The sequence below is a fragment of the Thiothrix unzii genome (assembly GCF_017901175.1).
GTDB classification, from domain to species: Bacteria; Pseudomonadota; Gammaproteobacteria; order Thiotrichales; family Thiotrichaceae; genus Thiothrix; species Thiothrix unzii.
Genome location: NZ_CP072793.1, coordinates 2,806,151 through 2,863,415, shown reverse-complemented (window position 1 = coordinate 2,863,415; position 57,265 = coordinate 2,806,151). Strand labels below are relative to the sequence as shown.

Annotated in this window: 55 protein-coding genes and 2 CRISPR repeat arrays (2 of these 57 cut by a window edge); of the genes, 27 read left to right on the top strand and 28 right to left on the bottom strand. The window is 50.5% G+C overall.

The genetic code is table 11. The features are described 5' to 3' along the window. The 6 genes from trmB to J9260_RS14295 all read right to left on the bottom strand — a co-directional run. On the bottom strand, positions 1-471 hold the 5' portion of the coding sequence (gene trmB / locus J9260_RS14320) for a tRNA (guanosine(46)-N7)-methyltransferase TrmB (protein WP_210218397.1). Its footprint begins 231 nt before the window's first position; 471 of the gene's 702 nt are visible here — the first part of the coding sequence; the start codon lies at positions 469-471; the stop codon falls past the left edge of the window. 3 nt (positions 472-474) lie between these two features. Continuing rightward, positions 475-1,257 carry a thiazole synthase gene (locus J9260_RS14315; RefSeq protein WP_210218396.1) on the bottom strand — a complete coding sequence of 261 codons (783 nt, stop codon included), beginning with the start codon at positions 1,255-1,257 and terminating at the stop codon, positions 475-477. Positions 1,258-1,274: 17 nt separating this feature from the next. Continuing rightward, complete coding sequence (gene thiS / locus J9260_RS14310; protein WP_210218395.1) at positions 1,275-1,475, bottom strand: sulfur carrier protein ThiS; 201 nt, start codon at positions 1,473-1,475, stop codon at positions 1,275-1,277. Positions 1,476-1,680: 205 nt separating this feature from the next. Continuing rightward, on the bottom strand, positions 1,681-1,968 hold the full coding sequence (locus J9260_RS14305; RefSeq protein ID WP_210218394.1) for a hypothetical protein: 288 nt from the start codon (positions 1,966-1,968) through the stop codon (positions 1,681-1,683). Positions 1,969-2,139: 171 nt separating this feature from the next. Continuing rightward, the gene (locus tag J9260_RS14300; protein ID WP_210218393.1) at positions 2,140-2,448 is read right to left on the bottom strand and encodes an Ntn hydrolase family protein; all 309 of its coding nucleotides are present in this window, start codon (positions 2,446-2,448) and stop codon (positions 2,140-2,142) included. A 9-nt stretch (positions 2,449-2,457) separates the two neighbouring features. Beyond that, positions 2,458-3,120 (bottom strand): response regulator transcription factor, encoded by a 663-nt coding sequence (locus J9260_RS14295; protein WP_210218392.1) that lies wholly within the window; start codon positions 3,118-3,120, stop codon positions 2,458-2,460. Positions 3,121-3,399: 279 nt separating this feature from the next. Here J9260_RS14295 and J9260_RS14290 point away from each other — a divergent pair, with 279 nt between their 5' ends. Beyond that, on the top strand, positions 3,400-5,307 hold the full coding sequence (locus J9260_RS14290; RefSeq protein ID WP_210218391.1) for an ATP-binding cassette domain-containing protein: 1,908 nt from the start codon (positions 3,400-3,402) through the stop codon (positions 5,305-5,307). 3 nt (positions 5,308-5,310) lie between these two features. Here J9260_RS14290 and J9260_RS14285 read toward each other — a convergent pair whose 3' ends face one another. The 3 genes from J9260_RS14285 to J9260_RS14275 are packed head-to-tail and all read right to left on the bottom strand — an operon-like array spanning position 5,311 to position 8,567. Next, positions 5,311-6,726, bottom strand: coding sequence for a sigma-54-dependent transcriptional regulator (locus J9260_RS14285; protein ID WP_210218390.1), 1,416 nt, complete (start codon positions 6,724-6,726; stop codon positions 5,311-5,313). Between the two features lie 12 nt (positions 6,727-6,738). Then, a complete protein-coding gene (locus tag J9260_RS14280; protein ID WP_210218389.1) occupies positions 6,739-8,367 on the bottom strand; it encodes a two-component system sensor histidine kinase NtrB in 1,629 nt (542 codons plus the stop codon). Then, the gene (locus tag J9260_RS14275; RefSeq protein WP_210218388.1) at positions 8,325-8,567 is read right to left on the bottom strand and encodes a PP0621 family protein; all 243 of its coding nucleotides are present in this window, start codon (positions 8,565-8,567) and stop codon (positions 8,325-8,327) included. Before J9260_RS14275 ends, J9260_RS14280 begins: the two co-directional genes overlap by 43 nt. A 61-nt stretch (positions 8,568-8,628) precedes the next feature. On the opposite strand from J9260_RS14275, the gene J9260_RS14270 reads away from it, so the two are divergent. Genes J9260_RS14270 through J9260_RS14255 form a run of 4 tightly spaced genes read left to right on the top strand, consistent with a single transcriptional unit; the run spans position 8,629 to position 13,280 of the window. Further along, positions 8,629-10,269 (top strand): NAD+ synthase, encoded by a 1,641-nt coding sequence (locus J9260_RS14270; protein WP_343231184.1) that lies wholly within the window; start codon positions 8,629-8,631, stop codon positions 10,267-10,269. A 13-nt stretch (positions 10,270-10,282) separates the two neighbouring features. Next, positions 10,283-10,621 (top strand): P-II family nitrogen regulator, encoded by a 339-nt coding sequence (locus J9260_RS14265; protein WP_210218387.1) that lies wholly within the window; start codon positions 10,283-10,285, stop codon positions 10,619-10,621. Then, positions 10,618-12,225 carry a tRNA(Met) cytidine acetyltransferase TmcA gene (locus J9260_RS14260; protein WP_210220803.1) on the top strand — a complete coding sequence of 536 codons (1,608 nt, stop codon included), beginning with the start codon at positions 10,618-10,620 and terminating at the stop codon, positions 12,223-12,225. Before J9260_RS14265 ends, J9260_RS14260 begins: the two co-directional genes overlap by 4 nt. 2 nt (positions 12,226-12,227) lie before the next feature. After that, positions 12,228-13,280, top strand: a complete 1,053-nt coding sequence (locus tag J9260_RS14255) for an acyltransferase family protein (protein ID WP_210218386.1) — start codon at positions 12,228-12,230, stop codon at positions 13,278-13,280. Here J9260_RS14255 and J9260_RS14250 read toward each other — a convergent pair. Together J9260_RS14250 and J9260_RS14245 are read right to left on the bottom strand one after the other, a co-directional pair. Beyond that, positions 13,277-14,104, bottom strand: a complete 828-nt coding sequence (locus J9260_RS14250) for an undecaprenyl-diphosphate phosphatase (protein ID WP_210218385.1) — start codon at positions 14,102-14,104, stop codon at positions 13,277-13,279. The two genes, J9260_RS14255 and J9260_RS14250, sit on opposite strands and share 4 nt — an antisense overlap. A 31-nt stretch (positions 14,105-14,135) precedes the next feature. Further along, entirely contained in the window at positions 14,136-15,254 is a 1,119-nt protein-coding gene (locus J9260_RS14245) for a class I SAM-dependent methyltransferase (protein WP_210218384.1), read from the bottom strand. Between the two features lie 51 nt (positions 15,255-15,305). Here J9260_RS14245 and J9260_RS14240 point away from each other — a divergent pair, with 51 nt between their 5' ends. Then, a complete protein-coding gene (locus tag J9260_RS14240; RefSeq protein ID WP_210218383.1) occupies positions 15,306-16,049 on the top strand; it encodes a pteridine reductase in 744 nt (247 codons plus the stop codon). Here the strand turns inward: J9260_RS14240 and J9260_RS14235 are convergent. Further along, on the bottom strand, positions 16,046-16,570 hold the full coding sequence (locus J9260_RS14235) for a transcription termination/antitermination NusG family protein (protein ID WP_210218382.1): 525 nt from the start codon (positions 16,568-16,570) through the stop codon (positions 16,046-16,048). The two genes, J9260_RS14240 and J9260_RS14235, sit on opposite strands and share 4 nt — an antisense overlap. A 208-nt stretch (positions 16,571-16,778) precedes the next feature. Here J9260_RS14235 and J9260_RS14230 point away from each other — a divergent pair, with 208 nt between their 5' ends. From J9260_RS14230 to J9260_RS14185, 10 genes are all read left to right on the top strand, one after another. Next, positions 16,779-17,525 carry an ABC transporter ATP-binding protein gene (locus J9260_RS14230; protein ID WP_210218381.1) on the top strand — a complete coding sequence of 249 codons (747 nt, stop codon included), beginning with the start codon at positions 16,779-16,781 and terminating at the stop codon, positions 17,523-17,525. Continuing rightward, positions 17,522-18,280 (top strand): ABC transporter permease subunit, encoded by a 759-nt coding sequence (locus J9260_RS14225; protein WP_210218380.1) that lies wholly within the window; start codon positions 17,522-17,524, stop codon positions 18,278-18,280. The genes J9260_RS14230 and J9260_RS14225 overlap by 4 nt, the downstream gene beginning before the upstream one ends. Positions 18,281-18,286: 6 nt before the next feature. Beyond that, a complete protein-coding gene (locus tag J9260_RS14220) occupies positions 18,287-19,726 on the top strand; it encodes a GldG family protein (protein ID WP_210218379.1) in 1,440 nt (479 codons plus the stop codon). Then, positions 19,726-20,523, top strand: a complete 798-nt coding sequence (locus J9260_RS14215; RefSeq protein WP_210218378.1) for a DUF4340 domain-containing protein — start codon at positions 19,726-19,728, stop codon at positions 20,521-20,523. The genes J9260_RS14220 and J9260_RS14215 overlap by 1 nt, the downstream gene beginning before the upstream one ends. Before the next feature lie 134 nt (positions 20,524-20,657). Next, positions 20,658-21,314: a DUF4166 domain-containing protein gene (locus J9260_RS14210; protein ID WP_210218377.1), complete on the top strand. Its 657-nt coding sequence runs from the start codon at positions 20,658-20,660 to the stop codon at positions 21,312-21,314. An 11-nt stretch (positions 21,315-21,325) separates the two neighbouring features. After that, positions 21,326-22,816 (top strand): TIGR01777 family oxidoreductase, encoded by a 1,491-nt coding sequence (locus tag J9260_RS14205; RefSeq protein ID WP_210218376.1) that lies wholly within the window; start codon positions 21,326-21,328, stop codon positions 22,814-22,816. Between the two features lie 215 nt (positions 22,817-23,031). Continuing rightward, positions 23,032-24,762, top strand: a complete 1,731-nt coding sequence (locus J9260_RS14200; protein WP_210218375.1) for a hypothetical protein — start codon at positions 23,032-23,034, stop codon at positions 24,760-24,762. A gap of 49 nt (positions 24,763-24,811) precedes the next feature. Continuing rightward, complete coding sequence (locus J9260_RS14195; RefSeq protein WP_210218374.1) at positions 24,812-26,176, top strand: hypothetical protein; 1,365 nt, start codon at positions 24,812-24,814, stop codon at positions 26,174-26,176. Between the two features lie 47 nt (positions 26,177-26,223). Beyond that, positions 26,224-26,508 carry a type II toxin-antitoxin system TacA family antitoxin gene (locus J9260_RS14190; RefSeq protein WP_210218373.1) on the top strand — a complete coding sequence of 95 codons (285 nt, stop codon included), beginning with the start codon at positions 26,224-26,226 and terminating at the stop codon, positions 26,506-26,508. Further along, positions 26,508-27,032 carry a GNAT family N-acetyltransferase gene (locus J9260_RS14185; protein WP_210218372.1) on the top strand — a complete coding sequence of 175 codons (525 nt, stop codon included), beginning with the start codon at positions 26,508-26,510 and terminating at the stop codon, positions 27,030-27,032. Before J9260_RS14190 ends, J9260_RS14185 begins: the two co-directional genes overlap by 1 nt. 5 nt (positions 27,033-27,037) lie before the next feature. On the opposite strand, the gene J9260_RS14180 is transcribed toward J9260_RS14185, so the two are convergent. Together J9260_RS14180 and J9260_RS14175 are read right to left on the bottom strand one after the other, a co-directional pair. Further along, positions 27,038-29,191: a nitric oxide reductase activation protein NorD gene (locus tag J9260_RS14180; protein WP_210218371.1), complete on the bottom strand. Its 2,154-nt coding sequence runs from the start codon at positions 29,189-29,191 to the stop codon at positions 27,038-27,040. Then, entirely contained in the window at positions 29,191-30,009 is an 819-nt protein-coding gene (locus J9260_RS14175) for a CbbQ/NirQ/NorQ/GpvN family protein (protein WP_246499459.1), read from the bottom strand. The genes J9260_RS14180 and J9260_RS14175 overlap by 1 nt, the downstream gene beginning before the upstream one ends. A 158-nt stretch (positions 30,010-30,167) precedes the next feature. Here J9260_RS14175 and J9260_RS14170 point away from each other — a divergent pair, with 158 nt between their 5' ends. Genes J9260_RS14170 through J9260_RS14155 form a run of 4 tightly spaced genes read left to right on the top strand, consistent with a single transcriptional unit; the run spans position 30,168 to position 33,717 of the window. After that, positions 30,168-30,653, top strand: coding sequence for a hypothetical protein (locus J9260_RS14170; RefSeq protein ID WP_210218370.1), 486 nt, complete (start codon positions 30,168-30,170; stop codon positions 30,651-30,653). Between the two features lie 3 nt (positions 30,654-30,656). Continuing rightward, positions 30,657-32,153, top strand: a complete 1,497-nt coding sequence (locus J9260_RS14165) for an OmpA family protein (RefSeq protein ID WP_210218369.1) — start codon at positions 30,657-30,659, stop codon at positions 32,151-32,153. Positions 32,154-32,162: 9 nt separating this feature from the next. Next, complete coding sequence (locus tag J9260_RS14160) at positions 32,163-32,666, top strand: Rab family GTPase (protein WP_210218368.1); 504 nt, start codon at positions 32,163-32,165, stop codon at positions 32,664-32,666. Beyond that, a complete protein-coding gene (locus tag J9260_RS14155) occupies positions 32,659-33,717 on the top strand; it encodes an HD-GYP domain-containing protein (RefSeq protein ID WP_210218367.1) in 1,059 nt (352 codons plus the stop codon). Before J9260_RS14160 ends, J9260_RS14155 begins: the two co-directional genes overlap by 8 nt. A gap of 18 nt (positions 33,718-33,735) precedes the next feature. On the opposite strand, the gene J9260_RS14150 is transcribed toward J9260_RS14155, so the two are convergent. Together J9260_RS14150 and J9260_RS14145 are read right to left on the bottom strand one after the other, a co-directional pair. Further along, entirely contained in the window at positions 33,736-35,325 is a 1,590-nt protein-coding gene (locus J9260_RS14150; protein WP_210218366.1) for a hypothetical protein, read from the bottom strand. Positions 35,326-35,741: 416 nt separating this feature from the next. Next, positions 35,742-37,439, bottom strand: coding sequence for an AAA family ATPase (locus tag J9260_RS14145; RefSeq protein WP_210218365.1), 1,698 nt, complete (start codon positions 37,437-37,439; stop codon positions 35,742-35,744). 437 nt (positions 37,440-37,876) lie between these two features. Here J9260_RS14145 and J9260_RS14140 point away from each other — a divergent pair, with 437 nt between their 5' ends. Continuing rightward, a complete protein-coding gene (locus J9260_RS14140; RefSeq protein WP_210218364.1) occupies positions 37,877-39,115 on the top strand; it encodes a tyrosine-type recombinase/integrase in 1,239 nt (412 codons plus the stop codon). 172 nt (positions 39,116-39,287) lie between these two features. Here the strand turns inward: J9260_RS14140 and J9260_RS14135 are convergent, their stop codons facing one another. The 7 genes from J9260_RS14135 to J9260_RS14105 form a co-directional block, all read right to left on the bottom strand. Beyond that, entirely contained in the window at positions 39,288-40,745 is a 1,458-nt protein-coding gene (locus tag J9260_RS14135) for a DUF3987 domain-containing protein (RefSeq protein ID WP_210218363.1), read from the bottom strand. Positions 40,746-40,796: 51 nt separating this feature from the next. Continuing rightward, the gene (locus tag J9260_RS14130; RefSeq protein ID WP_210218362.1) at positions 40,797-41,765 is read right to left on the bottom strand and encodes a toprim domain-containing protein; all 969 of its coding nucleotides are present in this window, start codon (positions 41,763-41,765) and stop codon (positions 40,797-40,799) included. Then, entirely contained in the window at positions 41,762-41,986 is a 225-nt protein-coding gene (locus J9260_RS14125; protein ID WP_210218361.1) for a helix-turn-helix transcriptional regulator, read from the bottom strand. Before J9260_RS14125 ends, J9260_RS14130 begins: the two co-directional genes overlap by 4 nt. After that, positions 41,983-42,222 carry a hypothetical protein gene (locus tag J9260_RS14120; protein ID WP_210218360.1) on the bottom strand — a complete coding sequence of 80 codons (240 nt, stop codon included), beginning with the start codon at positions 42,220-42,222 and terminating at the stop codon, positions 41,983-41,985. Before J9260_RS14120 ends, J9260_RS14125 begins: the two co-directional genes overlap by 4 nt. Positions 42,223-42,235: 13 nt before the next feature. Next, complete coding sequence (locus J9260_RS14115; RefSeq protein ID WP_210218359.1) at positions 42,236-43,813, bottom strand: hypothetical protein; 1,578 nt, start codon at positions 43,811-43,813, stop codon at positions 42,236-42,238. Positions 43,814-43,823: 10 nt separating this feature from the next. Continuing rightward, entirely contained in the window at positions 43,824-44,081 is a 258-nt protein-coding gene (locus J9260_RS14110; RefSeq protein ID WP_210218358.1) for a hypothetical protein, read from the bottom strand. A gap of 212 nt (positions 44,082-44,293) precedes the next feature. Further along, positions 44,294-44,449 (bottom strand): hypothetical protein, encoded by a 156-nt coding sequence (locus J9260_RS14105; protein ID WP_210218357.1) that lies wholly within the window; start codon positions 44,447-44,449, stop codon positions 44,294-44,296. 113 nt (positions 44,450-44,562) lie between these two features. Between J9260_RS14105 and J9260_RS14100 the strand changes: the two genes are divergently transcribed. The 3 genes from J9260_RS14100 (at position 44,563) to J9260_RS14090 (ending at position 45,931) form a co-directional block, all read left to right on the top strand. Beyond that, a complete protein-coding gene (locus J9260_RS14100) occupies positions 44,563-45,210 on the top strand; it encodes an Arc family DNA-binding protein (protein ID WP_210218356.1) in 648 nt (215 codons plus the stop codon). Between the two features lie 87 nt (positions 45,211-45,297). Further along, entirely contained in the window at positions 45,298-45,501 is a 204-nt protein-coding gene (locus J9260_RS14095; RefSeq protein WP_210218355.1) for a hypothetical protein, read from the top strand. Further along, positions 45,494-45,931 (top strand): putative toxin-antitoxin system toxin component, PIN family, encoded by a 438-nt coding sequence (locus tag J9260_RS14090; RefSeq protein WP_210218354.1) that lies wholly within the window; start codon positions 45,494-45,496, stop codon positions 45,929-45,931. Before J9260_RS14095 ends, J9260_RS14090 begins: the two co-directional genes overlap by 8 nt. Before the next feature lie 121 nt (positions 45,932-46,052). Here J9260_RS14090 and J9260_RS14085 read toward each other — a convergent pair whose 3' ends face one another. From J9260_RS14085 to J9260_RS14070, 4 genes are all read right to left on the bottom strand, one after another. Further along, a complete protein-coding gene (locus tag J9260_RS14085; protein ID WP_210218353.1) occupies positions 46,053-46,373 on the bottom strand; it encodes an element excision factor XisI family protein in 321 nt (106 codons plus the stop codon). Beyond that, on the bottom strand, positions 46,330-46,569 hold the full coding sequence (locus tag J9260_RS14080; RefSeq protein ID WP_210218352.1) for a hypothetical protein: 240 nt from the start codon (positions 46,567-46,569) through the stop codon (positions 46,330-46,332). The genes J9260_RS14085 and J9260_RS14080 overlap by 44 nt, the downstream gene beginning before the upstream one ends. 63 nt (positions 46,570-46,632) lie before the next feature. Next, the gene (locus J9260_RS14075) at positions 46,633-46,788 is read right to left on the bottom strand and encodes a hypothetical protein (RefSeq protein WP_210218351.1); all 156 of its coding nucleotides are present in this window, start codon (positions 46,786-46,788) and stop codon (positions 46,633-46,635) included. A gap of 90 nt (positions 46,789-46,878) precedes the next feature. Continuing rightward, a complete protein-coding gene (locus tag J9260_RS14070; RefSeq protein ID WP_210218350.1) occupies positions 46,879-47,370 on the bottom strand; it encodes a hypothetical protein in 492 nt (163 codons plus the stop codon). Between the two features lie 98 nt (positions 47,371-47,468). Here J9260_RS14070 and J9260_RS14065 point away from each other — a divergent pair, with 98 nt between their 5' ends. Beyond that, positions 47,469-47,993 (top strand): anthrone oxygenase family protein, encoded by a 525-nt coding sequence (locus J9260_RS14065; protein ID WP_210218349.1) that lies wholly within the window; start codon positions 47,469-47,471, stop codon positions 47,991-47,993. On the opposite strand, the gene J9260_RS14060 is transcribed toward J9260_RS14065, so the two are convergent. Next, positions 47,990-48,133, bottom strand: a complete 144-nt coding sequence (locus J9260_RS14060) for a hypothetical protein (protein ID WP_210218348.1) — start codon at positions 48,131-48,133, stop codon at positions 47,990-47,992. The genes J9260_RS14065 and J9260_RS14060 overlap by 4 nt on opposite strands. Positions 48,134-48,172: 39 nt before the next feature. Then, a CRISPR array of direct repeats spans positions 48,173-51,211; the repeat unit is 28 nt; unit sequence CTCATAACCCCGCATGGGGATTCGTAAC. 110 nt (positions 51,212-51,321) lie between these two features. Between J9260_RS14060 and istA the strand changes: the two genes are divergently transcribed. Both istA and istB read left to right on the top strand, forming a co-directional pair. After that, positions 51,322-52,839 (top strand): IS21 family transposase, encoded by a 1,518-nt coding sequence (gene istA, locus J9260_RS14055; protein WP_210218028.1) that lies wholly within the window; start codon positions 51,322-51,324, stop codon positions 52,837-52,839. Next, complete coding sequence (istB, locus tag J9260_RS14050) at positions 52,832-53,584, top strand: IS21-like element helper ATPase IstB (protein ID WP_210218027.1); 753 nt, start codon at positions 52,832-52,834, stop codon at positions 53,582-53,584. The genes istA and istB overlap by 8 nt, the downstream gene beginning before the upstream one ends. Positions 53,585-53,678: 94 nt before the next feature. After that, positions 53,679-57,265: direct repeats of the CRISPR family, unit length 28 nt; unit sequence CTCATAACCCCGCATGGGGATTCGTAAC (it continues 2,269 nt past the right edge of the window).

Sequence of the window (57,265 nt, the reverse complement as noted above, 5' to 3'; positions counted from 1 at the left end):
TGAGGCGATCAAGGCTACGAAATCGGGTTGCACAATACGCCGTTTGTGATGGCGGGTTTTATGCCAAGGGTCAGGGAAAAACAGTTGCACCCGATCCAGCGATGCGGGCGCAATCCGTTGTTGCAGAATTTCCACTGCATCGGTATTCATCACCCGCAGATTTTGCAAGCCTTGCTCACCCACCAGTTTGAGCAAATGCCCGACACCGGGGGTGTGCACTTCAATGCCCAGAAAGTCACGTTCGGGGGCGGCTTGCGCCATTTGTGCGAGGGAATCGCCATTACCGAAGCCGATTTCCAGCGTTACCGGCGCGTCACGCCCAAACACCGTGGGGAAATCCAGCGGTGTCGCGGCTTTTTCAAGACCAAACACCGGCCACAGTGCGGACAGTGCTTCGCCTTGACCTTTGGTAACGCGGCTTTGGCGCAACACAAAGCTCTTAATCGTGCGCGGATGTTCTATATTTTGCATAGACTAAAAAAACATTCCATCTAACGGTGAAGAAGCTGAAGCGTAACGTTTGCGCGGCATCCGTCCTGCTAAAAAGGCTTCGCGCCCCGCTTCAATGGCTTTTTTCATCGCCGAAGCCATTAATACCGGATTTTTCGCGCCCGCAATCGCGGTATTCATTAACACCCCGTCGCAGCCCATTTCCATCGCAATTGCTGCGTCAGAAGCCGTACCCACGCCTGCATCCACGATAATCGGTACGTTAGCATTTTCAATAATTTCGAGAATATTGTAAGGGTTACGAATCCCCAAACCGGAACCAATCGGGGCAGCCAGTGGCATCACCGCAACGCAGCCGATTTGTTCCAATTGCCGCGCAATCAGTGGGTCATCGCTGGTGTAAACCATGACATCAAAGCCGTCTTTCACCAGAATTTCGGCAGCTTTCAGGGTTTGAATGGTGTCGGGGTAAAGCGTTTTGGCATCACCCAGCACCTCCAGTTTGACTAGGTTGTGACCATCTAACAATTCGCGTGCCAAGCGGCAAGTGCGCACCGCCTCTTCAACGTTATAGCACCCGGCGGTATTGGGCAGCAGGGTGTATTGGTCGAGTGGAATTACATCCAGTAAGTTCGGTTCGTCTTTGTTTTGCCCAATATTGGTACGGCGAATCGCGACGGTAATAATTTGCGCACCGCTGGCTTGGGTTGCCGCTTGGGTTTCTGCTAAGTCGCGGTATTTACCCGTGCCGACCAGCAAACGCGAGGCATAAGTTTTGCCTGCAATGGTGAGGGTGTCTTGTTGCATACTGTGATTTCCTTGTTTTAGCCGCCGCCGATGGCGTGGACGATTTCAACCGCATCATGGGGTTGGAGAACAAACGTTTCAAACTGGCTACGCGGCACGAGTTCCTGATTGATTTCGAGGGCTAAACGCTTGCCTTGCAATTCAAGAATCGCGAGTAAATCAGCAGCAGTCGAACCGTCGGGAACGATGTGGGGCGTGCCATTGACAAGTATTTCCATCGTGGTGTTCGCTAGGTTGGTGTTTGTGAAGGCGGTATTACACCACAAGCGGGCGGGGCTGTCAGGTATGAGGAAAGAGAAAAAGAGCCAACCTTACCCGTGTTGAGGGAGTGAGTAGGTAAGGTCAGCTACAGAGGAACTGTAAAAAACAGCTCGGTTGTTTATTTAGTTGTGGCGCAACTAACCGAGCCGAAGTAGTGTGTTGTTAGCGTTTTGCCTCTTGGCGTTTAAGCCATAGTGTTTTAATGAGGCTTTCTAATTTAATGTAACGTTCGTATTGTAATAAATAGTTTCTTAAATAAGTGCTAACTTGTGCCGTTGCTTCGATATAAGGAAAGACAGGATTTTGTGTGTATGTGCCTGTGCTTTCTGTACTGGTGTCCCCGAAATTGTTACCTTGGTTAGCGAGTTTGGAAGCCGCTACGCCGTGTGACGTGGTGACTAATAAAATACCCGCTAAACCGTATGCAGCCCATTGTGTCCTTCGCATCATGTTATTTCTCCACTCTTTTTAAGTCGTGCGATCCTGCACTGTTTTATAATTTCTGAACAGAAGGTTAATGGTTTTTTGAGCAAATGTAACGCGCGAAACTGTCACAATTTGTAACAGTTTGTCTTGAGGTATCAAATCCCACTAGAGCGGTAGGGTATTTCTTCAGTAACTTTATGATAAATTGATATTTATTCTTGATTCTGTGGTATTTATAGCCATTTGGAGTGTTTCAAGGAATTGAGTTGTTTTTATTGTTTCATCGTCTTTTTTAATGATTTTTTCGAGCAAACTAATAAACTCTTGCGTGGCGTATAATGCAGCCGTTCCCTTCAGCAAGTGAGCACAGGATGCGGCCGCCGCCCAGTCTTGTGCGGACATCGCAGCCAATAAATTAGCGTGGTATTGTTGGATATGCGGAAGCGAAGCGCGTAAAAATTGTTTCGCACCTGCTGCGCCAAGAGATTCGAGCAATATGTCCATATATAATCACTAACTAGTAAAACGGTAGCCCTGTCGCCATACCGTGCGCAGATGTCTCGCATGTTCTGCTTTGGTATTTGGTTCTAATTTCTTACGTAGACGGTTGATACGCATATCAATACGTCGATCCAGCGGGTTATCTTCAATGCCGTGTAAATGCACCGAGATAGCGTCCCGTGACAAGATTCTACCGGCATTTCGATGAAAAAAAAGTAACAATTGCGCTTCAGTCGTAGTGAGTTTGGTTTCATGCCCTTGCGCATCACGCAGCAAGGCTTCCTCAGGAAAAAATTGCCATGGCCCAATGCTGATGTACGGGGTGTTAACGCTGTGATGGCGCAAGACATTATGGATACGAATTAATAATTCTTTGGGATGGAACGGTTTGGCAATGTAGTCGTCTGCACCCAATTCCAGACTTTGAATCCGGTCTTCGTAACTGCTTTGCGATGATACAATAATGACAGGCAAAGTTGGGTGTTGTTGGCGAAGTTGTTGTATCCATTCCAAGCCATTCATTCCGGGCATTAAAATATCGAGAATCACTAGCGTAGGGCAGGTTTCCGCTATTAATAAGCTGGCTTGCTCTGTATTGAGCGCACGTCGTACCACAAACCCGTGCATGGGTAAAAAATGTGCCAACAATGCCTGTAGCACGTTGTCATCGTCCACAACCAAGATACTTGGAGTTGTTGTAATTCTAAGCAGCGTCATGGTGTTTGCACAATTATCAGAAGTTCCAAGCGTTCAGATTAAATTAAGTGAGAATTATAGTCTAGTGTACGCACCTTGTGTATGTGAAATTAAATTGCAGTAAATAAGAGAAATTTGATCTTTGTCTATTTTATTGAGGTGAGTGGGTATTTCGACAAGGTGATATTCGATTAGGTGTCATTGGGTGCTTCGTTGTAACATCCCGCGCTTCAGGTCAAAAATAGATTCATTGATCCCATGTTAGTTTTTTCTAATCTCGGTTTGCGGCGCGGTAGCAAGGAATTGCTGGGTGCGGCGACATTAAATATCCATCCGGGGCAACGGGTCGGTTTAACGGGCGCGAATGGTACAGGTAAATCCAGCCTGTTCTCGCTGATTCGCGGTGAGTTATCGCCGGATGTGGGTAATTTCAGCATTCCTGCCAGTTGGGTCATCGCGCATGTGAAGCAGGAAACCCCGGCTACCGACACCAGTGCGCTGGATTACGCGCTCGAAGGCGATGCCGAATACGTCAGCCTGAAAGCGCAACTGGAACACGCTGACGGGATGCACCTCGGCGAGCTGTACACCAAGCTCGAAGCGATTGACGGTTACACCACTGAAAGCCGCGCTGCTACGTTGTTACACGGTTTAGGTTTCAAACCCGAAGAAATCCGTAATCCGGTTTCCAGCTTTTCTGGCGGTTGGCGGATGCGCTTGAATCTAGTGCAAGCCCTGATGTGCCGTTCCGACCTGTTGTTGCTGGACGAACCGACCAACCACCTTGACCTTGATGCCGTCATTTGGCTGCAAGACTGGTTGAAAAGCTATCGCGGCACGCTGCTGCTGATTTCGCATGACCGCGAGTTTCTGGATGCGATTTGCACCCAGATTGCGCACATTGAACAAGGCCGGATCACGCTTTACACCGGCAACTATTCCACCTTTGAAGTCACGCGCACCGAACGCCTTGCACAACAGCAGTCCGCTTTCCAGAAACAACAGCGTGAGCGGGCGCACATCCAAAGTTACGTCGACCGTTTCCGCGCCCAAGCCACCAAAGCACGCCAAGCCCAAAGCCGTTTGAAAGCCTTGGAACGCATGGAAACCATTGGCCCAGCGCACGTTGATTCACCGTTCACGTTTAGTTTCAAAGCCCCAACGAAACTGCCCGACCGTTTGCTGCACGTTGATAAAGTCAGTATCGGTTATGGCGACAAAACCATCGTGGCAGGGATTGAATTGCAAATCATGCCCGGTGAACGCATCGGTTTAATCGGCCCTAACGGTGCGGGGAAATCCACCCTGATCAAGTTTATGGCTGGCCTGATGCCTGCGCAACGTGGTGAAAGCTGGCAGGCTGCGGACATCAAAATCGGCTATTTTGCCCAGCATCAACTGGAACAGCTCAAAGCCGAACAGTCACCACTGCAACATTTACGCGAACTTGATAAGCAAGCGCGTGAACAGGATTTGCGCAATTACCTCGGCGGATTTGCGTTTCAGGGTGTGCGCGTAGACGAGGCGATTGAACCATTTTCTGGGGGTGAAAAAGCCCGTCTTGCGCTGGCCTTGCTAATTTATCAACGCCCTAATTTGCTGCTGCTGGATGAGCCTACCAACCACTTGGATTTGGATATGCGCCTTGCCTTGAGCATGGCATTGCAAGATTACGTGGGTGCAATGGTGATCGTATCGCACGACCGCCATATGCTGAAAATGGTGACAGATAAGTTGCTGCTGGTGGAAGGTGGTAAAGCCCAAGAGTTTGACGGCGATTTGGACGATTACGCGGTGTGGCTGCAAAATCGTTTCCGTGCCGAAGAAAATGCGGCTGGGTTGGGCGATGTGGCGGCTGCACCGGCGGCTTCGCACAGTGCCGCAGGGCGCAAAGATCAACGCCGCGAAGCTGCCGAAAAGCGCAAACGTTTCCAGCCGCTTAAACAAAAAGCCGATAAGCTCGAAAAAGAGATTGAACGCCTCAATCAGCAAAAAGCCGCGCTCGAAGCACAGTTAGCCGACCCGGAGATGCACAGCGATGCCAATAAACCTAAGCTGAAAAAGCTGTTGGCAGACCAGCTTGCGCTGGATGCCAAGCTGGGTGAAGCGGAAGTGCAGTGGATGGAGGCGAGTGAGGCGTATGACGCTGCAATGGCTGGCGATTAAGCTTTAACCTTCATCCAACCCGTATTTCTGGATGCGGTAACGCAACTGACGGAAGCTCATGCCGAGCAATTCGGCGGCTTTGGTGCGATTCCAGCGGGTTTGATCCAGAGCGCGAACAATCAGGTTGCGCTCTTCTTCCTCATTAATCGGGTTCCAAGCTGGCAATTTGTCACTTACCGTGGGGCTTTTGTCGGTTTCCGGGGAATCACGCACCCATTGCGGCGTACTCAATGCCGGAGCTTGAGTTTGTGCGGTAGTGGAAAGCTGTAAATCGTCCGGTTGAATGGTGTTGTTGTCACACAAGGTACTGGCGCGTTCTAGTACGTTTTCGAGTTCACGCACATTTCCGGGAAAGGGGTACGTCTGTAATTCCGTGCGTGCCGCCGCCGATAACCGAATTGGTGGCATTTGCCAGCGTTTGGCGATTTTATCGAGGAAAAAGTCCGCAAGTAAGGAAATGTCGTCGGTACGCTCCCGCAACGGCGGCACTTTCAACTTAATCACGTTGAGGCGGTAATACAAATCTTGGCGGAAATGCCCCGCCGCGACTTCGTGCTCAAGGCTTTTGTGGGTGGCACTTAAAATGCGCACATCGACGGGGATTTCTTCCAAACCACCGACGGGCTTGACCGCACCTTCTTGAATCGCCCGCAATAACTTGACCTGCATGGTCAGTGGTAAATCGGCGACTTCATCCAGAAATAACGTGCCTCGGTGAGCGGCTTGAAACAGCCCTTGTTTGTCGCTGACCGCGCCGGTAAAGCTGCCCTTTTTATGCCCAAAGAATTCGCTTTCCATCAGGTTTTCAGGAATCGCCCCGCAGTTCACCGGAATGAATGGCGCGGTGGCGCGTGAACCTTGTAGGTGAATTTGTTGCGCCACCAATTCTTTACCGCTGCCGGATTCGCCATGAATGTACACTGGGGCTTGGCTGCGAGCCAGTTTGCTGATGGTGGCTTTGAGCTGCTGCATCGCGGCGGAATTGCCCAAAATGCTGCTGCTGTGTGCGTCATCTTTATCAGGTTTGGCGGTGTGTTTGGCGTGTTTGCTGCCGGAAAGTTTGAGCGCGGTCTGGATGAGTTCGCGCAATTTGGGCAAATCTACCGGTTTGGATACGAAGTCGTAAGCCCCGGCTTTGAGGGCTTCCACTGCCGTATCCATGCTGCCAAATGCGGTAATGACCGCAATCGGGATGTGCGGGTAATTTTTCTGAATGTAACGCACAATGTCGATGCCGTTACCATCGGGTAATTTCATGTCAGTGAGGCACAAATTCGGCTGGTATTGTTCGATTTTTTCGAGTGCGCCTTCCACATTGCCCGCCGTTACCGTGTCCAGCCCCATGCGTAATAGGGTGATTTCCAGCAGTTCGCGGATGTCCGGTTCGTCGTCGATAATGAGTACGGTTTGTTCGGTCATGGGAAAGCTGCCTTAGCGGTTACGCGAAAACACGAGACGGAAACAGCTTCCGCCCGTGGGTAAAGCGAGGTATTCGAGACTCGCGCCATTGGTTAACGCCAGTTCCCGCGACATGAATAAGCCTAAGCCCGTGCCTTGGGTGCTGGTGGTGAAAAACGGTTCAAATAAGCGTTGCCGTTGTTCACCCGTCATGCCGCGCCCGTTGTCGATAATATTGAGCATAATGTCGCGGGTATGGGTGGGGTTGCCACCTTGTATATCCAGTTGCAGGCGGCGCGGGTCTTCGTGGGCGTATTTGAGGGCATTGCGGCATAAATTCCAGACGATTTGATGTAAATGCGCCGGGTCAAATTCAACCACCGTATCCGCCGGATCAATGAACAGCGTTACCTGTTCCTCACGTAATTTATTTTGTAATACAAAGTCTTTGCGGAATTCGTGTAACCACAGTTTGAGCGCGAGGCGTTCGCGGTTCGGGGTTTTCTTGCGTGATAAGTTCAGCACGCTTTCAATGGTTAAATTCATCCGGCGGGCATTCGATTGAATAATCTGTAACAAGCGGGTATCAGCTTTATCGAGATTTTGCGATTCACCGAGTAATTGCGCGGCGTGGCTGATTGCACCCAAGGGATTGCGGATTTCGTGGGCAATGCTGGCAGTTAATTGCCCCAATGAAGCAAGTTTAACGCTTTGCAATTTTTCACGTTGTTCGGTGGTGTCTTCCAGATTAATCAAGGTGGCTTTACGCGCTTGTGTACCGAGTTGCGAAAAGCGGGCGCGGACTTCGGTGGTGTTTTGGTGACGCACATCGAAACTGGCAATACGTGGGCTGACTTGGTGCAACCAGTGTTGCAGGTGCTGATCCAGTTCGGGGGCGAATTGCTGTAACGGTTTGCTGCGCCAGTTACCGGGCTGACCGAGCATATCCCACGCGCCTTGGTTCATGTGACGAATGACCCCGGATTCTTCCACCACCAAAATACCGGATTCTAACCGATCCAGAATCGACTGATTGAGTTGCGATAAATTGGCAAGATCCACCCCGCGTCGTTGTGCAAGGGAAGCCATCGCGCTGGCTTTCCGAATCCAGCGATTACTTGCCCAGCTCACCAGCAATATAAACAGGGCGATTAGCCCACCGTGCATAATGCCGCTGTTTTCGATTACACCTTGGGATTGCAAATAGATTTGGATGCTGATTAAGGCCAGCCCAGTCAGTGAGGCAAACGACAACGATACATGACCGGGATTACCCAGATAGGGAATCAGTACCGGAATCAGCAGTAAGATACCAAAGCCACCCTCCAAGCCGCCGCTTGCCCAGATTAGCCCCAGTAAAATCACAATATCCAGCACCACAAACAGCGAGGTTTGCACCGGTAAATCCGGCCATTGGAAATACGAGCTGAGGTTGGTGATGACCGCAATTAACAGGTATGTGCCAGTTAACCAGCGGAACAGTTCCGGCTGGTATTCGCCCAGATGCACATGCCCGTATTCCAGCACCAACGCCACTAGCAACGCGCCCGCGAGTGTCAGGCGGTAGACGTGGTAAAGGCGTAACAGATTCCACGGGTCTTCGTGCAAAAATACCGGAACTAATTTTTGGTTAAATGTCGTTGCGCGTGATCCAGACTGCAAAAGTGTTTCCCCCCTTGGGAAATCGCTTCACCTTCCGGGACATGCAGGCCGCATTCTAAGCAGCGCACCATGCGGGTATTATTTTGAATTTCCCCGGAGGATTGTTTGTGTTGTTGTTTGAGACTTTGCTTACGTTGCCAAGATTTTAACAGAAGAAACCCGACTACCAGCAAAACAATGATAAAAATAATACGGGACATGATGTGTTATCGCCTTTTCAGGTATAGTCTTCGGCTTGTTACCATACAACGTTATGACACCGTGCAAAAGAAAAATCAGACATTACGCATCGCACTAGCGCAACTCAATGTGTGTGTGGGGGATGTGCAAGCCAACCTTCAGCAAGTACAAGCGGCGATTCAACACGCCCAAGCACAGCACGCCGACTTGATTGTGTTTCCAGAGCTGGTGCTGGCGGGCTATCCGCCGGAAGATTTGCTGTTTCGCCCCGATTTCCTCGCGCAAATGCAAACCACCGTTATCAGCCTTGCGCAACAAGTGCAGGGGATTACTGCGATTGTGGGTGTGCCTTTATTACGCGATGGGGTATTGCGCAATATGGCGTGCGTGTTGCGTGACGGCGCAGTGATTGCGGAATACGCCAAGCAGTGTTTGCCCAATTACCGAGTATTCGATGAAAAACGCTATTTCACGCCGGGAACGCAGTCGTTGGTGATTGAAGTGGCGGGTGTTAACGTTGGGCTGCTGATTTGCGAAGACATTTGGGAAGACGCACCGGCACAAGCAGCGGTTGCCGCAGGCGCACAAGTGTTGTGTGTGTTAAATGCTTCCCCGTTTAGCGATGATAAACAAGCACAACGCACCGCTTTGCTGCAACGCCAAGCGATTTCTAACCAGTGCGCTATCGCCTACGTTAATTTGGTGGGTGGGCAGGATGAATTGGTGTTCGATGGCGATTCCATGTTGGTGGATGCGGCGGGGAATATTGGGTTTCGGGCGGAAGCGTTTGTGGATGGGGTGTTTGTTGAGGAGTGGGGAGTGGATGCGGGGAAGGCAACATTTATTGAGCCATCGCTTGCTACGATCCCGCTTATTTACAAAGCCCTAACCACCGGCATTCGCGATTATGTGCGTAAAAACGGTTTTTCGCGGGTGTTGCTGGGATTGTCGGGTGGTATCGACTCGGCATTGGTGCTGGCATTAGCGGTAGATGCGCTGGGTGCAGAGAATGTGGAAGCGGTGATGATGCCGTTTCATTATACCTCCGGGATGAGTTTGGAGGATGCGCAACAGCAAGCGGCATGGTTAGGGGTGCGTTACCGGAATTTGCCGATTGCGTCCGTTTACGACGAGTTTATGCAGGTGTTGACCCCGGAATTTGCCGGAAAGCCCGTGGATGTGACTGAGCAGAATTTGCAGGCGCGGATTCGCGGGGTGTTGCTGATGTCGCTTTCCAATAAACTGGGTGGTTTGTTGTTATCTACCAGCAATAAAAGCGAAAGTGCGGTGGGTTACGCGACGCTGTACGGCGATATGGCGGGGGCGTTTTCGCCGCTGAAAGATGTTTATAAAATGCAGGTGTATGCACTGGCGCAATACCGCAATACTCTCGGCATGGCGATTCCGTTGCGGGTTATTGAGCGGCCTCCTTCGGCAGAATTGGCACCTGGGCAGGTTGATCAGGATTCGTTGCCGCCGTATGAGGTGTTGGATGCCATTTTGCAGCGATTTATTGAAGGTGATGAGGCATTAGACGCTATCATTGCCGCTGGATTCGATGCCGTAACGGTTCGCCGGGTGGTGAATCTGGTATTATTGAGCGAGTATAAGCGCAGACAAGCAGCACCCGGCGTGCGTATCAGCGGGCGTGGTTTTGGGAAGGACTGGCGTTACCCGATTACCTCTGCTTGGCGTAAAAATTTACCTTTTAAAATCCCTTAAAGGAGGAGTGAGCATGAAACTGATTCAAGCCATCATTAAACCGTTTAAATTGGACGATGTGCGCGAGGCTTTGACCGAAATTGGTGTAACGGGCATGACGGCTACTGAGGTCAAAGGGTTTGGGCGGCAGAAAGGTCATACCGAATTGTACCGTGGCGCGGAATACGTGGTGGATTTCTTGCCAAAAGTTAAGCTGGAAATCGTGGTGAAAGAAGAAGATTTGGATTCCGCTATCGAAGCCATTCAAAAAGCCGCGCACACCGGCAAAATCGGTGACGGTAAAATTTTCGTGATTCCGGTTGAGCAATCTATCCGTATTCGTACCGGTGAAAGCGGACGGGACGCGGTATAAATAACCTTCCGCGCCAACTGGAAGTCATTTCCGGGGCGCAGGGTGAGTGCCTGCAACGGGTACTTGCGCTGTTGCCTGAAGCGTTGCTTGAAACGCGGCGCGTGTTTTGGATTACCACAGCCCCCGGTATTGCCGGGGCGTTGCCTGCCAAAAAAGCCCACACTTTGCTGGGGCAAGATACCGACATTATCATGTTTGATGCACACAGCGGCTTTGACGTGAATGCGTTTGCGGCGGTGAGCGGCACATTGCGCGGTGGTGGCACGTTGTATTTGCTGACTCCGCCGTTGGATGAATGGGCAGATTTTCCTGACCCGGATTACCGGCGGTTTATCCCTTATCCTTATCAGCCGCATGAGGTGTGGGGGCGGTTTTTGGGGCGATTTGTGGGGATGTTACAGACCCTCACCCCCCAGCCCCCTCTCCCAGAGGTAGAGGGGGAGCAAGGTGTTGGGGGGAGGGTACAACAAGATGCAGTTGTAACCATTCTTGAAGCCAATGCGCCGGTGGTGCTGACGGCCGATCGCGGGCGCGGTAAATCGGCGGCGTTGGGGATGGCAGCCAGTCAGTTGCAGGTTGCTGGCAAGCGGGTGCTATTGACCGCGCCGTCGCGTGCTACGGTGGAGAGTGTCTTTAAGCACGCGGAATTGCCACCGTCGTTTTTTGCCCCTGATGATTTGCTGCAAACTTTACCGGAAGGTGATGTATTGCTGGTGGATGAGGCTGCGGCGATTCCTGTGCCGTTGTTATTGAAAATGCTGGAACACTATCCGCGCTGTGTTTTTTCCACGACGCTACACGGCTACGAGGGTAGTGGGCGAGGATTTGCGCTGCGTTTCCAAAAAGCACTGGAAACGCTGGCTCCTGGTTGGCAGGCGGTGCGCTTGCAACAGCCAATGCGCTGGGCGGAAAACGATCCGCTGGAATGTTTCATCAATCAGGCATTATTGTTGGATGCAGATCTTGCTCCCTTCACCCCTTGCGGGGGAAGGGTTGGGGATGGGGGGGCAGAGTATCGTCAACTAAACCGCGATGAACTCGCACAAAACGAACCCTTGCTACGCCAACTCTTCGGCTTACTCATTACCGCCCACTACCAAACCCGCCCGTCGGATTTACGTCAATTGCTGGACGCGCCGGATATTTCCATTCACGTATTGGAACAGCAAGGCACGCTGGTGGCAGTGGCGTTGTTATCGCGTGAAGGTGGTTTGGATGCGCAACTCACGGCGGCGATTCATGCCGGAACGCGCCGCCCACACGGTCATCCTGTGCCGCAAACCTTGACGTTTCATGCGCAACTGGCGGGTGCGGCAGAGCTGGTTTGTGAGAGGGTGATGCGCATTGCGGTGCATCCTTTGTTGCAAAATCAAGGATTAGGTGCGCATTTATTGGAACATCTGCTAGGATTCGCTGCCCAACAGGGGGCGGATTATCTGGGGGTGAGTTATGCCATGACCCCGGAATTGCTGCGTTTTTGGGAACGTGCGGGCTTTGTGGTGGCGCGTATCGGGTTTCGTCAAGATGCCGCGAGCGGTAGTCGTTCGGTGGTGCAAGTGAAAGCGTTGAGTGTTCGCGCAGTGGGCTTGTTTAAAGGGTTGTAGTGGTGGAAAAGGTTTCAACAGGCGGGCAGCGTTTCCTCGCTTTGGATGCATTGCGCGGAATAGCGGCGTTGTGGGTGGTGTATTTCCACATTTACGGCGGTTTGGGTTATTTGGCGGTGGATTTCTTTTTGGTGTTGAGCGGGTTTATTCTCGCACATCGCTATTTGTACGGGGCTAAATCCAGCACACCGCTGGAGTTTATTAATCACCGGATTGCGCGGCTTTACCCGTTACATTTATACACCTTGCTGATGTTTGTGGCGGTGCATTGGTGGCTTTATGCGGTGATGCCGGATTTCCCTGATGGTGCATTGTTTACGTTTGTGCAAAACCTGACGATGACACATAGCATTGGTTTGAATCCGCAGGGCTTGACGTGGAATTACCCCAGTTGGTCGATTTCGGTGGAGTTTTGGGTCAATGTGCTGTTTATCTTCGTGATTACCCGCAATACCCGCAGCGGCGTGTTATTTTTGGCAGGAACCTTGGGTGTGGTCGTGCTTTTTATGCAGCATGGGCATTTGAATACCCACGTTGAAAACTATTTCGGTTTCCTCAATTCTGGCTTATTGCGCGGGATGTCGTCGTTTGTACTGGGCATTTTAGCTTACCGCGTGTATTTGTTTTACCGTGATGATCCGCGCGTTGGGCAATGTGCCGCGTGGTTAGAGTTAACGTGTTTGGCACTGGTGTTAGGGATTATCTGGAGCCGTACTGGGCGATCAATGGGCATGGATGTGTTCGTGCCGTATTTGGCGTTACTGATGGTGGCTATTTTCGCGTTTGAGCAAGGTTGGTTGTCGCGTGGTTTGCGTAAACTGGCGTATTTGGGCGAAATTTCTTACTCGGTATACCTCAACCATTTGGTGGTGTTGATGCTGGTGCGGCATTTTGCCAAGCAAAACGCTTGGGATAAACCCGTGGTGTTGGGTTTAACGTTGCTGATTGTGGTGATTTATTCGCATTTTACCCACCGTTATCTGGAAATTCCGCTGGGTAAACAAGCGCGGCGCGGCTTGGAGTGGTTAACCACCAAGCCGCAGCGTGAGGTTTAGTGAACAGTCCACTCCACCAAACCTGTGTAGGCGGTGATTAACACGATTACCCCAAAGGCAATGCGATACCACGCGAACACGGTAAAATCGTGGTGGCTGACGTAGCGGATCAGTGCGCGTACCGCAATCATCGCGCTGATGAAAGAGAACACGAAACCGACAATCCACGCGCCAATATCGTCAAAACTCAGTAAATCGCGAGCCTTGTACATCGAGTAAATCGACGCAATGCCCAACGTCGGCACGGCAAGGAAAAACGAAAATTCCGCCGCTGCCTGCCGCGATAAACCAAAAAATAAACCACCGATAATGGTTGCACCCGAACGTGACGTACCCGGAATCAATGCCACGGCTTGCGCCAACCCTAATTTCAGCGCGTCCAGTGGTTTAATATCATCCACCGTCGGAATGGTTATGGTGTGTTGGCGTTTTTCCGCCCATAGAATGACGAACGCACCCAAAATGAACGCAATCGCTACCGGCACGGGTTTAAACAGGTTTTCTTTAATTACATCGCCAAACAACAAGCCTAAAATTGCCAGTGGTAAAAAGGCAATCGCCAGATTAATGATCAAACGATTGGCAATCGGATCACGCCCTAAGCCCGCGAAAGTGCTGACGAAACGGGTACGGTATTCCCACACCACCGCCAGAATCGCGCCTAACTGAATCGCCACTTCAAACACGCCGCGTTTATCGTGATCCATGAAGTTCATTAAATCGCCAGCCAGAATCAAGTGTCCGGTGCTGGAGACGGGTAAAAACTCGGTCGCGCCTTCCACGAGACCCATGACAGCCGCTTTGATAAGCAAAAGAAAATCCATGACGATCCTTTAAAATGATTTTGTGAGAGTATTATAGGCGATGTCGCTGGTCGGCAAGTCTAAAGCCCGCTAATGCTGGCGTAAACCCTTTCGTAAAAGCCATGACTTTAAAGCGTTCCCCCATTTCCGAGGGTAAACTTAAGGTGCGTACTTGCTGCGCGAGGTGATACTGACTGGCGGGATTGGCTTCCAACGCTTGTATAAATAATGTCTCCAACCCACTGTTGGCAAGAAAAGCCGCTTGCGTGGTGTATCCGCCAAGGTTTAACCCCGCATCCAGCCCTGCATTAGCCGCTGCGGTAAAATCCACGCTCGCGGTAATGTCCTGCAAACCCGGATAAATCAGCGGATTATCATGTACTCGATGCTGGTAATGGCAAATCAGCGTGCCCGTGTTACGTTCAGGACGGTAGTAATCCGCCGCCTCGTAACCGTAATCAATCAGCACTAATGCGCCAGCTTCCAGCGTATCCGCCATGCTTTGCATCCAAGCAGGGAGGGCAGGGTTGAATTCGGAGGTGTAGGCATCAGTAGTATTCCCCCAGTGAAATTCGTCACCTTGCACTATCACTGTTTGAATGACCCGCTCCCCTTCAGCCATCTGAAACACTTCCACCGGCATCGCATCCAGCACCTCATTGCCGACAATGACCCCACGGATGGGTTGCGCAGGTAAGCTATCCAGCCATTCCACCCGTTCCAGCAAATGCGGCACGTATTGGTTCAAGGTCTGGTGTTGGCGTTGGCGCAATTCGGGGCTGAGATCCAAAATTCGGTAACGGGTGGGTAAGCAACCGATGCTTTCCAAATGTTTAAGCATATCCGCTGCCATTTTACCGCTGCCCGCACCCAGTTCGAGAATTTCGTCGCCACCGAGTTCATTGAGGATTTGCGCACATTGATTGGCGAGGCATTGCGAAAACAGCGGGGAAACTTCCGGCGCGGTAACGAAATCACCGTCTGCACCGATTTTACGCAAGCCTGCCACGTAATAGCCCAAGCCCGGTTCGTATAACGCCATTTGCATAAAATCGTGGAAACGGATACTGCCACCGTTGCCGGTAATGGCAGCACGAATCCGGGCGGCAAGTTCGGCACTGTGCGCCAATGCCTCGGCTGGGGGTGTGGGTAATGTGTCAGTGAAGCGCATGTCGGGTTATGATTGCCAGCAAATCCACAGCTTATAACGGAAAGGTAGGGTATGGCGACATTAGAAGGCAAAGTAGTGCTGTTAACAGGTGCGGCACGACGTATCGGCGCGGTTATCGCCCGCACCTTGCACGCGGCAGGCGCGACCGTAGTAATTCATTACCGCCACTCCGCCGCTGATGCGCAACAATTACAAACGGCGTTAAATACACAGCGCGCGGCTTCGTGTTTTCTGGTGCAGGGTGATTTATTAGCGGTTGCACAATTACCGTCGTTGATTGCTGAAACGCTGGCACTGACCGGGCGTTTGGATGTGCTGGTAAACAATGCATCGTCATTTTACCCCACACCGATTGGTACGCTTACCGAAACCCAGTTTGACGATTTAATCGGCACGAATCTCAAAGCACCGTTGTTTCTAGCGCAAGCTGCTGCGTCACAATTGCGGGCTAATCACGGTTGTATTATCAATATCGTCGATATTCACGGATTTCGTCCGCTGAAAGGTTATCCGGCGTATTGTGCGGCGAAAGCGGGTTTGCTGATGCTGACGCAATCACTGGCGCGTGAACTGGGGCCGGAAGTGCGGGTAAATGGCGTTGCACCCGGTGCGATTTTATGGCCAGAAATGGCTGAAAATCACGCGATGCACCAAGATTTACTCGCCAAAACCGCGCTGAAACGCGAAGGTAGCCCGGAAGACATTGCCCGTACCGTATTGTTTTTGGTGCGTGATGCGGATTACATCACGGGGCAAGTCATTCCGGTGGATGGCGGTCGGGTGTTAAACCACTAAGCCGCAGCGCGTAAATCAGCGGGTGAAATCGCCAGTCTGGTCATCTTGTGCAAGATTTCCAACATGACGACACTGCGTTGTTCACCATCGTAATGCTGGAAAATAGCTGGTAAGCCTTTAAAGGGGCCATCGTTGTCAATGACTACCACATCACCATTGTGGAAGCGGTCAAGATCAATCGCACGTTCTGCAAGCTGACTTTCCGCTGCTTTTAACGCAAGGATGAATTTTTCAGGGATTGGCGGGGGTAAGTTGCGTATGCCAAAACGCACGAAGCCAACCACTCCCCGTGTACTACGGATAGGTCCCCAGTTATCTTCCACGCCGTCATCCAAATGAATGAACATATAACGCGGGAAAAGCGACTCAACCACGCTGAGCATTTTACCGCGCCGTGCCCGCAGGCATTGCGCTAAAGGGCGGTACACCTCGTATTCTTGCTTTAATAATTGTTCCTCTGCAAGAGCATCTTGCCGAGGTCTGCTTGTCAGTAAATACCAACTGCGTTGCGTTGTTACCATTGTTTGCTTTTCACTCTGTATTCTTTATCAGCATGAACGCGATGACGGTAGTCCCTCCTACCTGATGTCATCTCATTCCTCGTTTTACCTTAACGCTGACTTCCCTAGGATTAAGCCTAGCTGTTTATGGGTTTGCCGTCAAATTAGCAAAAATCGTATACTCTCCCATCAGGTACAATCAAAAGTCATAACACCAAGGCTTGCAATCATGGCAAATCACACTCCAGAAACACTCGTAGCCGCGTCGGGGTTGTCGCGTTATTACAGTGATCATTGCGCTGTAGACTCACTCGACGTGCATTTGCACAAGGGCGAAGTGCTCGGTTTACTCGGCCCTAACGGTGCGGGTAAGTCCACCACCATGCAGATGTTGACCGGAAACCTTGCGCCCACGGCAGGGGAAATTCTTATAAGCGGTATTGATTTGCTGGATGAACCGCGCAAGGCCAAACAGCAGATTGGTTATTTGCCGGAACAACCGCCCGTTTATCGGGATTTAACTGTGAGTGAATACCTGCATTTTTGTGCGCGGTTGCGCAATATACCCGCGAAAGCGTGCGCGGATGCAGTCAACCGAGCCAGCACGCGCTGCGGTTTGGAGCAGGTGAGTCGTCGCTTAATTGGTAATTTATCCAAAGGCTATCGGCAACGGGTGGGGATTGCGCAAGCGATTTTGCATAACCCGCCAGTGGTGATTCTGGATGAGCCAACGGTGGGTTTAGACCCGATTCAAATTCGTGAAATCCGCGAGTTAATCCGTGAATTGGGCAAGGAGCACGGCATTATTTTATCCACGCACATTTTGCCGGAAGTGCAGGCGGTGTGTGACCGGGTGCAAATCCTCAATCGTGGTAAAACTGTGTTTAACGATACCCTTGAAGGTGTTGCGTCTTTGGAAAAAGTGTTTTTTGATTTGATTTTCCGGGAAGCGGAAATCATTGGGGAGGCAGCATGAAAGCCATTTTAGTATTAGCGGGGATGGAATTACGCCGGATGTTTGTTTCACCACTAGCATGGAGTTTATTGGCGGTGGTGCAGTTTATTCTGGCGTGGGTGTTTTTGCTGGGTTTGAGTGAATACATTAGTTTGCAACCGCAATTTGCAGGGATGGAAGATCCGCCGGGGATTAGTGATTTAGTGGTTTCCGCGTTGTATTTATGGGCGGGGATTATTATGTTGGCGGTCATGCCATTGATTACCATGCGTCAATTTGCGGAAGAGCGCATGAATCAAACTTTGTTATTGCTCACCTCTGCACCGATTTCTAATACGCAAATTGTGTTGGGTAAATACTTTGGGGTATTAGCCTTTGTATTGTTAATGGTGGCGATGCTGACTTTAATGCCATTATCACTGAGTATTGGTACGGGGTTGGATTGGGGTAAATTAGCGGCAGCAGTGTTGGGTTTGGTGTTGTTGTTAGCTTCTTTTGCAGCAGCGGGTTTGTTTTTATCGGCATTAACCCGTCAGCCAGTCATTGCGGCGGTGCTGACATTTGGGTTTTTGCTGTTTTTGGTGGTGCTATATATTTCGGGAAACTCCCAAGGTACGGGTAGTGAAGTTCTGGTATATTTGTCGCATTTCGGGCATTTCTTAGCGTTTATGGAAGGGCTGTTTGATACCCGCGATGTGGTGTATTACGCGCTATTCATTGGTGGCTTTTTGATTTTAACCATCCGTAAACTGGATGATGAGCGTTTACAAGGTTGATGCCAGATGAAAATGAGTAAAAATACCCATCGCTGGATTGGGTTGCAAAATAGCATTTTCTACGTGTTATTTATTGCGGTAGTGGTGCTGTTGGGTTTTGTGGGGCAACGCTTTTATTGGCAGGCGGATTGGACGCAAGGCAGCCGTAATAGTCTTTCCACCCCGACGCAAACTTTGCTTAAAGGCTTGGATAAACCGCTGAAGTTTATTGCCTATATTCCTGATGATCCGGCCTTGCAATTACAATTGAATAAACTGGTGACGAAATATCAGCGGGTGAAAGCGGATACCACAATGGAGTTCGTTAACCCCGATCTTGATCCGGCACGCGCTAAACAAGACGGGATTCAGTACGCGGGGCAGTTGGCGATTCATTTAGGTGAACGCAGCGAAGTAGTGGAATCGACCGCAGAACAAACCATTTTGCACGCACTGCAACGCATGAGTCGCGGCGGTGAACGTTTGGTGGTGTTTCTTGAAGGTCACGGCGAGCGTCAGCCGTTAGCGAGTGAATCCACGGGGATGTCGAAGTTGGTGGAAACTTTGCAACGCCACGGTTTCCAGATTCAGCCGCACAATTTGGTGCGCACTCAAGCGATTCCACAAAATGCCAGTTTCGCGGTTATCGCTGCCCCGCAACAGGATTGGTTGCCCGGTGAAGTCGCAGTACTTAAGCAATACCTAGAGCAGGGCGGCAATCTTTTGTGGCTGCAAGACCCCGGTGGTTTACATGGGTTGGATGCGTTGGAGGCGTTGTTGGGTTTACAGATTCACGACGGCACGGTGATTGATGCGAATGAGGCGTTGCAAGCGTTGTTGGGGATTAATCACCCGGCTGTGATTCCGGTGGTGGATTACGGTAAATCGCCTATCGTACAAAAGCTCGGCAATGTGCAAACGCTATTCCCGTTTGCAACAATGGTGGCGCGTGACTCGCAAGCCGGTGAGAAAAGCGGCGCATTGGTGTGGAAAGTGGATGAGTTTTTAAACACTTTGCCGACCAGTTGGCTGGAAACCAGCGGCATCCTCGAAGGCAATGTGGTCTTTGATGAAGCCAGTAATGATCAGCCGGGGCCGTTACCGATTGGGGTAAGTTTAGTGCGGGAACTGGAGGCTTCGGCTACGCTCAGCCAGCAAGACGGGAAGCCTGCCTCGGTCACTGAGCGCAGCCGAAGTGAACAGCGCGTCGTCGTTATCGGTGACAGCGATTTCATGCTCAATAGTTTTGTCGGGCATGGTGCAAATCTTGATCTGGCAACGCAGGTATTTAACTGGTTAAGCAGCGACGATAAATTGCTGGATGTGCCGGTTATGCGTGCCAGCGATACCCAATTGGATTTGAGTGAAACCGCAGGGTATGTGATCGGGCTGTTCTTTTTAGTGGTGTTGCCAGTGGGCTTGATTGCCAGTGGTACGTGGATTTGGTGGCGCAGGAGGAAACGCTAATGGGAACACAAGCACGGCGTTTCGCGCTCAACTTGGCGTTATTGCTGGTGGTGGCGGGTTTGGGAGCATGGGTGTGGTGGCAAGCGCATACTGTTGAGGCGCAAGCTGCCACCTTGTTGACGCTGGAGCGCGAAGCCATTACCCGGATTGCGATTACCCGCGAACTCGGCAGCGATAAACTTAGCGTCATACGTTTGGAAAAGCAGGGTGATCATTGGCAGATGCTCGAGCCTAAAGCTTTCGCGCTGAACCCGACGCGCATTTCACAGCTATTTACCTTGTTGGATGAAGCGGTAGCGGCGAGTTATCCGGCTGCGGGTAAAGACCTTAAAGCTTACGGTTTAGAACCGGGTACTGTGGCGGTCATGTTTAATGATCAGCGATTGATATTTGGTGCGGAAAATCCGGTGTCGCATAACCGCTATGTGTTGCACGATGGGGCGATTAAGCTGGTTTCGGAAACGGTATTCGGGCTAATGACCGGGACGTTGGAAGATTGGTTTGCGAATAAATTGGTTCCGCCGGGGCGCAGCTTGCAAAGCGTGAGCTTGCCACAAGGGTACGCTTCGCAACCGACCACTTTGCAAAATTGGCAATCAGCCGATGCGGTGCGGGTGGAGGCTTGGGATGGCAAAGACGCAGGGCATGGCATGATTACCTTGAAGCTGGATAATGCTAGTGAGCTGACTTTGGTGTTGCTGACCACGCAGGGCGAGTTATTGTTGGGGAATAAAATGGCGGGAATTCGTTATGTGTTGCCGGAAGTGCAACGCGGGAATTTGTTGCCGAGCCAGTAGCGTTAATTTGCGTAACGGGTGGTGTTCCCTGCTGCAAAATTTCCCCAAATTCTTGCTCCTGTTTTATCAATAAGGAGGTATTGGTGGAGAGTGGCTTGCTACAGTAGTTGCATGGTGACTATTTGGAGGTATTTATGCAGGCACTTTCTACGACTTACTTGCCGGTGTCGGAAGGCGAATTGATTAAAACAGCACTGGGGGCAAGTTGGGGGGCGTTACACCCCAATATTCAGCGTCGTTTTGACCACAATCCCACCGCCACCGAGCAGTTATACTACCGAGGCACACTGGATAATTTATGGTGTTCAACCACTGGAATGTGGTTAGCACGCTTCACATCACCACTGTTAGGCGGGGTTTTAATTCCGGCGTGTCAACAGCACGTTCCTGTCGATATTGTGGTGTTTTCTAAGCCCGATGATAAGCGAATTTACAAGCGTCGTTGGTATCATTTGGCAAAAAGCTCCCCGATTATTTTTACGTCTCACATGGCCTTGGGTAAAGATAATGTCTTGCTGGAATATGTTGGCGCAGGGTTTGGAATGGGTTTAAAGCTTTCTGTTGTCGAAGGGGATTTACATTTTCATAGTTGTGGTTATTTTTGGGAAATTTTTGGCGTGAAGATTCCACTGCCAAATATTTTAACACCGGGTGCGACTTGGCTAATTCATCATAATGTATCAGCACAAGAATTTGCCATTAAAATTGTGATTACACATCGTTGGTTTGGACGAACTTTTCTTCAAGAAGGACGGTTTCACTCAACAGATAAATCTTTTAATTTTTCGTAATGGAGATGGCTATGGATTTGCATATTTTGGCATTATGGCTAATGGCTTTGCAGGGGTGTCTTGGTGCATTTGATACAATTTATCACCATGAGCTTACCCAAGCGTTGCCACAACGTGTTACGGCTCAACGTGAGTTGAAAATTCATGCAATACGCTCGATAACCTATGGTGGCTTGTTTATTGGTTTGGCTTTGTGGGAATGGCATGGACTTTTGGCATGGGTTTTATTGGGAATCTTTTTAGTGGAAATTGTATTTACCCTGATTGATTTTGTGGAGGAGGATAAAACCCGTTTACTACCCGCTACCGAACGTGTTACCCACACTATATTGGCAGTGAATGGCGGGATTTTTACGGGCGTTTTGGCAATAAATACACCGAATTGGGCAATGCAGCCAATAGGTTTTTATTGGTCATTTCAGGGTTGGCTCAGTGTGTTTTTAGTTTTATGTGGTATTGGTGTCACGCTGTCGGGAATACGTGATGCATTTGCTTCCAGGGCTTTGAAATATATGAAATCTGAATCTCCTGTTCATTTTGCGGATACGCCACAACGCGTTTTGGTGACGGGCGGTACAGGTTTTATTGGGCAGTTATTAGTAAAAGCCCTAATTCAAGATGGGCATGAAGTGACGTTGTTAACGCGAAATCCTAAAAGTACTGCATGGAATTTTGATGGTCAGGTGCGTTGTATTGCCTCTATGCAGGCATTATCTCAATCTGCTCGGTTTGATGCTGTGATTAATTTGGCAGGCGCACGCATTTTAGGTCAGCGTTGGACAGATCGGCAAAAACAAGTGCTGCGTAATAGCCGTATTAAACTCACGCAGGGTGTGATTGATTGGATTGCTCATGCTGAAACGAAACCGCACATCCTCTTATCTGCTTCCGCTGTAGGTTATTATGGTGTGCAAGTACAAGGCGATAACACTCCATTGTCTGAGACTAGCCCGCCGTCAGCGATTTTCATGTCGCAACTTTGCCAAGACTGGGAGGATGCGGCTAAACAAGCGACACAATACGGTGTCAATGTGGCCTGTATGCGTTTCGGTATGGTGTTAGGGCAAGGCGGCGCATTACCTATGATGCTGATGCCGGTGTATCTTGGGTTGGGTGGGCGAATGGGGACGGGTAAGCAATGGCTGGCGTGGATTCATGTTCAGGATGTGCTACGTGGTTTGGCTCATGTGTGGCAAATTCAGGCTGCTCAGCACGCTGATTTCCAAGCTTACAATTTTACCGCACCGGAAACCGTCACTCAGTCCGAGTTTATTGCAACCGCAGGGCAGGTGTTGAAGCGTCCAACCGTATTCGCTACACCTGCAAAGCCCGTGCGTTTATTGTTAGGTGAACAAGCCGATATTTTATTGGAAGGGCAACGCGTGATTCCGGCAGCACTGCAAGGTAGTGGTTTTGTGTTCACGTATCCGACGGTGAAACTTGCGCTGCAAGCCATTGACTGTCCAAAACGTGACCTACCGTTTATCGGTAAAATTGGGTAAAGGGTAGGGTTATTGCCTTTTGTTATGCGCCTTCCTTGCATAAGCGTTTTTTGCGAACTAAACATCATGATTAAGAAGTGCCGCGTTAACAACGACAACTAAAACGCACCTCGAACGTTAGTGATAAAAAACCATTGCGAGGGAATGCTTTCATGAAGTGCCAATCAGTTCGGCCCACAACGTTAGGCTCGTCTTTAATTTCGTTGTTCTGCGCGTTGTCATTGTTTCCGACCTTAGTTGCTTGCCAAGATCAAGGGACAGATAACGCGCAACAACAGCAGCAACAATACCAAAAACCAACGGCTGAACCCGTCGCTAATACGACGACCTCGCCGCCAGTTGCTGTGACGAAGGCCGATCAATTACCAGAATTGCCCAAAGTGTTATCAGTTGCACCGTTATTGGATGTTACAGCGGGTAAACCCACCTTAGTGCCCGCCACAGATATTGAGGCGTGGAAAGCCAGTGATAACCGCGCGGCAATGCAGGAACACGCTTGGCGTTTATTCGCGGGTATTATGCGCCCGGTGTATCGTGATGAAAATTACAGCCCATTAGACCGTAATGCCGTGGTGCGGGTGTACGATACTTGGCATTCGATTGATGAAGCCTTGCCGGAAAAAGGCGGCGAAGTGGTCGATTTTAGCCAAGCTACCGCCGCGAGTGCCAATACCCCAAGCGTAACCAGTAGTAAGGTGTTATCAGCAAAAAACACCTTGCGCCAAGTGGATGTCCCTAATCAAATCAGCCATCACGGTGGTATGACGAGTCAGGTCGTCGACCCTAACAAGCCCAGTACGCCAGCCCAAAGCTTATTGACGGCGGCGGTTGTCAGCGATGTGAAATACAGCGACGGGATTGTTAAGTTTATCCAAGATCAATTGATGGTTACAGAAACCCAAAACGGTAAAAAGGTCGTCAAAGATTATAAGTTGGCAGAACTGCAAAAGCAGGGCACGGCTGCGTTGGACTTTACCGATACTTCCGGGATCATGTTAAAGCCCGCTTACACCATTGTGAAAGGTAATGGCACGACCGTTATTGCGCGTTGGGAAGAAGATTTAAGTACCACTAATCCCACTGATGCAGATACGTTGACCGCGCCGTTGAATGCTAATACACGGGTGGCGGGTGAACGCACCTGGACGCAGGAAGCGGTCGTGGTGCCACCGGATTTTGACATGCCAAAAATTCCCGTTTACGGGCGTGATGGCGCAAAACTGCCGGTTGTGAGCGTTAACGATTTCCACCATTTCAAACTGACAGAAGCACAAGCGGAAGAATTGCGCGGTGGGATTCTCAAGGAATTGATGGGGCCAAATGTCAGTAATATTGAGGCGGGGGATTACGCTATTTTGACATCCATGCACATTGCTACCCGCGAAGTGGATGATTGGACATGGCAAACCTTCTGGTGGCAGCCTAAAGCGGATGGTTCTGTGGCTGAGGATACCGGGGTTCCGGCAGATATTCGTGCGTTATTCGAGCAGGATATGTGGAAACCTTTGGCGTATTTCAAAGCGGGGGTTGGTTATAGCTACACAACCTCCGCCGGTAAAGATGTGATCTGTTCCAACCCGTACTTAGAAGGGCCGTTCGGATTACGTGAAGCACTGGAAGCTGTTTATGGCACACCTAAAGACGAGGAAGGCAATGACCGTTTAGCCTCTGTTGAGGTATTCATTCGCGATAATGCGGGTAAACCCATTAACCCTTACACCCGTACCGGCAATGGCTTGAAAACCAACTGCATTACTTGCCATTTGGCGGCGGCTTACCCGGACAATACTTACGGTAAGTTACCTGCGGATACTCAGGGGAAATACCCTGATTATGGCTTGTTGACCGGGGATGAGCCGTTATTCAGCGGGCGGGTTAAAACCCATTTCTTGTGGGGTGTCGCGGGTAAAATCAGCGAATACGCACCACCGACCACTACACCGTAATCATCAATAAAAAGGGCTTGATTTTAAGCACTACAAAGGAGAAACCGCTATGCCCGATACTCAAGGTACTATCGCCGAATTCCAGTCACCGCAAGGGGTGCGCGAACGTTGCGTGGCGTTGCCAGATATTCCTGGTGGCGTTTATACCCGCAAGGATAAGGCTAAAGAGGAAGACTTTCTCGCCATCGACTTTTACGACCCGCGCATTGGGTTATGCCCGAAAACTTGGAGTACCAGCCCCGGCACAATGGTGCGTGACATTGCCGCTACCGGACAGTCGCAGGCGGATTACGAGCGGGTGTGCAAGGGTAAAGATGTACCGTCAACGGTGAAAAAACTGGCGGTTTATAAGCAAAGCATGAACCAAAACAACACCAGCGGGACGTTCTCGATGGCAGCGTTGTTGTATTACCATTTTGCCCGCTATTTCGACACATCGGTGGCTGTGCCGGTGGCAGTTTATCGTGAAATGGATCGTAAGCAGCATTACCAGCGCGTTACCAAACGTGGCGATGCGTTAACCAGTTCCGGGATGATTGCCGCTGGCTGGAAGCACCTCGCAACGGCGGAAGCTGATCCGGCTCACTTCGGCGCAGCCGCGAGTTTGTTTACCTCTGATCGCAGTAAAGTTTTCGGCTGTATGCTCAAAGGTAAGGGTGAGCGTTACGGCGCGGAAATCAACGGGGTGCGCTCCAGTTGGGGGACGGTGCAAAATGAGGAGTTCCAGCGCACTGCGCCGTACACTGCATTGGGTCTGGATTTACCGTTGCTGCAAGCGATTGATGAAGGCAAACGGCTGGCGTTTCGTGATGCAAAAGTGAAAAAAGATACCGTGGATGCGTCCGCTTTTCAAATGATGTATTGGATGAAGGAACTCACTGAGGTGGTGTTGCTCGATTATATTTTTAGTCAGCAAGACCGCATCGGTAACATTGATTTTCAGTGGAAATGGTATTGGCTGGATGACGGCAAAGTCGAATCGCAAGATGCCGATAGCAAACTGTCGCGCCGTGACATGAGCAAGATCAAAGTGCCAGCAGAATTGGCGGGCTTCTCCCCGGTATTATTGCAGCGCACTTTCTTGAACGACAACGACGCGGGCGGGCGCGTGGAATACGTCAATTTCGCCAAAAAGACCGGAATGTTGCAAAAGTTACGCCATTTCAGCGCGGATACCTTTGAGCGATTACAGCGGCTGAATCGTGATTTGCAAGACGGTGGCGCGGTGCTTCAATACATGAAAGCTCAGTTTGTACTCGACGATAAACAGGTGAATCAGATCATCAAAAACACCCGCTTGGCGACAGAGATTTTGCAAGACACCTGCTCCATCGGGAAATTACGCTTTGACCTAGACGCACCTAAGCAATTTTTCCTGACAGGGAAGGTGGAAGTGGCAGATGCGGCTTGCTAACCGTACTTATTCCGTACATAATGAGCGAAACATTAGGGGAGTAACCCATGCCGAGCTTAGCTGTACCACGTGATGAACGCATTGATTTGCGCCTTTCTGCTGACATAAAAGCCCTGTTGACTCGTGCAGCGGCGTACTCAGGCGTGTCCGTATCCAGCTTTTTAGTCGCCAGTGCCGCAGAGCAGGCTAAACGTTTGGTGGCTGAACAAGAGTCATTGATGCTGACGACGAATGATTGGAATGCATTTGTGAATGCCTTGGATGAAACTGATAAGCCACGTCCGCGTTTGGTTGCAGCGATGCAGCGTTATCATGCGCGGCGAGGTGATTGATGACGTTACAGTGGGAAATTGTGCCACTTGCCAAGCACCATGATCGTAAAAATTTCCGATGCGGAGAGGCGGCTTTGGATGATTATCTTGCCCGTTTTGCGCGTCAAAACCACGAAAGTGGCATAGCAAGAACGTTTGTTGCGGTTGATCCGCAGCAGCCAAATCGGATTGTGGGTTATTACTCGTTAACGGTTGGGCAACTTGCCAAGGCTAATTTTCCTGATCAGGTGGTGAAACGACTGCCTCATTTTCCGATACCTGTAGCACGTCTGGCACGATTGGCGGTTGATCAAAGCTTGCAAGGGCAGGGTTTGGGGGAGGATTTGCTCGTCGATGCACTATTGCGTTGCTTACGCATTGCTGAGGAAACCGGCATTTTCGCTGTGGTGTTGGATGCCAAACACGACAAAGCCAAAGCGTTTTATGCGCGTTACGAGTTTGAAGCATTACCTGATCAACCGTTGGTATTGTGGTTGCCGTTGGCTGCATTGGCGCATTTACAGCAGGTCAATAAATCTCAATAAACCGTTTACGTCGTCAACCGCCGGTAAATATCGGCGACTTTCAACGGTAATTGTTTCACGTCGTCGATTTCCACCCAATTTGCGTGCCCGTACATGTGCGGTAAATAGTCTTTACCGTGCCTGTCGATGGTAATGCAAAACGGGTGAATCCCGGTGCGTCGCGCTTCAAACAAGGCTTGGCGGGTGTCTTCAATGCCGTATTGGGTGTTGTAAATGTCGAAATAGTCTTCTGGTTTGCCATCGGAAAGGGTGATCAGCAGACGGCTTTTGGCCTCGATTTCGTTGAGTTTTTGGCTTAAATGGCGGATTGCTACGCCTAAGCGGGTGTAATCTTTTGGGGTAATGCCTGCAATGCGGGCTTTGGTAGTGGCGTTATACGGGTCGTCGAAGCTTTTGACGCGGAAGATTTCGCAGCGTTTGCGCCCGATCCCGGAAAAGCCGTAAATCGCGTAACGGTCACCCAGCGTTTCCAGCACTTCGCACAGCATGACTAGCGATTCGCGTTCGGCATCGTTGATCCAGCCTTTGGTGCTGCCGCTCATATCGACCATGAACATCACCGCTAAATTACGGTCGGCGCGGTGCTGGTGCATGAATAATTTATCACTCATTTCACGCCCGTCACGGCTATCGGCGAGGGCTTCCACCAGCGCGTCAATGTCGACATCATCGCCTTGCACCTGACGTTTTAATAAGCGGTTTTCATCGCGCATTGCCTCAAAAGTGCGGCGCAAGTGTTTCACTATGCCCTGATGTTTGTGTAATACGTGTTCGACGTAACTAGGGTCGGCGGGGCTAATGTCGATTTCGCGCAAGACGCACCAGTTTTTGCGGTAATGTTGCCGTGCATGATCCCATTCGTCGTAAAGGAACGCACCGTCTTCGTGGTAAGTGCCTTTCCAAGGATCGCTGTCGTTTTCCTTTTCCTCATACAGTGATGGGTCGTATTCGCCATCGCCCGCAGGAACCAGAAATTCCGGTGGAATCTCACCCCAATCCAGCATGATCGAAGTCAGCAATTGCTTCACATCGTCCGGCGGCGCAATCGGTTTATCATCCAGCACCAATTCCATGCTGCCTTCTTGGGTTTCACGCACCTCAAATTCCGGCACATCCGCCTCTTTCTCTTCCTCCCCCTCGCCCCTTGCGGGAGAGGGGGCTGGGGGGGGAGGGGTTTCCCCCAACTCCTTCGCCAATTCCGCCAACTTCACCCGCAGCAACATTTTTTCACGTTCCATCCGTGCCAGCATACAAGCACGCACCGCTTCAGGATTTAACGCGGGGTAATAACTGCGAGTGGGTAATTCGAGTTCAAGCGCGTGGGGGAGCAACGCCAGTACGTCGTTCACAGTCGCATTGGGTGCTTGCAGGGTGAGAAGACCGTCCATCCCCAGCCCTTCCCCCGCAAGGGGTGAAGGGAGCGAAGAAGTACCTTCGTCTAATTGCTGCATATCGCGCCATAAACCGGGTAATTCACGCCTCAAACACGCTTCAATACGCAAAGTGTCCAGTGCGTGGAACACCGCGATTGCCCGCGCTTTATTGGGGTAAGCATCAAAGGCACTGGCGAAATCTACCCGAAAGCTACCGAAACGGGTTTGCGCCCACATAAAGGCAACTTGCGCTTTACACAGTAAAAAATTGTCTTTGGCTTTTTCCAGACGTGCGGTGATATTGGGTAAATGCAAGGTTTCGCTATCGGTGTAAACCGTTTCGCCTTGCGCAAGTTTCAGTCGCCGCCCTGCAAGCCCGCACACGAAGGTGGAAAGAATCGGCTCGACTTCCTCAAACATTACGCCTTCAGCCAACGCGAGTGCACTGCCCACAAAACTGTCAACTTTTTGAATGACCTCAAGGGCAGGGCGCAAGCCTTCACGGTCAAACACGTCTGCGGCGTGGACTGCCCAAGCTTCAATCACGCGCCGTTCCATTTTGTCGATGGCATCCACCACCCGAATAATGAATTCGTGGCTAATGTAAACGTTAGTGGTCAGCAGCCGTTCCGCCCAGCCGATAATAAAATCCTGGGTAGTGCGGTCGAGATTAACCAGCCCTTCCACCAAATGCTCGACTTTCAGCCATGTAAACTCGACTTCGTAAAGTTCCTCAAGGCGGGTAAGTAAAACGTCGTGGCTGTAAGGGCGGTTACTCATTTTCATTAAAACAACGCCCCGATGAGTTCGTTAATGGCCGCAATCATGTCGCTGTCATCAGTCAACGCCAGTGCCACCGCACCTTGGCAAGCAGGGCGCGGATCAATACCTTTCGCCATTAATTTACCGGCATGGACTAGCAAGCGGGTAGACGCGCCTTCTTCCAAACCGTTCCCTTTGAGATTGCGGGTCATGTCCGCCAGTTTCAGCAATTTATCGGCGGTAGCGGTGTCTAGTCCGGTTTCGTGAATAATGATTTGGCGTTCTAATTCGTGATTGGGGTAAGTGAATTCAATCGCCACAAAGCGTTGCCGCGTCGATTGTTTGAGTTCCTTTAAAACGCTTTGATAACCGGGGTTATAAGAAATCGCAAGGCAGAAACTGTCCGGTGCTTCCAGCAATTGCCCCAGCTTTTCAATCGGCATAATGCGCCGGTCATCCGCCAATGGGTGAATGACCACCATCGTGTCTTTACGTGCTTCGACAATTTCATCGAGGTAACAAATGCCGCCGGAACGCACCGCACGGGTCAATGGCCCATCGACCCACACGGTTTCGCCGCCTTTCACCAGATAACGCCCCACGAGGTCGGAAGTGGTCAAATCGTCGTGGCACGACACGGTAATCATCGGGCGTTGCAGTTTCCAAGCCATGTATTCCATGAAGCGGGTTTTGCCGCACCCGGTCGGGCCTTTGAGCAATACCGGCAAATGGCTGGTGTAAGCGGCCTCAAACAAAGTCACTTCATTGCCAACGGGTAAATAATACGGTTGGGCTGCGATGGTGTATGACGACGGGTCGTGAATGCGAGCGGTATTCTCCACTTCAAGCTCCTAGCAGGGTTGGCTGAAAGCGCGATGATAACAGTAGGGTGAATGGTAAGGGTAATGCTTTGCTCACCCACCAAATATCCGAAAAAGTAGAGCGTGCATCGCCCTCGTGCTAATTTAGTCCTACCCCATAACAACATAAGACAATAATAATGATGACAGTAGCAGAAGAACTGGAGTTCACCCCCCCAGTACAAGACAAGAACCTCGATATGGTGCGCAACATTCTATTCGGTGAGCAGGCGCGTGACAGTGAGCGGCGTTTGGCGAATTTGGAGCGTTTCGTTAAGGTTTGGACCAATTCCGTGCGTGATGATATTCGTAAAAGTCACGACAGCTTAAACCACGAATTACACCTTGTTCACGATCTGTTAGCCGAAGAGTCGCGGGCGCGGATTGCGGATGCGGGCGTGTCACGTAAAAATTACGAGCAAACTGGCAAAAGCATCGAAAGCTTATTCCGGCAATTGCAGCATACCCAAGATGCGTTCTCGCAACGTCTGGAACAGCAGCGCGAAGATTTGCTCAATGAACTGAAACAAGCCGCCGAACAGTTACGTCAGGATAAGATTGACCGCAAAGCCCTCGCGACCTTGCTGGATAATGTTAGCCGTCAACTGTCGATTGATCCGGTGTAAATCATGACGGGGACACCCGACGTTGAGCAGTTACGCCGCTTACTTTTCGGTAAGGATTACGACGCACTGCTGGCACTCAAGGAACAGTTTGAGCATTCCGACAAGTACAGTGCCAGTGTCGCCGGGATTATTTCCGAGGCGTTGGCGTTGCGTGGCAGTCAAGACGATTCACTGTCGGAGGCATTAGCTCCGACGGTGGAGCTGGCGTTAACCAGTTCCATCAGCAATAACCCCAGACGCATTGCCGACATGCTGTACCCGGTGATGGGGCCTGCGATTCGCAAGTCCATTAACCAAGCCTTGAGCGAAGCTTTAGAAAACCTCAATCAGGTGCTGGAAAACAGTCTGTCGCTGCGTTCGTGGAAATGGCGGTTTGATGCATGGCGTACCGGGCAAAGTTACGCCAAAGTCGCACTGTTACACACGTTGGTGTATCAGGTGGAACAGGTGTTTTTGATCCACCGTGAAAGCGGTTTACTGCTGCAACACGTTGAGTCCCCGCAAGCCATCAGCAAAGACCCGGAAATGGTATCGGGAATGTTGACCGCAATTCAGGATTTTATTGCCGACTCGTTCGCGGTCAATCAGGCCGATACCTTGCGCACCCTGAGTTTAGGTGGGTTAACTGTGGTGATTGAACACGGCCCGCAAGCAGTGCTGGCAATGGTGGTGCGCGGCACTGTGCCGGGTGAATTACACGCCTTGTTACTGGAAACGTCTGCGGCGATTCACCGCCAATACGCCGCTGCGTTTAAAGCGTATGACGGTGACACCCGCTTGTTTGCCAATGCCAATAACTTATTGAGCGATTGCCTGAAGTCCCAACAGCAGCGTAAATCACAAGGTTCACCTTGGTTGGCGTGGCTATTGCTGGCAACGGTGTTAGCTGGTGTGGTTTTCTGGCTGTATACGGCGTATCAGGCGGGGCAGGCACAGCAACAGCAGGCCGAACAAGCGCGACAGGCGCAGCAACAAGCGATGCAAACCTTGGATGAGCGTTTACAGCAATTACAAGCTAATACCAGTGATTTGCAACAGTCCCTGCGTACTTTGTCTGACGAACAGCGGCAACAAAATACCCAGCGTCGTCAAGAGATTGAGCAAAAAACCCAGCAACGCAGCGACGATGAACGCACGCTTGCGGGTTTGACGCGCGAAATCGAAGCCAGCAATTACCCTTTCGCTTTGGGTAAAGCAGACGTGGCGTTAGACGAAATCAGTTTGGTTAAACTCGGTAAGTCAATTCAAAGCTTGGTGAGCACAGCGCAGCGTGTCGGTAAAATTCCTCAAGTAATGATTGTGGGCAATGCGGATCAAACCGGCAACGAAACCATTAACCAGAAATTAGCACAACAACGTGCCGAGAATTTACGTGATGCACTGGTACGCAATGGCGTTCCGGCATTCGCGGTGGTGGCTTATAGCGCGGCGCAAGCAGGGCAGCCCGCGACTTTACAGAAAAACGAACGCAGCACCCGCTACCGCGTGGGGCTATTTTAGGGGTTTACCATGATTCAAAAAAAAATCTGTCTGCTTGGCTCGTTTTCTGTCGGCAAGACCAGTCTGATTAGCCGTTACGTGAATAGCTTGTTCAGTGATCGTTACCTCACCACCGTCGGGGTTAAAATCGACAAGAAGCAACTCACTTTAAACGGTAAAGATTTTTCGCTGGTGATTTGGGATATTGCGGGCGAAGACGATTTCACCAATATCCGCACCGCTTACCTGCGTGGGATGGCGGGTTACATTATTGTGATTGACGGTACGCGCCAAAATTCGTGGGAAGTGGCGTTGTCGATCAATACGATGGTCAAAGCGAATGTGGGCGAGTTACCGATGGTATTCGCGCTGAATAAAGCTGACCTCAAAGCGCAGTGGCAAGTGGAAGCGCAACAGATTCGTGCCCTCGAACAAACCGGCTACCCCGTGTTAGAAACCAGTGCCAAACTCGGTTTAGGCGTGGACGAGGTTTTCACCCAATTAGCGCAACAATGGGGAATTAGCCATGACTAATTTGCTATCTGCCATTTACGATTCGCTCAATATCGTGGTGTTCGTGCATGAACGCGACAGCGATTTCACCTTGCACGCAGCAGCACCGGATTGGCTGGTATTTTTCCTCGGTAAGTCATCCTGTCCGCAGACTTGTGCGTTACCGGATGTTTTCCCGTACCTAACGTGCTTTATGGATGATGCGCAACAACACTGGGATGCGAAACAAGCCTTTCCGCTGACCTCCGGTTCATGGATTGAAACCGACGCACTGGGCAATGAACTCGCACTCGAAGCCACAGCCTTGTGGGTGGATAATCAAGCGGTATTGCTACTGCAAAATTTAGGCGAAAAATACCGCCAAGAAGTCAGCCGTTTACAGCAAGTGCGTAACGGTTTACTAACGCAGGAAAAGCTCGAAAACGAAGTGCAGAAGCGCACCCTCAAAATCAAGCAGCGTGAGGAAGAAATCGCTATCAAGCTGGTGAGTTTAACCAGTTACCGCGATGAAGAAACCGGAGCGCATGTGCGTCGTATCGGGCTTTACGCTGCGGCAATGGCAAAAGCCCTGAATTGGCCTGCGCAACAAATTGACGACATTCGGATTGCCGCACCCATGCACGATTTGGGCAAAATTGGCATTCCCGACCGCATCTTGCTTAAAAAGGGCAAACTCACCGATGCGGAATTTTCGATTATGAAACGTCATACCGAAATCGGTGCGAAAATGCTCAACGATTCCAATATTCCCGCGCTCGATATGGCGGCGGAGATTGCGTTGTGTCACCACGAAAAATGGAATGGCACAGGCTATCCGCGTGAAATCAAAGGTGAGGAAATTCCCATTGCCGCACGGATTACCTCGATTGTGGATATTTACGACGCGCTGGTGCATGAGCGGGTTTACAAAAAAGCCATGTCGGAAAAAGACGCGATTGCGCTGATGGCAAGCATGGCGGGTTCGCACCTTGATCCGACATTATTTGAGGTGTTTTTAGGGCTGTTGCCAGTGATGCGCCGCATCCGCACCGAAGTACACGAGCTGGAAGATTTGATGGTGTCGTGTGTTTAAGATGCCACGCCCGCTTGGTTAAGGGGCGTTAGTTGCAACGACTTTCGTGGTGGGGCTTTGTTGGCTGGCAATGAATTTTGCCAGTTTTTGGCGTTTTTCTTGATCTTGTACCTTACTCAACAAGCGATTGGCATTAGGATAAGCCGCAAGCAAAACGTGACTGGTCGCAATTTGCGCGAATGCATTGGATTGAGCTTCGGAGTTATTGGGTAAGGTTTCTGCGATTTCTTGCGCTGTCGTTAGCAAATTCTGGGCAGCCAGTGGGCTGGCGAATAAGGCTTGTTCGTTGGCTAAACGGCTAAATAACGTTGCTTGTTCTGCCGCTTCTGGCAAAGTTTTAGCAACAGTAACGGATTGCTGTTGGAAGTGTTCACTGTCTTCGCGCTCCTCAAGCAAGGCGTGCGCTTTACTGAGTACGCCTGCAATCAGGGCTTGGGTTGGAATATCTTCGGCTTTGCTCAATTCCGCTTGGATAAATACGAGGTTCAACGAAGCCATATCGCGTTGCTTCTTTTGCATGTGCCATTCGGTCATCTCCAGCAGCAGTAACACACGGGGATATGCTTCAGGGGTTTGCGTAATCAGTGTATCCGCTTGGTCGGTTTGATTGGCAGTGAGGTGTTCGTGTAAACGTTGCACCTGTTGCTGATATTCTGCTGCGGGCATGTGGAAGCGAGCAGGAAGCAAATCTTTCCATTCTTCGTTATTGATGACTGCATTGACCGCTTCTGGTGCTAGTGGGGCTTGTTTTGGTACGGTCTTCCCAGTTTCCGCTAGTGGCTCGGTGGTGCTATCGCCTGTTAATGCTGTTACGTCGATACCTTCGCCATTGCCATCAGGGCTGGATGCTCCGGCGGCGGATTTGATTTGCGCAATGATGTTTTTGATGGCTTTGCTTAACCCATTGGCTTGAGGGAGTTGCCCGGCTTCTTGTTGGGTTGCCAGCTCCTCCGCTGTGGGTTGATTGAGGTAATAGAGCGTGCCAATCCCAATGCTGATGGCTGCAACCGCTGCCGCGATTTTGATGCCAAGGTGAGTTTTACCATCATCCAGCAAGCCTAAGCGACGTTTGGCTTCGTCTTGCAGCATGGCATCTTCTTTGATTTTGGCGAGGCGTAAAGCTTCACCCAGTTGTTTGTCGCGGCTGAGATTGTGCTTTTGCTGTTGTTCTTCTATGGCTTGATTGAGGCGGGCTTTGCGCTGATAACGTTCACCTACGATCCCGCATTTTTCACAGCTTTCGAGTCGTCCTTCGTGGTTTTGGGTTTGCTTTGGCTGTTTGTGCCCACAAGCAGGACAGGTGTAAATCTCGCTGCTGACCGTGGCGGTTTGCGGTGCTTTAGCGACAATTTGTAACGCTGGACGAATTTGCCCAAGAATTCCCAGATTGTGTAACTGTTGTGCCAACGCCTTCGCGTCTTCGAGATTCAAGTTTTCCCGGATCGCGTTAGCTCTTCCCTCGAACAATAAGGCATCAGACAGCTTGAATTCCAACTGCGGGCTGTTGTCTTTGAGGAGAGCTTGAACCTCGTTAACGATGACGCTGATATTTTTGTTGGTGTTATGACCAGTGACAACAATGTCAAACAACGCTTCTGCTTGGGACATACGAAAGTGCCTTGTTTTTATGGGTTTTCTATAGCGCAGGAGGATAGGGCGGTGGTGTCGGGTTGTAAAGCGGTTACAGATAAACGTTATGTTGATGCTTTGGGGTAGCAAAAATCCGCCGGAATGAATCGCTAGTTATCCTTAACCACTGTTCATTTATACGTGTCCGCATACGTTCAGTTCCGATACCCCACCATCGGAATGCCTGATAAACTCTTTCGCCAAGGTGGTTCGGGTTGTATCGCTCACTCGCTTTATGCTCCTGTTTGAAGACAGGCTCAAAGACTTTGTTTGATTTATGAGCAAAACGCAGTTACACAGATTTCTTTACAGTCTCTGGCAATGCGGTTTTAATCATACAGTCAGTAATATCCCCCCGTTCCTGAGCATTGTCGAAGGGCGGGGGAATTTACGGTTCACTGCACCCGCAGCACCTCAACGATCTCCCCATCCGTCACAAGCACCCATGCAGCCAAATCCCGCAATCGAGCTACCTCCGGCAATTGCAGATAACCCTGAACTTGGGTGATGCCCTCCTGCTTTTTGGCTTCCCACCCGGCGGGTTTGTCACCCTTTTTACAGTACTTCAGTTCCACCAAATGCTGAAATGGTACTTTCAGCGGATTACGCTCTAGCAGCAAAATATCGGGGTACTTATTCCCCATTTCACGTTCACTGTGGATGAAATAAATCTGAGTTTGGTATAGCAGCGTGAGCAAAATCACTTTCAGGTGCTTTTCATCCATTTTCAGCGCGTCACGGTTGGAAAGCAGTTGCATCACCCGCTCCAGTTGCGTGATGAGTGGCTGAAAATCGGCATTCACCGCCAGTTGTTCTACCGCCAAACGTAAATCATGATTGGGGATGCTAAACTGATTACGCCGTTCCAATTCTACCTTGAAATAATGGAAGTAAAATTCACGGATGGCGTAGTTAGGAATAACAAAGATTTCACCGGCAAAGGTTTCCCGACTCAACGTGATAAAGCCCATGTAAGCCAACAGGCTGATGAAATCATCACACTCAAACCCCTTGTCGAATTCAAACTTGCGGCGTTGTGCCGCTTGCGCCTCCCCGGTGTTAATCAGCAATTCCAGCACCGAAAAGTTAACATCACGATTGCCGATACTGAACATTTTCATAATCTTGCCGTAGTCAGAGGCAATGTTTTCGTCCAGCATCGGTTTAGGATATTCGTAGCGTTTACGGTCGAAACTGTCCACGAAGTACAGCAGCATGTTCGCGTTATACACGCTGGTGTCGGCTTTGAGATTGAAGCGGTAGCCGTTGTACCACAGGCGAGTGTCCTCCAGCAGTTTTTCCAATCCCAGCGCACAGTGGTCTGCCAGTGGTTGCAACAAGGTAATGACTTCCGCCTCGGTAAAGCCAATGGCTTCGTTAAAATCTTCGTGCAAGGACAGATTTTTACCGATATTGAAACCACTGGTCATGCTGTCGAGCATTAACGGCGTTACGCCCGTAATAAATAGGCGATCCAGCGTGCCGCGCTGGGTGGCGGTTTTCAGTACTTCGTAAAAACTGCGCACAAAGCCGCCCTTGCCCATGATTTTCTGGAACAGCTTCAAATCGTCGGCGAGGATGCTATTGGCAAAGTGGTCGTATTCGTCAATGAGCAGCAAGATTTTTTGGTCGCCCAAGATGCGTAAAAAGGTTTCCATCCGGCTTTGTGGGCTAGTTTCAGTGTTAATGAGTGTGTGGGTTTCTGGCGGGTAATGGTAACGCTGTAAAAAGCCCAATAAGGCATTGGCTATCTTACGGTCGAAAGCATGGTAAATCGTATCATGCCCTCCATCAGTATCAATCCCGCTGAAATCCATGAACAACACCGGGTAGCTATTACATGATTGGGTTGGATTTTTACCGATGTAAAGCCCGCCAAACAATGCATCAAAGTCATCTCTACGCGCTACATCGTAATAATGTTCCAGCATTGACAAGAACAGGCTTTTCCCGAAACGGCGTGGGCGTAGCAGGAACAGGTGGCTACCCGCCGCTTCCAGTTTGGGGATGTAGTCGGTCTTGTCGATATAGATATAACCTTCGGTTATCACTTTCTTAAAATTGCTTTCGCCGTAAGGGATTTTCGGGAACATGATGTCGCTGTCCGTCGCTGGGTGGATGCCAGCAGTATAGTAGGTGTGAGGAGGCTGGCAAAGCGTATTCTCTCGCCTAAAATGCGCCAAAAACTGGACAAAACGTGCTGTCACACGCCGCAATTGTGTTGAGCATGGTAAGACTTTGGATCGCTACTCAACTTTACTTAGCTTGTATTTGTCATGCGGAAATTGCAGGCATAAAAAAAAGCCCAAGTCACTGAAACTTGGGCTTTTTTTGAATAGTGGCTCCTCGAACTGGACTCGAACCAGTGACCCACGGATTAACAGTCTATTCTATCCCCGTTTTATGCAGTATCACCGCATCTCACTTATGCATTTATTTGTTTGATTTTAATCATTTTATTGTCTTTTTCTGTATCGCCTTGTAGCATGGTTTCCCACATCAAAAGTACACCGTAAGGGACACCGTAAATATGGCACTGACTTACACCAACCATAAAGGCATTAAAGCCGCAAAACCACCAGAAAGTGGTCACAAGGAATACAAGGACACGAACACTACCGGCTTGTATTTACGTGTATACAGCACGGGACTGAAAGTATTTGTTCATCGTTACAAAATCAAGGGTAAGCGTCTTGTCTTCACTCTTCCCTGCATTGTCTTGAACCAGCGTAGCAGCGAATCAGATATAAGTTTGGCACTTATGGAGGCAAGAGCTATTCACGCTAAACAACGGTTAGATATTAAAGCGGGGAATGATCCTGCGATAGAGCGTGATTTGAAAGCTCATCACATCCAAACCATGCCAACATTGACGGAGTTTGCTGACACTTACATAGAGCGTCATGCCAAACCCAATAAAAAGAGTTGGAAAGAGGATCGGCGGATGTTGGATGTTGATATTTTGCCGGTGTTGGGGGATATGCCACTCAATAAAATAGAGCGTAAGCACCTTATCAGTTTGCTCGACAAAAAACAGGATTTAGGGGTTCTGACATTGCGTAATCATTTGATTGCTCTGCTAAACAAGTTGTTCAATTTCGCGGTTGATGATCGCAGTATCATAGGCGCGAACCCCATGCAGGGCATCAAAAAAATAGCAATCAAAGCACGGTCAAGAGTATTGAACGATGACGAAATACAGATGTTTTGGGAGCGTACCAGCGAAACGGGTGGGTTAGCCCCGTGTACGCGCCTTGCCCTGCGTCTTGTGCTCGTCACTGGACAAAGACCGGGGGAGGTATGCCAGATGCGGCATAGCCAAATATACGGTGATTTATGGAAAATGCCGGAAACCAAGAATGGGCGTGCACATATTGTCCCACTTACCCCAATGGCATTGGGAATTATACAAGAGGCATCGCTTCACAGTAGGAATGGCATTGTGTTTCCCAATAGTAAAGACGGTGTAATGTTGGTAAATGTACTTGATAGAAGTATGAGTCGTCACAATTGGGGCACAGATGATAAGCCAACCCCACACGATTTGCGCAGAACCTGTATGACCGGGCTTGGGGCATTGGGGGTTAGCCGTTTTGACCAAAACCTCGTGGCTAACCATGTGGACAACAGCATTGGGGCTATTTATGACCAATACGCCTATGGAAAAGAAAAGAGACAAGCGTTAGAGGCATGGGCACAACGGCTTACCCAAATCATCGTTTGTGAAACAACAAGTGAAAATCTTTCCTACATTCCTACAAATAGATAAATATACGCCTCTAGCCCTTATGTGACCTCATTCCTTGATGTAGGAAATCGTTCCTACAAACTTCCTACATTTCCTACGGATTTGGCTGTTTTAGGCAGTATTTTGCCCAATGGCTAAACGGCAGGGACAAAAAAGCCGCAACGTGTGCGGCTCTGGGTTGATGTGTGAGATTTCAGGCTATGAGCCGTAACAGGTTGCCTTTGCTGTTGCCCAATACGTCAAATTCCTCCCGTTCTGCAATGACTCCCTTAGTAATCAGGCGGTCAATGGTATTTCTGATGGCTTCGTTGGGCTTTTGCGATTCCTTGAAGGGTTTCACCTTGGCTTTGGCTTGCTGTATTTGCCTGCGGGTCGCGCTTTTTTTCTCGCCGAGGTATTCGATAATGCAACCTTCCTCAGAATCGAACCCAATGACCCCAACTTTGAACAAGAGGTTAAGGGTGTTTTCTATCATGTCTTGCATGATAGCCATTGCAGCGTGGATAAATTGGCTAGGTATCTCACCAATGGGGTGGTCATAGAGGTAGGCCAGCAATGCGGCAATTTTCATGACGTGCATATCGACTTTGGAGGCGACACCGCGCATGGTTGCGGTGCTGTATTTGCCACCATCTGCTAGGTGTGGCTCAATCGTGTTCCTGAACTGGTAGATGGCTTTCCAATCCTCCTTGCTGATCCGGTAAGCTTGCAACTCACCAAAGTCTTGGGTGAGTTCCAATACCTTATCCGCCATGCCGGTAACGATCCGGTTATAAACGTTTTGGCTGTATTCCGTTGGATAATGTTGCTTGGTGTGGTCGCGGCTACCCTGTTGAGTTGGCTCTTGCGCCAACAGGAAGCGTTCCGCCATGCCAGAGCCTTTGGATTCACTCAACATCGTTTCAATGGCAGCGGGTTGGGCAAAACAGGTAATAGCTCCAACCACTACACCTGTATAGCCGTTACGGGTGGCGCGGCTGGAAGCATGGTATTCAGCATTGAAGCCTTTCAATGGTAGGTCATTGTTGTTCTTCCGACCATCACCACCGTAGACAGCACCAACCAGCGTATTCACCACAGCTTGCTCGGCACTGGCTAGGGAGAAATAGCCATTGGATTCCACTAACAGCGGTTCAAGTGCCTCCACGGTCGAGTCGGTGATAAAAATCCGTGCGGGTGGTGGCTCTTTAAATGGTTTTTTTCCCTCTTCTTCTGATTCTTCATGGGTTTGTTTGCGTTGTTTCCATGCCTTGTAAGCTGCTTTTTGGGCATCAAAGATCGGGCGTTGGAAGGATTTCAGCATCCGGCTTTTTGCATCGCCTGGAAGTCCACCACAAATGACATATTCCCCAGCGGGCAAGACATCGCCGTTTTGATACGCCACACCAAACAAACGGCACGCTACTGATGAGACAACACCTAAAGCAACCAAGAGGCTGGTGCTGGGGTAGATGTTACACATCTTCGCCACATCACCAACGTACCGCTTAAAGTCCCCATCGGGCAAGTGTGCCAGCAGGTTTAAATGGTGGGGTTTGTGGTTCTCTGTTTCTGTATCGGCAACAGGTTCAGGACGTTTCTTACCTTGAGGAAATTCAAACACTGCTCCGCCTAAACCCACGGATTTCTGGGTATTTTTCTGATTTTCCATGCTATAATCTCGCTTGCTAAAGTTGATCTCAAAAGCCCGGTTAGCTGGTAACTAATCGGGCTTTCTCGTATTTAGGATTTGGCTAATATGCCAATCATTCCAGTCACTTTTCCCCTCACTCATTGGCGGTTTAATCACTGCGGCATTAACTGCTATTGCTGCCTGTTCCGCATAATACTTGCCCGGATTTTCGATCTTTTTTCCCGCTATGATGATAAAGCTCCCTATGTCGTTATCCACGGCATAAACCAGTTCAGTATCGGGATAGCATCCCCTAGCCCAATAGCCAGCTCCCAGCAGGTTACTGGTGCTAAAGGCGACAATAACGGGGTTACGAGTGCGGATATGGATAGATACCGCCGTTGCCCAACCTTCGGCGATGTACAGGCGGTTTGCGGTTTCACCTGTTGTCAGCCCACCGCCAACCCAGCACAGTCCATCCTTGATGCTGCCACGGACAAATTTTCGTCCTTGGACGGTGATTTGCTGGATACCCTGCAAATAGCCAGTGTGGTCGTATATCGGGATCAGCAAATCCGATGGGCTAAGGTATTGCGCTGGCGTTGCCGCTGTCTCCGGTATCACCGCATAACGCTGGCGGGTTTGCCTGCCGCCAATCGCCAATATCCGCTTTTTTGCCACGTAGGGATGCTCATGGGCAGCAGGTATTGAGTCGGCAATGATCTGTTGCAGCATTGCCCTCAGTCGTGCTTTTTCCCGCGCTGCTTGTGTCGCGGCTTGCTGTGCCAGTGTTTCCGCTTGCTCCTTTTTGCGTCGATATTCGGCGGCATCAATATTGGCATGATCTTCACCCTCCCACTCCTTCCAGACATGGCAAGTATCGGGCTGCTTGTGGTGGCGGTAACGCACCAACAACCCCTTGGGGAGGTAATGCCCAACGTAACTGATTTTGTCCGCACCTTTGCCATCGCACCGCCTGCCCGAATGCCATTGCCCATCAATCACCGGGTTTGTGATTGCCAGTCCGACCGTGTGGGTCATGTGGTTTTGCAGGTTCATGGGGTGTTGGCATCGCTGGATGGGGAGGTTGTATCCCCGTTTTCGCGGGTGTTGATGAATGTCATCACGTCAGATAGCAGCCATCTGACGGAGTTCTCCCCAAATCGTTTGCGCTTGGGAAATGCGCCTTTGGCTTCCAGCCGGTAAACGGTAGCCCGTGATAGCCCCGTCATTGTCACGACTTCGGGGAGTTTTAGAGCGCGTTCGGTTGTTTGGATCATGTTGCTACTCCTGTTTGTTGTTGAATCGTTAAAAGATTTTGGTTAATTAGTAATGCCGCAATTTCCCCGTCGATGAATGCCGGATCAGCATCAGCCGGAAAAAATGCTGTGCCGTGCGTGCTGCCAAAAGCGTTGATTTCGTCCATTAAGTCGGCTTCTTCCTTGTCGGTTATCCAGTACCCGTCAAGCCAGTAGTAAACGGGCTTCAGGGGATTCGGTGTGTTTTCTGCTGTCATGTGTGAATTCCTCTTATCCAATCCAGATGTATTTTTTGCCGCCGTTACGGTAGGCGGGGTTAAGCTCCATTAGCCCGTCCCGTATTGCACGGCTGAAAAAGGCTTTTTGCATGATGGTTATCCGCTCCGGGTCATTGGTCTTGCTCCCTGTCATTGCTGGTGCAATTCGTTTCTGTATCCAATGCCATGTAGGTTTAACAGAGGGTTTGCACTCCCCTATCCGTACCGCTTGCACCCATACCGGGTAAAGGCTGTCTGAACCGTTAGCTAACGGTCTTAAACCGGTTTCCGGTTTTGTACCCTCTGTACCGTTAGCTAACGGTTTTAGCGTGGTTTCCTGAAGTGGTTTTTCAGCCGGTAGGGTAGTGATTGCATCAAGAGGCATATCGCGGTAATCGCTGGAACCGGTGCGCAATTCCTCGCGGTAAGTGTGGCCCGGTAGGTTTGAAGTGGATACGGTTGTATCCGGCTTGCCGCTGCGCTTGTCGGTATCCACGAACCCAGCAAACCCAGCCGGTGCGGTTTTCAAGGGTGCAGTAAAGCCAATACCCGAACGCTGAAACGCGTCGTCCTGCTGATCTGATACCGCATCTTGCAAGCGGTCTTTGAAGTGCTCAATTTTGCCGGTTTCGCGCATTTCCATCAGGTCGATAATTTCACTTTCCTTAAAATCAGTAGCTTCAAACTGTTTGCCGGTGTGGTGAAAATAATTGATCTTTAGTTGCTTGAATTCCGCTTCTAGCCGGTCAATCTCTTGCTTCAGTCGCCACTCGTTGTAAATCGTGAGTGAGTGACTAATTTCAAAGATCAAGGCGGCGATAAGCGCGGCGATGACTGCACCTGTGGCAGTGGTTGAACCGAACAGTTCAGCAAACGATTTAGCAATGGGAAGGGCATGGCTTTCACGTTCTTTATCCAGTGCAGATTGTTTGGCGGTAATCGCTTCAGCATTGGCAGTGATCGCGGCTTGCCGGTCGGCTGCGGCTTGCTCTTTAAGGCTGTTTACCCGTGCTAGGGAGTTGTTACAGTCTTTGAGCTTGCCCTCTGCCAGTTTGCGTTGGCACGCTACCAGCTTGAACTCTGCATCAGCGATAAGGGAGGCATAAGTGCTTGTGCCGGAGCTAACTGTTGTCCCCATGATCGCTTTGCCAGCGTTCGAGTTTTCTACCGCTTGGTGGGCTTTTTCCTGCTGCTGCGAGGATGCAGAGGTGATTTCAAGATAGATGCCACTCACAATAAAAAACGCGATAATTGCGCCCATCCAACGCGGATCTATACCGCGCTTGCTTAACGCCTTGTAACCGGAATGCTTACCCATTGCTAATGCGGTGGGCAACACCACAATAAAAAAGCCGATAACGATGATGGCAATGTAATTACCAGCATTTGCACCGAAGAAGGATTGCAACACCCAAAGCGGTGCGCCGTACATCGCCGCCGCAAACATCAGATAAATAATCCATGTCGCAACGGTAAAGAACTGTTGCGCCCATTGGTTTACCTTAAGGGCTTGGCGTTCGTCTGCTAGAGTGCGCTGCGAATCCGTCATTTCTGAATGCAGGGCAAAGGCGTTTGTCATTTTGTCAGACATGGCTTACCCCTCACTGTATCCAGAATGTTGAAAATGCACCGACCACAAACAGCAGTTTGAGCAAACTACCGCTGCGGGATGCGTAGCAAAGCAGGGCATAGGCGATACACGCCACGAACCCGAACACGGGCATGACTGCGGTGAACAATGACGTGCTGCTGATAGTGTTGAAAAGATGAGCTAATCCACATACGGCGATAACACCCAGCGTCAACAGGTTGTATGCGCGTTGCTTTGTTAGGGTGGTTTGGTGGGGCACGTTAACCATGAGTAACCCCCCCCACGGCTTTACGCAAATCGCACGACATAAGTTGGGTGATACCGGCAAAGTGGTCGGTTTGGGTAAGTTGGTAGCTAAAATTTGGGCGCACAAATATACGTGCATCGTGTATTCTTTGACGTTGCATGATTCAATTCCTGTGAAATTGGGTTGTGAAGTCCTGCCGCAGAAGGTCGAAGCTCTGGGGCGGGGCGAATTCTCTATGCTGCTTCTTTCTGCTCCGCCTCCTTTGCTTGCCTCAACAAACGGTTAATCTCTGCGCTTAACGATCTATCCTCAGCTTTTGCTTTAGTTTTCAGCCAACTTTCTACTTCAGGTTCAAGGCGAATTGACCTAGATGATTTCTTCTCTTTCATGTGCTCTCCTTAATTACATTTGAACACAATGTTAGCACCATACTCCAATTGTAATCAACAAGGTTACAAAAAATTACTTTGCATGTCTTCATGTTGATTCGCATAATTGCGCCATGAGCAAAGATACCCATCAAATTCCAGCAACTTATTCAGTGCGCCTTCCTATCGAGATGCGCAGACGGCTAGAAGATGCCGCCCAAATGGGTGGGAGATCACTACATGCAGAAATATTGATGAGACTTGAGACATCCCTTAGTCCATCAAGATTAGACTGGAGAAAAATTATTGACCCCGCAGTATGTTCCATTTTGGAGTTGGAGGCATCTACATGGGGCACTACATTTGAAGAGGCGCTGTCCTACCAATTACAACAACGTTTCGACGAGAATATAGCCGGTTTGTTTCTTGAGGATTTATCTAGCACAGCAATGGCTCGAAAGATGACTGTGGGTCAAGTTCTTGATGAACGATTAATGGCGGCAGCTAAAAAACACCAAGATAAAGATCCGATACCCCAGCCTTTCTATCCTTTTTCTGACGTGAACAATTTTCAAGAGTACAAATATGGCTCTTCTAAGTTTAAAATCTACCTCAAGACAAAGTTTCAAACGGAAAAAAATGATCATAATGATGAGTCTACAGCAAAAGAGGCTGAGTCGTTGATGCGCCAAATTGTACGTGAAGAACTGGCTAAAGCAGGTATCACTATTCCTAATGATGAGTTGCCCAAAGAGGAAAGGGCTAAAGGCAAAGGGAAATAAGGGAAGGGGCTTACCCCAAAGGGCTTCAAAGGGCAAAAGGGAACATCTGCTACACTTTGACTATCGGCAATACAGGAGGAAAGGCACATGAATCTAGCAGTTGACTTGCCGGATGACATCATAAAATTGGTGCGTAACTTACCCGACCAGCAGAATTTTCTGGTTGAAGCTATCCAGCGTGAGTGGCAACGGCGCAAAGCTCTGGCGCAATTACTCAAACTCAGTGAACGGGTCAGTACCCGCAACCAAAGCATGACAGATCAACAATTAGAAGATTTACTGCGTGCCTAACCATCCGCTACGGGTTGTGGTAGATACCAACATTCTGCTCAGTTTCTTGATGAAACGGACATCTAAGCCGGGAATTGTCGTCACGCACGTTCTCCAGCAGCATCAGTTATTACTCTCAACTAGCACGCTGCAAGAAATAACCGACAAATACAGCAAAGCAAAATTTCGGGCTTATTTTTCCGAAGAGGAAGGACAAGAGTTGGTGCAGCTACTAGCGCAAGTTGGGGAAATTGTCCCCGTTAACCTAATGATAACTGATTGCCGAGATACAAAAGATAATCAGTTTCTGGAGTTAGCCGTAGCTGGCGATGTTAATTTGCTAGTGACGGGTGATAAGGATTTGCTGGACTTGCATCCCTATCACGGTATCCCAATCCTCACACCCCATGATAGCCTGTTATTTCTGGGTGTAGCCTACGGGCAAGCATGAAAAGGCATCATGCCTGCTGCTGCTTGTCCCCGCATGGGGATTCGTAACCTGACCGTCTTCGCTAAAGCGAAGTTCAGGGCGATCTCATAACCCCTCATGGGGATTCGTAACTTAGTGTCTCTTAGTGGGCTCGGGGTGTTGCGGCGATTTCCGGCTCTTCCAATAATGCCAGCACGATGTCTTTTTCCTCCACCCCTTGGCGGATCAAGTCATCGGTGATGCCGTGTTCGATGCCATCGTATTCGAGCACCACTTTGCCATCCTGAAGGGTGATGTAGATCAGGTTGCCGCGTACTCGTCTACCTCTCGCTTGCATGAGTGCGTAACGGTCGTGAGTTTTATCAAGCACAGTATCCAGCCGAATGTTACGGTGAGAAGGACGAAATCTGGCGTAAGTTTCAATGACGTGCTTCACCACTATCCGGTAGTTTTCCGTATCCATTGGATGAATACCCTATTCTCAGCTTGTTCCCATCGCCTTGCGCAGCAATTCCAGCCCACGGCTCAGTCTTGCCATGTCCATGTTCAGCCCTTTCTTGAAAACGGGCTTTAGCCACCAGTACGTCAGCTTCAATTTCTTCGTCAACAAAATCATCAGCACAAGTAGAACACCCATCCAGATCGTATTCGTCAAACACCGACTCCGCCACGCTATACGGCGGCCCGATAAGGTCACGAGGGTCATCGCTGATGAAGGTTTCTTACACCTGTACCCCCTTCGCATCAGTCCACTGACGCACCATTTCCCTTGGTTCTAACGAAATCGCCACAATCACATGAGTACCAACATCAGTGCAACGCCACTTGCCGGATGCGGTGAAAAATTCTGTGCCAATCTGAAAATCGGAGTGTTTCATGTGTATGACCTGTTACGTGGATGAATGACAGTCATGCACGCTGTTCTTGTGTTGTTTTGAACGCCTCATCACCGATGGGAAAGACAGTGTTCAGCTTTTCTGACATACCGCATTATACCCCGTGTCAGTGCGGCTCGAACTCTCAACAATATCCTCGTAAATCTGGTTATCTTTGAGACCTTTGGAGCGTTCTTTGGCCACCAAATAATCAAAAGTTGGCCCATCTGGATTGCCGTATTTTTGGTTGTCCCGCTCACGCAAGGTTTTGACTTCTGCTTGGTTTGGCATCATAAAACGGGCGTTGACCCGTGCTTCGTGACGGATGTCGTAGGCGCGTTTGGCGCGTTCTTCGGCACTCAACCCGTCTTGTACCCAGCGTTTGTTGATGACGGGGATTGCAATAACTTGATAGTTATACCAATTTCTCACTTCGCAATCGGTTTTGGGTATAGCGTATTGCGCCGTTGCTTTCTGTGAAACAGCCGTTTGAGGTGCGGGTGCTTGGGTAGCCGTTGTTGCACAACCCGCAAGAGCCAAGGCAAACAACAAGTTTGCCCAATGTTTTTGGTACGGTAAAGCCATCGGTGTGATTCCTGTCGTGTAAATGTGGAAGCAATTTAACCTTTGGGCGCATGAAAGAAAACAGTACACTGCGTCAACTTTCTTACCTTGACGTACCCATGAAAGCAAAATTGCTCTTTATTTTCCAACTCGGCGCGGTCGTACTGACGGGTTTATTGTGCGGTGTCTTCCTCGCTTTCGCGCTGGATGTTTCGCCCGCGTTGCAACGGCTGGATGCGGCGACGTACATCCAGACGCAGCAGCAATTCAACCAAACGGTTAGCAACCTTGGGTTCGCGCTGCTGTTTTTCGGTGCGATGTTGTTCCCGTTCCTGACGGCGGGGATGGCGGCATGGCAAAGCCGCCGCCGTATGGCGATGTACTGGCTATTGGTCGCGCTGCTGCATTTTGTTGGGGTGTATTGGGTGAGCATCGCCACCAACATTCCCTTGCATCAAGACATCTTGGCGTGGAATCCCGCCGCGCCGCCTGCGGATTGGCAAACATTACGTGACACATGGACGACGGGTAACTGGGTGCGCACGATCGCTGAAGCGGTGTGTTTCATCGGGGCATTAACGCTGTTGGTGCTGCGTGAACAACTAGCGGCGCAACCGCGTTATGTGATGCGCCAGCAAAACTAGCGTAATGCTTGCTCCAGTGCATCTTCCGCAATCGGGAATGCCAGTGTCACCAACGGAAACCGCTCTGTCAGCCGCGCCAGTCGGTGCGCTTGTTCCTTGTCGTAAAATACCACCACCCGCGTATTTGGTAGCCGTTGCACTACTGCCAACGAATGCGGCAAAAACGCATCAGGAACACCCTCATAACCCCGCATGGGGATTCGTAACATGGCCTCGCGCTGGGGGTTCGGGGGCTTGGTGATCTCATAACCCCGCATGGGGATTCGTAACACCTCATCGCCGCTCGCTTGAACGCCGGGCAGAACTCTCATAACCCCGCATGGGGATTCGTAACCGACGTGCTGGACGCATGGGGCATTCGCGCGGAACTCTCATAACCCCGCATGGGGATTCGTAACTTCATTGTCGTCACCGTTGCCGGTCAAAAGCTGCGGCTCATAACCCCGCATGGGGATTCGTAACGGTACGTCAAGAGCAAGCCGCACCCGCACTCGCAGCCTCATAACCCCGCATGGGGATTCGTAACGGCTTCCGCCATCGCTGCCAGTAGTTTTTCTTGTTGCTCATAACCCCGCATGGGGATTCGTAACTGACGTTTAGCTTATTTCTGACATTCCTTCTGCACTCTCATAACCCCGCATGGGGATTCGTAACCGAAATGTCACCGAAAATCCGTAGGGGTGATCTGGTCTCATAACCCCGCATGGGGATTCGTAACAAAAGGCGAATTGGAAGTAGTTGGCGGCTTGGTCGGCTCATAACCCCGCATGGGGATTCGTAACCTGCACAGTTGCAGCGTTTCCGCGATCAATCCACCAACTCATAACCCCGCATGGGGATTCGTAACTACTTTGAACATTAAAAATGCTCCTCTGCTGAATCACTCATAACCCCGCATGGGGATTCGTAACCCATCGTGCTTTTTCCCACTCGTGCCAGTGCCGAATCTCATAACCCCGCATGGGGATTCGTAACCAATGGCGAAAAGCTCCATCACTAACCCGGTACGCTCTCATAACCCCGCATGGGGATTCGTAACAAGATTCTCTTCGGTGACTTTGCCACCCTCAATCACCTCATAACCCCGCATGGGGATTCGTAACTAAGGTGATGTCCCGCATCAGTTCCAAGATTGCGATCTCATAACCCCGCATGGGGATTCGTAACCATATAGCTGTAGCTTCCCATAACGGATGCTGCGGTCTCATAACCCCGCATGGGGATTCGTAACCATTTTGGACAAGGAAGGCAATAAGCAATACAAAGTCTCATAACCCCGCATGGGGATTCGTAACGTTGCCGCACCGGGTTTGGTTTTAGTGGCCCGGCGTCTCATAACCCCGCATGGGGATTCGTAACTGCGGTTAATGGCGGTTGCTAAATAGCTTTCTTGCACTCATAACCCCGCATGGGGATTCGTAACCCCTCATCGTGAAGGGGACAGCCCACAGGGGTGGTTCTCATAACCCCGCATGGGGATTCGTAACTCGGTGTCGGTTCCGCGCTTGCCCTTGGGCGTATTGCTCATAACCCCGCATGGGGATTCGTAACCCACCCTTCTTTCTGCCCGATTGATGCCGATATGGACTCATAACCCCGCATGGGGATTCGTAACGAGTCCATCGTCGGTTGTACGATTGCTGATGCAACGCTCATAACCCCGCATGGGGATTCGTAACGGCCAGTAAACCGCGTAAAGGCGGCAAAGCTCCATCCTCATAACCCCGCATGGGGATTCGTAACGTTTTTGGGTTTGATCTGGGTATTAGTCCCGACACCCTCATAACCCCGCATGGGGATTCGTAACCCGGTGTCACCGAGAGTCGTTAATGTGCCATCCATAGCTCATAACCCCGCATGGGGATTCGTAACATGTTAATCCGTCTATGTTGATAGTGGCAGGCCATGCTCATAACCCCGCATGGGGATTCGTAACTCTGCACTGCTTCCGGGTCAAGGTAGTTTTTATCTACTCATAACCCCGCATGGGGATTCGTAACATGATTACCCCGCCCTTTCCGGTTCCAATCAGATAAGCTCATAACCCCGCATGGGGATTCGTAACTCGATAGGCACGCCGAAGATGCGGTGTTGCTGTGCCCTCATAACCCCGCATGGGGATTCGTAACGCCTTGCAAGAGTGGCGACTCGCCGGGCGGTTTGAGCTCATAACCCCGCATGGGGATTCGTAACTGAAGGGTTGCAGGATTTGTCTTGATTGTTGCCCGTCTCATAACCCCGCATGGGGATTCGTAACCGGTCAACGATGGGGCATCGGCAACCATTTCTGGGGTCTCATAACCTCGCATGGGGATTCGTAACTCCATTTCGACAGATGCGATCACGATGCTGCCTACTCTCATAACCCCGCATGGGGATTCGTAACCTGGATGAAGACGAACAAACCCTAACTACTATTCAGCTCATAACCCCGCATGGGGATTCGTAACGTATGTGGACGCGAAACGGAGATGAGGGAGAGCATTCTCATAACCCCGCATGGGGATTCGTAACTCGGTTGGGCGCGTAGCAATCCCCTTGGTTATTAGTCTCATAACCCCGCATGGGGATTCGTAACTATATGTTCGGGTCGGCGGTTCTTTTCTGGTCTATCCTCATAACCCCGCATGGGGATTCGTAACGTATTCCGGGGCAATCAGGATACGCGGCTTTTGCCCCTCATAACCCCGCATGGGGATTCGTAACCATTACGGTGCAAAAGGCGCAAGGGGTCAAGCGTGGCTCATAACCCCGCATGGGGATTCGTAACAGTGGTGACGCGCATCCGTTGCGGGCAGGCATACATCTCATAACCCCGCATGGGGATTCGTAACGCCGAAAAACACCGAGTCACGCGCTATCAGTTACACCTCATAACCCCGCATGGGGATTCGTAACCTGGATAGATTCGGCGTACAGGTGCGTTTCTTCAAACCTCATAACCCCGCATGGGGATTCGTAACCGCTCGGCGTAATTCATCAGCTTTTCTCCAGCAAGTCTCATAACCCCGCATGGGGATTCGTAACCCGGTCACGTGGGATGTTCAGCGCAATGGCGCACTCCTCATAACCCCGCATGGGGATTCGTAACCATCTTCATCCGGCGTGACGCATGAGCTTCATTTGCCTCATAACCCCGCATGGGGATTCGTAACTGGAGCTGATGACATCTTTCTATCCAAAGAGCAACCTCATAACCCCGCATGGGGATTCGTAACTGGTATCACCACCACCGTCTATTCCGCGACAATTATCTTGTCCGGTCGGCGACAATTACGGTGGCCGGTTGAGTTGGTAGACTCAGGCGTATTTCTCTAAGGAGAAACCGATGCCTGGATTCCCGACCAATACTCAACAATACAGGCTCTATATGAAACTCCGAGAAGCAGGACTCACGCAAGTGAGTGCCGCCGTTAAGGCTGGCCTTTCCGAACGGACAGGCCGCCGTCTTGAACAACCCAGCCATGTCCCACCCGGCGGACAGCCAGCCCCACGAAGCTGGCGTACCCGTACTGACCCACTGGCGGGTGTTTGGGAAAGTGAGCTGGTTCCCTTACTGCAAGACAACCCTGAACTGTTGCCCAAGACCTTGTGGGAATACGTGTGCCAGCGTTACCCCGACCAGTATGACAGCAAGGTGGAACGCACCTTACAACGCCGCATCAAGGCGTGGAAGCTGCAACACGGCAAACCGCTGGAGGTGATGTTTTTGCAGCACCATGAACCGGGGCAGCAAGGTATTTCTGACTTTACCCAACTCAAGCCCAACGGGATCACGCTCAAGGGGGAAGCGTTTGCCCACCGCTTTTACCATTACCGGCTGGTCTACAGCGGCTGGTGCCACGTGAAGGTCATTTGTGGTGGCGAGAGCTATGAGGCATTGGCGACCGGCTTGCAGGATGCATGGTGGCGCAGCGGCGGCACACCCCGCGAGCACCGTACCGACAGCCTGAGTGCGGCCTACAACAATTTGGTTGAAGAACAGACCCTGACCCGACGTTACGCGGCGTTGTGCCGCCATTACCACGTCAAGGCCAGCCGCAACAACAAGGGCGTTGCCCATGAAAACGGGGCAGTGGAAGCTGCCCACGGGCATTTTAAACGCCGGGTGGCACAAGCATTACTGTTGCGGGGTTCCGCCGATTTTGACGCACTGGCGGATTACCAAGCGTTTGTGGATCAGGTGGTGTTGGTCATCAACAAGGCGTGTCGGACACGCTTTGAGGAGGAGAAGCCGCATTTGCGCCCGTTACCCCGGCAACGCACCAATGACTATGCAGAACACCCGGTTATGGTTTCCAGCAGCAGTACCATCCGCTTCAAACGCATCACTTACACCGTCCCTTCCCAGTGGGTGGGTACGCCATTGTTGTTGCTGGCCTATGACGAACGGCTGGAGTTGTACCACAGCACCGTCCATTTGCTGACACTGCCGCGCTTGTATGCACCCAAAGGCGGCAATGGGCGTTGCGTCAATTACCGCCATGTGATTGATTCGTTGGTGCGTAAGCCTCAAGCGTTCCGCTGTTCACAAATCCGCGATGACCTATTGCCTAACGCCGACTACAAGGCCATCTGGGCGCAGGTGGATGCCACTTTGCCACCCACAGAGGCCAGCCGTTACCTAGTCAAGCTGCTGTATTTGGCTGCCCAGTCAGGTCAAGAGTTGGCCATCGGGCAGTTTGTCATGCAACACCTGCACAGCTCCGCGTTGCCCAGCATTGCGCAGTGCCGTGAGCGGTTCGCCCCGGAAACCCCCAGCGGTGTCCCGCTGATCCAGTCGCATACTGTGCCATTGGCAGCTTACGATGCCCTCTTGGGTGTTACAGGGGTTGCCCATGGCTAGCTTGGAAGCACTGCCCATCTTGTTGAAGGAACTGCGCTTGTCCACCATCGGCAAGTGTTGGGAAGCACTCGCGCAACAGGCGTTGGACGGGCAATGGTTGCCACAACAATACCTTGCCGCATTGTGTGAGGAAGAAGTCAATGAACGCTACCAACAACGCCTGAAACGTTACTTGCACGAAGCCCAGTTACCCGCAGGCAAACGCCTGTCACACTTTGACTTTAGCGCAGTCCACGGCATCAAGGCCAACCAAGTCAAGGCATTGGTCGAGCAACCCCAATGGGTCAAACAGGCGCATAACCTGCTGCTGTTCGGCCCCAGTGGCATCGGCAAAACCCATCTGGCGTGCGGCATCGCCGCAGGCTTGCTGGAAAAGGGCTTCCGCGCCAAATTCTTCAGTGCCACCGCTCTCGTCCAGCAATTGCAGCAGGCCAAGGAAAAACTGTTGCTGGCAGAGATGTTGTTGCGCCTTGACCGTTACGAAGTGTTACTGCTGGATGACATCGGCTATGTCAAAAAGAGCAACCAAGAAACCCAAGTGCTGTTTGAACTGATTGCCCACCGCTATGAAACTGGCTCACTCATCATCACCTCCAATCATCCCTTCAGCGAATGGGGGCAGATATTTGAGGACAACATGATGACCGTCGCCGCCATTGATCGGCTCGTCCACCATGCCACCATTTTGGAATGCCAAGGGGAGAGTTACCGCCGACAATCTGCCATGAACAGGAGGCAAAACTAATCCACTTTCACACGACAACTAACCGGACAAGATAGTTGTCGCCGACCGGACAAAGTAATTGACGCGGCATAACCGTCCGCGCTACTGCTAAATCCTCATAACCCCGCATGGGGATTCGTAACCGGCTGAGGTCAATCATATTGCCAGTGTTGGCAAAGTCTCATAACCCCGCATGGGGATTCGTAACTTGGATGGGTTGAGCGGATCTACCGTGAAACGCTGCTCATAACCCCGCATGGGGATTCGTAACATCACCAGCAGGAGGATAACTACAGCCAGCCGGATTCTCATAACCCCGCATGGGGATTCGTAACTTGCTGGGGGCTGTTGATTGGACTCCTTTTGATAATCTCATAACCCCGCATGGGGATTCGTAACAATTCTTTTATTTTGCCACGTTGCGGAGAATTACCGCTCATAACCCCGCATGGGGATTCGTAACAGATTGATGATTAATCCCCACAAAACGCGGGGAACACTCATAACCCCGCATGGGGATTCGTAACTTACGAACACCGCGCCCTATTCCAGCGTGGGCGGTGCTCATAACCCCGCATGGGGATTCGTAACGGAAAACAATTCCCAGAGTTTTTAATGTGGAAAAAACTCATAACCCCGCATGGGGATTCGTAACGCCAGCGAAGACTTGCACGACCTCGCCGAAAAACTCCTCATAACCCCGCATGGGGATTCGTAACGCGTGGAATTGGTGTTCCCACGTTTCGTTCATTTGCTCTCATAACCCCGCATGGGGATTCGTAACTTGATGTGATTTTTCGCGAAAAGCTGCGGGCGGATGCTCATAACCCCGCATGGGGATTCGTAACTTGTTACGCCAGCCGGAACCACAAACGTTCCTGACGCCTCATAACCCCGCATGGGGATTCGTAACTTACCCAATGGCATACGACACTATCGACGGCAAAGACTCATAACCCCGCATGGGGATTCGTAACATTGATTGCCATGAGAGCGTTTCCACGAACGCGGGTCTCATAACCCCGCATGGGGATTCGTAACTTGTTACGCCAGCCGGAACCACAAACGTTCCTGACGCCTCATAACCCCGCATGGGGATTCGTAACCAGGGTCTTCCGCCTCACCAATCATGCAAGGATAAGCTCATAACCCCGCATGGGGATTCGTAACGAGGATTGGAAGGAGGAACCGCAGCAATTAAACAACTCATAACCCCGCATGGGGATTCGTAACTTTTGGCTTCGTGGTTTTGGGCTTGTTGGCTGGCTTCCTCATAACCCCGCATGGGGATTCGTAACTCAGACAAATCACAGCCTTAAAGAGCAAAATAAAGACTCATAACCCCGCATGGGGATTCGTAACTTAAATCGGCTGGGAAAGAATTGGCAAATTGAGAATCTCATAACCCCGCATGGGGATTCGTAACTTATGGATTACAGCACAATCAACAATGTATTTAAAACTCATAACCCCGCATGGGGATTCGTAACATAATCGCCGCGCAACTTCCGCGAATCTTCCAATTCCTCATAACCCCGCATGGGGATTCGTAACGTGTTTTAATGCTTTTAAAGAAGCTTTACCAAAAGACTCATAACCCCGCATGGGGATTCGTAACCGCGCTTGCCACAAAATCAGGAGTAAGCCAGAAAACCTCATAACCCCGCATGGGGATTCGTAACGATACAAATCAATACATTGTAGGCAACCTACCCGAACTCATAACCCCGCATGGGGATTCGTAACGCGTTAGTCTCATTTGCCGGGATGTTGACAGTATGTCTCATAACCCCGCATGGGGATTCGTAACAGGACATGGACAACATAAAGTGTCTTGCCTGTTCGTCTCATAACCCCGCATGGGGATTCGTAACTCATCAAGACAAAGCTCTAAAAAGTTAACTTTAGGACTCATAACCCCGCATGGGGATTCGTAACATGCGTAAATGGTTAGTTCGGCATGGTGTTTCCGGTCTCATAACCCCGCATGGGGATTCGTAACTTGCTGGGGGCTGTTGATTGGACTCCTTTTGAAAATCTCATAACCCCGCATGGGGATTCGTAACAGTGCTTGACGCACAGCAGGGAGTGAGCCTAAAAACACTCATAACCCCGCATGGGGATTCGTAACCCAGAAACCCAATAGAGTTAATAATCTTTTGTTCGTCTCATAACCCCGCATGGGGATTCGTAACCAGTTTCGCGGCCTGAATTACTCAAACCGTGAGCATACTCATAACCCCGCATGGGGATTCGTAACTCCCCAATAGTCATAAGCAGCAACGCGAACATAATAGCTCATAACCCCGCATGGGGATTCGTAACTCAGGAAAAAATGTGGCGATATTACAATAATGCGCCTCATAACCCCGCATGGGGATTCGTAACCGCTTGCAGTTGCGCCTTTTCATCCGCAATCTTTTTCTCATAACCCCGCATGGGGATTCGTAACGCGGAGGCTGCGAGAAGCAGCACGCCGTTAATTATTCTCATAACCCCGCATGGGGATTCGTAACCGTGATGATGCTTTCTGCACTAACGGGCTTTCTGCTCTCATAACCCCGCATGGGGATTCGTAACATGCAAAGCCGCTGGCCTCACGGGGCTTGCGGAACTCTCATAACCCCGCATGGGGATTCGTAACCCTTCCGGGCAAACAGCAATCAGGTCATAGATTACACTCATAACCCCGCATGGGGATTCGTAACAGAAAAACAGAGCGTCGATAACCTTCATTCGCCAAGCTCATAACCCCGCATGGGGATTCGTAACGGAAAATGGAGATAAAAGCGACAATGCCGCCGTCGTCTCATAACCCCGCATGGGGATTCGTAACAGGCTAATGGAAACACTAAATCTAGGCAATACTCGTCTCATAACCCCGCATGGGGATTCGTAACGGGGGCGATAGTGGCGATATTGATAATGCTGTAATGCTCATAACCCCGCATGGGGATTCGTAACCCGCGCCGCGCCCGATCAGAGATCATGGATTCCAGACTCATAACCCCGCATGGGGATTCGTAACTGTTTATGCTAACGGCTCTTGTTTGGGTTGCTCCACTCTCATAACCCCGCATGGGGATTCGTAACCGCCAATTTTGAATATTTCCCCATGCCGCGCAACGTCTCATAACCCCGCATGGGGATTCGTAACGAGTTCAATATTCATTTTCTACTCCTGTGATTCGTTCTCATAACCCCGCATGGGGATTCGTAACGCGTAACCAGCGTTTTCCGGGGATTGCACTGTTTACTCATAACCCCGCATGGGGATTCGTAACTGAGCGGCGAGTCAGAGTGGGTGGGGTGCAGTTCAGCTCATAACCCCGCATGGGGATTCGTAACCGTCGCCTCGCCTGATATTTCCAGCCACAAGTACGGCTCATAACCCCGCATGGGGATTCGTAACCGTGCAGCATTAACCTGCCCGCGCAAGCTATACGAGCTCATAACCCCGCATGGGGATTCGTAACTCGTAAACGGATAGCCCGCCAGCTTGATGTTTTCGGCTCATAACCCCGCATGGGGATTCGTAACCAATGCTCATTGCATCCAGCAATTTCTGTCCAGACTCTCATAACCCCGCATGGGGATTCGTAACCCGTGCAGCATTAGACTGCCCACGCAAGCTATATGAGCTCATAACCCCGCATGGGGATTCGTAACCCACCAGGGGCGATAGTTACGCCCCCGATAGCC

Excerpts from the sequence above, each read along its gene's own strand:
- J9260_RS14315 (WP_210218396.1), bottom strand. The coding sequence starts at position 1,257 with ATGCAACAAGACACCCTCACCATTGCAGGCAAAACTTATGCCTCGCGT.
- thiS (WP_210218395.1), bottom strand. The coding sequence starts at position 1,475 with ATGGAAATACTTGTCAATGGCACGCCCCACATCGTTCCCGACGGTTCG.
- J9260_RS14305 (WP_210218394.1), bottom strand. The coding sequence starts at position 1,968 with ATGATGCGAAGGACACAATGGGCTGCATACGGTTTAGCGGGTATTTTA.
- J9260_RS14300 (WP_210218393.1), bottom strand. The coding sequence starts at position 2,448 with ATGGACATATTGCTCGAATCTCTTGGCGCAGCAGGTGCGAAACAATTT.
- J9260_RS14290 (WP_210218391.1), top strand. The coding sequence starts at position 3,400 with ATGTTAGTTTTTTCTAATCTCGGTTTGCGGCGCGGTAGCAAGGAATTG.
- J9260_RS14285 (WP_210218390.1), bottom strand. The coding sequence starts at position 6,726 with ATGACCGAACAAACCGTACTCATTATCGACGACGAACCGGACATCCGC.
- J9260_RS14275 (WP_210218388.1), bottom strand. The coding sequence starts at position 8,567 with ATGTCCCGTATTATTTTTATCATTGTTTTGCTGGTAGTCGGGTTTCTT.
- J9260_RS14265 (WP_210218387.1), top strand. The coding sequence starts at position 10,283 with ATGAAACTGATTCAAGCCATCATTAAACCGTTTAAATTGGACGATGTG.
- J9260_RS14250 (WP_210218385.1), bottom strand. The coding sequence starts at position 14,104 with ATGGATTTTCTTTTGCTTATCAAAGCGGCTGTCATGGGTCTCGTGGAA.
- J9260_RS14245 (WP_210218384.1), bottom strand. The coding sequence starts at position 15,254 with ATGCGCTTCACTGACACATTACCCACACCCCCAGCCGAGGCATTGGCG.
- J9260_RS14240 (WP_210218383.1), top strand. The coding sequence starts at position 15,306 with ATGGCGACATTAGAAGGCAAAGTAGTGCTGTTAACAGGTGCGGCACGA.
- J9260_RS14235 (WP_210218382.1), bottom strand. The coding sequence starts at position 16,570 with ATGGTAACAACGCAACGCAGTTGGTATTTACTGACAAGCAGACCTCGG.
- J9260_RS14230 (WP_210218381.1), top strand. The coding sequence starts at position 16,779 with ATGGCAAATCACACTCCAGAAACACTCGTAGCCGCGTCGGGGTTGTCG.
- J9260_RS14225 (WP_210218380.1), top strand. The coding sequence starts at position 17,522 with ATGAAAGCCATTTTAGTATTAGCGGGGATGGAATTACGCCGGATGTTT.
- J9260_RS14220 (WP_210218379.1), top strand. The coding sequence starts at position 18,287 with ATGAAAATGAGTAAAAATACCCATCGCTGGATTGGGTTGCAAAATAGC.
- J9260_RS14215 (WP_210218378.1), top strand. The coding sequence starts at position 19,726 with ATGGGAACACAAGCACGGCGTTTCGCGCTCAACTTGGCGTTATTGCTG.
- J9260_RS14210 (WP_210218377.1), top strand. The coding sequence starts at position 20,658 with ATGCAGGCACTTTCTACGACTTACTTGCCGGTGTCGGAAGGCGAATTG.
- J9260_RS14205 (WP_210218376.1), top strand. The coding sequence starts at position 21,326 with ATGGATTTGCATATTTTGGCATTATGGCTAATGGCTTTGCAGGGGTGT.
- J9260_RS14195 (WP_210218374.1), top strand. The coding sequence starts at position 24,812 with ATGCCCGATACTCAAGGTACTATCGCCGAATTCCAGTCACCGCAAGGG.
- J9260_RS14190 (WP_210218373.1), top strand. The coding sequence starts at position 26,224 with ATGCCGAGCTTAGCTGTACCACGTGATGAACGCATTGATTTGCGCCTT.
- J9260_RS14185 (WP_210218372.1), top strand. The coding sequence starts at position 26,508 with ATGACGTTACAGTGGGAAATTGTGCCACTTGCCAAGCACCATGATCGT.
- J9260_RS14180 (WP_210218371.1), bottom strand. The coding sequence starts at position 29,191 with ATGAAAATGAGTAACCGCCCTTACAGCCACGACGTTTTACTTACCCGC.
- J9260_RS14170 (WP_210218370.1), top strand. The coding sequence starts at position 30,168 with ATGATGACAGTAGCAGAAGAACTGGAGTTCACCCCCCCAGTACAAGAC.
- J9260_RS14165 (WP_210218369.1), top strand. The coding sequence starts at position 30,657 with ATGACGGGGACACCCGACGTTGAGCAGTTACGCCGCTTACTTTTCGGT.
- J9260_RS14160 (WP_210218368.1), top strand. The coding sequence starts at position 32,163 with ATGATTCAAAAAAAAATCTGTCTGCTTGGCTCGTTTTCTGTCGGCAAG.
- J9260_RS14155 (WP_210218367.1), top strand. The coding sequence starts at position 32,659 with ATGACTAATTTGCTATCTGCCATTTACGATTCGCTCAATATCGTGGTG.
- J9260_RS14150 (WP_210218366.1), bottom strand. The coding sequence starts at position 35,325 with ATGTCCCAAGCAGAAGCGTTGTTTGACATTGTTGTCACTGGTCATAAC.
- J9260_RS14145 (WP_210218365.1), bottom strand. The coding sequence starts at position 37,439 with ATGTTCCCGAAAATCCCTTACGGCGAAAGCAATTTTAAGAAAGTGATA.
- J9260_RS14140 (WP_210218364.1), top strand. The coding sequence starts at position 37,877 with ATGGCACTGACTTACACCAACCATAAAGGCATTAAAGCCGCAAAACCA.
- J9260_RS14135 (WP_210218363.1), bottom strand. The coding sequence starts at position 40,745 with ATGGAAAATCAGAAAAATACCCAGAAATCCGTGGGTTTAGGCGGAGCA.
- J9260_RS14130 (WP_210218362.1), bottom strand. The coding sequence starts at position 41,765 with ATGAACCTGCAAAACCACATGACCCACACGGTCGGACTGGCAATCACA.
- J9260_RS14125 (WP_210218361.1), bottom strand. The coding sequence starts at position 41,986 with ATGATCCAAACAACCGAACGCGCTCTAAAACTCCCCGAAGTCGTGACA.
- J9260_RS14120 (WP_210218360.1), bottom strand. The coding sequence starts at position 42,222 with ATGACAGCAGAAAACACACCGAATCCCCTGAAGCCCGTTTACTACTGG.
- J9260_RS14115 (WP_210218359.1), bottom strand. The coding sequence starts at position 43,813 with ATGTCTGACAAAATGACAAACGCCTTTGCCCTGCATTCAGAAATGACG.
- J9260_RS14110 (WP_210218358.1), bottom strand. The coding sequence starts at position 44,081 with ATGGTTAACGTGCCCCACCAAACCACCCTAACAAAGCAACGCGCATAC.
- J9260_RS14105 (WP_210218357.1), bottom strand. The coding sequence starts at position 44,449 with ATGAAAGAGAAGAAATCATCTAGGTCAATTCGCCTTGAACCTGAAGTA.
- J9260_RS14100 (WP_210218356.1), top strand. The coding sequence starts at position 44,563 with ATGAGCAAAGATACCCATCAAATTCCAGCAACTTATTCAGTGCGCCTT.
- J9260_RS14095 (WP_210218355.1), top strand. The coding sequence starts at position 45,298 with ATGAATCTAGCAGTTGACTTGCCGGATGACATCATAAAATTGGTGCGT.
- J9260_RS14085 (WP_210218353.1), bottom strand. The coding sequence starts at position 46,373 with ATGGATACGGAAAACTACCGGATAGTGGTGAAGCACGTCATTGAAACT.
- J9260_RS14075 (WP_210218351.1), bottom strand. The coding sequence starts at position 46,788 with ATGAAACACTCCGATTTTCAGATTGGCACAGAATTTTTCACCGCATCC.
- J9260_RS14070 (WP_210218350.1), bottom strand. The coding sequence starts at position 47,370 with ATGGCTTTACCGTACCAAAAACATTGGGCAAACTTGTTGTTTGCCTTG.
- J9260_RS14065 (WP_210218349.1), top strand. The coding sequence starts at position 47,469 with ATGAAAGCAAAATTGCTCTTTATTTTCCAACTCGGCGCGGTCGTACTG.
- istA (WP_210218028.1), top strand. The coding sequence starts at position 51,322 with ATGCCTGGATTCCCGACCAATACTCAACAATACAGGCTCTATATGAAA.
- istB (WP_210218027.1), top strand. The coding sequence starts at position 52,832 with ATGGCTAGCTTGGAAGCACTGCCCATCTTGTTGAAGGAACTGCGCTTG.